This is a genomic window from Niveispirillum sp. (assembly GCF_017996735.1).
Classification (GTDB): domain Bacteria; phylum Pseudomonadota; class Alphaproteobacteria; order Azospirillales; family Azospirillaceae; genus Niveispirillum.
This window is the reverse complement of sequence record NZ_JAGOGJ010000017.1, coordinates 1-57671: the sequence shown is the minus strand read 5'-3', so window position 1 is coordinate 57671 and position 57671 is coordinate 1. Positions and strand designations below refer to the sequence as shown.

Here is a 57671-nt window from a genome sequence, read left to right as displayed (position 1 = left end):
CGACCAGTCAGGATTTACCGACTGCGGCGGCACAGACCGCCGGTCAGCGCGGTTACCAAAGGTCAAGATATTTGACCGTGGTATGACCCATTCTTCGAAAAAGTAAGAGTAGCGGACATGCAAATCGTTGAAACCGAGCGCCTTATCCTCAGGCGCTTCCGTGAAGGAGATGCAGAAGACCTCTTTGCCTATTTGCACGCGCCAACCGCCTCCTGCTTCCTCTCGCTGAAACTCGCAGACCTGACCGAAGCGGAGGCGGAGGTCAAAAAGCGCGCCCTTGACGACGGAAGCGTGGCGATATGCCTGAAACAGACCGGTCAGGTCATCGGTGATCTTTTCGGCGGCGGGGCAGGACAGGAGGAAGAAGACGGCACGACCTCGGTCGGCTGGAACCTCAATCCCCAGTTCGGTGGCCAGGGATATGCGCACGAAGCCGCAGGGGCCCTGCTCGACCATCTGTTCCGGGTAAAGGGATTTCGCCGGATTTATGCCTATGTCGAGGACCACAACAAACCCTCCCAGCGCCTCTGCGAGAAGCTGGGTATGCGTCGGGAAGGCGTGTTCATCGAGTTCATATCATTCACCACCGACGATGCCGGCAATCCGATCTACGAAAACACCATGCAATACGCCATCCTGCGCCGCGAGTGGATGTCTGGCGACAACAATGAGCCGACCTGATCGCGACTGATCCAGGCAGAATTCATGTTTGCTCAGACGCCCGGCAGCGGCATCCACCGCCTTGGGTTTACTGGACCACCTGCCAGGACCCGTCGGGCTGCTGACAGGCGGTGCCATAGGCATCCTCCATCCGGCCGCCGATGGTCACCTGCTGCTGGAATTCCCGGCAATAGGCACCCTGGGGCGTGCGGCCTTCGCGCAAGGTGGTCACCGATCCATCGGCCGACCCGTCGGACCAGATCACAGGCTGGCCCACGGGCGCCATGGTGGCGCGGATCTGCGCATCCTCATGCGCGCGCTGCTGTGCCTCTGACAGGGCGCCCAGCGCCACCAGGGAGATGGCCGTCAGGCCCAGGAACAGGACGGCGTCATTGTCGCGGCGATAATGACCATACCCATTGTACCAATGCCCGTAAGGCCGCACGACAACCACGTCCTGATAGACACGGCGCCGGGCCGGGGGCACATCCCAATGGCGCACGGGATAGCCGCCATGATCGTACCAGCCCGGCGGCGGGGCGGCGTAACGGTAATCCGGACCGGGACGGCCACGATCATAATAACGGTCGCGGTCCCGGTCATGCCCGCGCCCATGGTCACGATCCCGGTCACGGTCGTCATGCCGGTCGTAACCGCCGCGCCCATCGCGATCCCAATCGCCGGCCATGGCGGGCGGCACGCCAAGTGACAATGCCACCGCCGCGGCGACGGCCAACCTGCCCAGATCACGCAACGACATGATGTCCTCGTCCAAAGGCGTTCCAGCATTGGAACGGCGTTCAGTTTTCAGGCTGCGCCCGGCCCGCGGCGAATTTAAGGCAGATTTCCACCCCCCTCCCCGGCTGTCCGGACAGGATGGTCGCGATCATAATTGACAGGAACTTCGCTTCTCATGTTGTTTCCAAAGGACAACACGAACCCGGGAATGGTGGATCATGGCTGCTGGCGTTGTACGGACAGGAACCACAGGTGACGATGTACTGGGCGGGACGGCGGGTGATGACACGATCACCGGTCTGGCCGGCAATGACAGCCTGTCCGGCGGCGACGGCAATGACAGCCTGACGGGCGGGTTCGGTTTCGATACGCTGGATGGCGGCAATGGCGATGACCGCATCGATCTGACGGGGGGCGAGTTCGGGGATATCGATCTGGCCCGCGGCGGGGCCGGCAACGACACGATCACCAGCAGCCTGGGCGAGGAACAGATCGATGGTGGGGCCGGCGACGATACGCTGACCGCCATCGGCGGAACGGTGGCCGGCGGGGCCGGCGACGACGTGCTGACCCTGTCCCACGGCATGGCGGTGGGCGGCGCCGGGCGGGACCGGTTTGTCGTCGGCAGCCTGGGCAATCCGGATCTGGGCCAGGACTGGTCCGTCACCATCAGCGATTTCGCCGTTGGCCTGCGCGGCGACATTCTGGACCTGACGGCCATCCTGCCCAGCCTGGTCGGCTATAATGGCGGCAACCCGTTCGGGCGCTATTTCTGGCTGGAACAATCGTCTTTCAGCACGGAGGCCTATCTGCGCATGGACCGCGATGCGGCGGGAGACCAGTACGGCACGCAGACCCTGGTCACCTTTCGCAATGTCTCGTCCAGCATGTTGAACGCCACCCATTTCACGGGTGGCTTCACCCCGCGCACCGGCATCGACAACAGTGTCGGGGCCAGCATCCTGGGCGGTGATGGCAATGACACCCTGTCAGGCGGATGGGGCCGCGACACGATCAACGGGGCCGGGGGTGACGATTACCTGTCCGACAAAAGCACCGAGGGCAATGTCCTGTCGGGCGGCGACGGCAATGACACGCTGGTCGGCGGGCCGGGCGGCGATCTGCTGACCGGCGGGGCCGGTAACGATACCATCCTGCCGGGCGGCGGCTATGACACGGTCAGCGGCGGCGACGGCAATGACTGGATCGACGCCACCACGGTCCCATCCTCCTGGGGCGGGCAATTGAACGGCGATGCCGGCGACGACACAATCACCGCCGGGACGGGCGTGGACCAGATCAATGGCGGCGATGGCAACGACGCGCTGACGGCCATCGCGTCCACGATCAATGGCGGCGCCGGCGACGATATCCTGACCCTGACCGGCGGCAGCGTTACGGGCGGCCTTGGCGTGGACCGGTTCATCATCGGCAACCGCTATGCCCATCCCTATTCCCTGCAGGAACTGGTGATCACCGATTTCCGGACCGGGGCCGGGGGAGATGTTCTGGACCTGAGCCTGATCATCCCCCTGTTGATCGGGTACAAACCGGGTGATCCCACCGCAACCTATTTCCGGATCACCCAATATGGGGAGCTTTATTCGGAACTGACGGTCGATCTGGATGCCGCCGGGGATCAGCCCGGCTACACGCTGGCCCGTCTGCCGAATGTGAAAGTGGCCGATCTGGTGGCCGCCAATTTCTTTACCGGACAATTGCCGGGATCGATCCGTGATGATTCCGACAGGGTGCAGAACGGCACTTCGGCGGATGAGACGCTGGTCGGCGGCTGGGGCAATGACACGATCAACGGCAATGACGGCAATGATTTCATCACCGACGCCTCTGGCCTGAACAGCCTGTCGGGCGGGGCCGGCAATGACACGATCCGGGGCGGGGCCGACCGCGACCGGCTGTTTGGCGGGGATGGCGATGATGTCCTGACCGGGGGCGCCCAGACCACGGTGGAAGGCGGCGCGGGCGCCGACCTGATCAGCGGCGGCACCGGCGCCCGCCTGTTCGGTGGCAGCGGCAGCGACACATTATCCGGTGCCGGCGGGGCGGAATCGCTGGAGGGCGGCGACGGCAACGACCTTCTGCAATGGTATGCCGGCCAATATGAAATCGAGCCCGACAGGCTGATCGACACGCTGAATGGTGGGGCCGGTGACGATACGATCCGCAATGCCGGCGATAATGACTTCATTTTCGGCGATGATGGCAATGATGTCCTGATCTCCCTCTACGGTGCTTCCATCCTGGATGGCGGGGCCGGCAATGACCGGCTGGAGGCGCAGACCGGCAGCCTGACCGGAGGTGCCGGCGCCGACCGGTTCCTGCCAACGGGCCTGTTCCGGCTGGATGGCGGCACGCCGACAAGCACCGTGACCATTACCGATTTCAGCGCGGCAGAGGGCGATGTCATCGATCTGTCGGGCATCCTGGCCAATCTGTGGGATTATCAGGCGGGCAAACCGCTGAGCCCCTATGTCAGTTTTGTCCAGGACGGCAATGATCTGGTGCTGATGGTCGATGCCGATCCCATCGATGCCAGCCCCTATCTGCCCAAGCCGCCGGCAGCCCTGGCCCGGCTGCTGAACACCGACCTGTCTGCCCTGACCAAGGCCAACTTCGCCCAGGAGATTGATCTGGTCATCCGGGGTTATATCCCGAAGACCGTCATCGGCGGCGACGGGTCGGACCTGCTGGTCGGCGGCCAGGGCAATGATATGCTGGATGGTGGTGCCGGCATCGATGCCGCCCGGTTCAAGGCCAGCGCCAGCGAGATCGGCCAGAATATCAAGATCGACGTGATCGGGGTGTCCGCCACCGAATATCATTACCGCCTGACCGATACGAGGCCCGGTGGTGAAGGGGTGGACACGCTGTACACGGTGGAAGTCGGGATCTTCGGCGATCAGGTCATCCCCCTGCGCCCGCATCCCGGGGTCATGTCGCATATGCTGTACGACCCCACGCAGTTTTCCGAATCGGGATATCTGTCGCTGTATCCCGATGTTGCGGCCGCCGTTGAACGGGGCGACTATGCCAGCGGGCAGGCGCATTACCTGGCCCGTGGGCAGGCTGAGGGACGCATGGCGCCGGCCCGGCTGGACGGTACCCTGATCCTGTTCGATACCAATTTCTATCTTCAACAGAATCCCGACGTCGCCACCGCCATCGGCACCAACCCGGCCCGCGAGGCCTGGGCCCATTTCAGCGCTTACGGCAGCCGGGAGGGCCGCGACCCCAACAGCCTGTTCGACACCGACTGGTATATGGACACCTATACGGACGTGGCGGGCAGCGGCATGGACGCGCTGACCCATTATGTCACCTATGGCTGGAAGGAAGGGCGCGACCCGTCACGCTGGTTCGACACCAGCCGCTATCTGGCGGAGAACCCGGATATTGCCGCCGCCGGCATCAACCCGCTGGCCCATTATCTGCTGTATGGGTATCGCGAGGGCCGGCCGCTGCATTACACGGAAGACCTGATCTGACCGGCGGGTTACGCTGCGGGCATGATTTGTACATCCTGAACTGCAATCGCCCCGTTTCGCCCCCGCCCGCAATCTTGCCGGGGGCCGACGCCGGGGTTGGATGGTGACAAGATGGTGGCTGGACTTTTCCTGATCGGCACCAGCGGAAACGACACCCTGGTGGGCGGAAATGATGACGACACGCTGGATGGCAGCGATGGTCAGGACAGCCTGGTGGGCGGCCAGGGCCATGATGACCTGTTCAGCGGCTTTGGCAGCGATACGCTTGTCGGCGGTCCGGGTGACGACACGCTGCGGGGCGCTTTTGGCAATGATCTGATGGATGGCGGCGAGGGCAACGACGTCCTGGGCGGCCCCGACTATTACGAGATCGGCGTCAACACCCTGCGCGGCGGGGCCGGCGACGACATTCTGATGGTGGCCGGCGATGGTTCCGAACTTTACGGCGATGGCGGAGATGACAGCCTGATCGCCACCGTCGGCGCGGTCATGTATGGCGGCGATGGCAATGACCGCCTTCAGGCCTATGCCGGCGACCAGACGGGCGGCGCCGGGGCGGACATATTTGCCTTGAACGGTGTCACGAAGTGGCTGAAAGGATACAATATCGGCCTCACCACCATCATGGATTTCAATCCGGCGGAAGGGGACGCCCTCGACCTTTCATTGACCCTGCGCAATCTGCGGGGCTTTGAAGGCGGCAATCCGCTGGGCCGTTATCTCTGGTTTGTCCAGGATGGCGGCGACACGCTGCTGATGGTCGACCCTGATCAATGGTCGGGCCCCTATGACACCGCGCCCACTGTGCTGGCCCGCCTGAAGGGCGTCAGTGCCTCCAGCCTCACGGCCAGTGCCTTCGTCCAAGGCTATGACGTGTCGGTCCTGTCGCAGTTTCAGCCGCAGACCGTGACGGGGGGCAGCGGCAATGACGATCTTTCCGGCGCGCGCGGGCATGACAGCCTGTCCGGGGGTGACGGATCGGATCTGCTGACCGGCGGCACAGGCAATGACCTGATCAATGGCGGCAACGGCATTGATGCCGCCCGCTTTGATGTCACGATAGGGGGCGGTTCCGGCGCCTACGTCGCGCCAATCATCGACACCAATGGCGATCCAGCCATCCTGGTCACCGATTATCGGATCGACGGCACAGGCAGCGACATGCTCTACGGCGTGGAGATCGGCATTTTCGACAACATTATCAGGCCGCTGACCGCCCCCGGCCAATGGTCACTCAATCAGCCTTACGACCCTGCACAGTTTGATGAAAGCGCCTATCTGTCTCTTTATCCCGATGTGGCAATGGCCGTTGCCGCCAACCATTTCACCAGTGGCGAGCAGCATTACCTGGCCTATGGCAGGGCCGAAGGGCGCCTGTCCCCGGCCAAACTGACCGGGGCGCTGGCATTATTCGACAGCAATTTTTACCTGCGCTCAAACCCGGACCTGTCCGCCGCCGTTGACCAAGGCGCGCTCAGCAATGCCTGGGCCCATTTCGTCCTTTATGGACAGCGGGAGGGACGCGACCCCAACGGCCTGTTCGATACGGACTGGTACCTCAACACCAACCCGGATGTGGCCGCCGCTGTTGCCACGGGCGGGATCGATGCCTTGACGCATTATGCCCTGTATGGGTGGAAAGAAGGGCGTGCCCCATCACGCTGGTTCGACACGGACCGCTACCTTGCTGAAAATCCAGATGTCACAGCAGCCGGTATCAACCCGCTGACCCATTACCTGCGTTACGGGTATCATGAGGGCCGGGCGCTGCATTACACGGAGGACCTGATCTGATCGGGCTCATCCTTTGGGGTAGGACCGCGTCACCAACTGCCCATCATATTTCATCACCTATGACTAATGGGCGTCTATTCACGCCATTCAATGGGTATTAGAGTTGCTTATGGTTTCCTAAAAATTGCCGAATGTAGGGTGGGAGTGAAAAATGGCGACGGGACAGAGCGTGGTGGGCACTGCCGGTAACGATACACTGACGGGGACAGCCAACGATGACACCATAACGGGTCTGGCCGGCGATGATAGCCTGATTGGCGCCGCGGGCAATGACAGTCTGGATGGCGGGGCCGGGAACGACGTCCTGACCATCAGCGGCGGCACTGTATCCGGCGGGTCGGGCCAGGATCGGTTCGTCATCATTCCCGCAACGGAATCGAACAGCAACCGGCTGTCCACGGTCACCATCACCGATTTCAGCAGCGGCCCCAACGGTGAGGTGCTTGACCTGACCAACATCCTGCCGCTTTTGACGGGCACGCGGGGTGCCAACCCATTTGGCACCCATCTGTGGATCGAGGCGCTGGCGGGCGGTACCACACTGGTCAGCATCGACCGCGACGCCGCCGGCAGCCAGTATGAACGCGAGACACTGGTGGTTCTGAACGGCGTCTTCGCCAATGATCTGGTGGCGGCCAATTTTGCCAGTGGATGGGTGCCGACGCGCGACCTGAACCGCGCCGACAGCACGCAGACCGGCACCTTGGCAGGGGAAACACTGGCCGGCGGATGGGGTAACGACACCATCGCGGGTGGGGCCGGTAACGATTCCATCTCCGATACCGCCGGCAATAATCGGCTTTCGGGCGATGATGGCAACGACACGCTGGCCGGCGGGAACGGCAATGACACGCTGTCCGGTGACGCCGGCGACGATCTGCTGATCAGCGGCATGGGCACCGATCAACTGAATGGCGGTGATGGCAATGACCGGCTGATCGCCAGCGGCGCCTCCAGCACGCTGGATGGCGGCCTGGGCAGTGACACGCTGGAAGCGGCGGGGTCCAACAGCCTGCTGATCGGCGGGGCCGGCGATGACACGCTGACCGCCACCGGTGCCCAATCCACCCTGCGCGGGGGTGACGGCAATGATGTCCTGTCCGCCGGGGCGGGAAGCCTGATCCTGGGCGAAGCGGGAAATGACACAATTACCGGCGGGGGCGCCACCGTCGATGGCGGGGCGGGCGATGATGTCCTGCAGGTGAGATCCGGCCAGATGACCGGCGGGGCCGGGGCCGACCGGTTCGTGCTGGACGGCGTGACCCGTCCCTATTCCGGTTCCTGGCAATATTACGGTGTCGAAAGCGCCACCATCACGGATTTCGACGTCAATGGCGGCGACGTCATCGACCTGTCGGTCATCCTGCGCACCGTGTACGGGTATGAGGGCGGGAACCCGTTCGGCGCCTATCTGCGCCTGCAACAGGACGGTGCAGATACGCTGATCACGCTGGACCCCGATGCCGGTGGCCTGTCCTGGAACAATGCCGACCGGGGCGTGCTGGCGCGTCTTCAGAACGTACAGATGAGCAGCCTGACCAGCAGCCATTTCTCCCCCGGCTTCGACCTGTCGGTCCTGGCCCAGTATAATCCGCAGACCATCAATGGCGGCGACGGCAACGACATCCTGCGCGGCGGGCTGGGCGATGACGTCCTGTCGGGTGGCAAGGGATCGGACCTGCTGATCGGTGGCGGGGGCAACGATACCTTGCACGGTGGTGATGGTATCGACGCCGCTTTCTTCACGGCACCGCCGGGCAATGCCGCCGTGGTCAGCGTGCGCCAGCAGACGGATACCGCCGGCAACACCTCCTTCGTGGTGACCGACCACCGCACGACCGGGGAAGGCCAGGACACGCTGTATGGGGTGGAAGTCGGCATCTTCAACAATACCGTCGTGCCGCTGATCGCGCCGCAGCGCTGGACCCTGAACCATCCCTACGAACATTCACAGTTCGACAATGCCTCCTATCTGGCGCTCTATCCGGATGTGGCCAATGCCGTCGCCCAGGGCTTTTACCAGAACGGGGAGCAGCATTATCTGGCCCATGGCCGCGCCGAGGGCCGTCTGTCGCCGGCGGTGGAGAATGGCACGCTGGTGCTGTTCGACAGCAATTTCTACCGGACGGCCAATCCGGATGTGGATCAGGCCATCCGCAACGGGGTGCTTCCGGACGCCTGGACCCATTACAAGCAATGGGGCGCCCGGGAAGGACGCGACCCCAACGTCCTGTTCGATACCGACTGGTACCTGGCCAGCAACCCGGATGTCGCGGCGGCCGTGGCGACCGGCGGCATCGATGCGCTGACCCATTTCTCGCTTTACGGCTGGAAGGAGGGGCGTGATCCCTCCCGCTGGTTCGATACCAGCGCCTATCTGGCCGCCAATCCCGATGTGGCGGCGGTGACGGGGCTGAATCCGCTGCTGCACTATCTGGCCATGGGCTTCCATGAGGGGCGGCCGCTGATCTATACCGAACTGGGTTAACTCCACCCCGCCCAGAGATGCGCCGTGGCCAGACTGCGCCACGGCGCAAACGGGCGCATCAAGGCTTCCTGCTCCGCGATGGTGGGCCGGTGGTCCAGCCCGTGGAATTTCTGCAGGGCCGCCGCCAGCCCCGCATCCCCGATGGGCGCCACATCGGGAAAGGCGCAGGCTCGCAGCAGCACATAGGCCCGTGTCCAGGGCCCGATCCCCTTCACCCCCGTCATCGCCGCTTCGGCCGTCGCGGCGTCACCGTTCGGCAGGCTCTCGAAATCAATGCCGCTGCGCGCGGCATTGATCAGATAGGCGGCCTTGGAGCGGGAGAATTTCAAGGTGCCCAGCAGGTCGGGGTCCAGGGCCGCGATGCCGGACGGCGTCGGGTGCGCCTTCATGCCCGACGGATGATCGATCCCCGCCAGTTCGATCAGGGTGCGGCGCAATTGCCCCGCGAACCGCAGATTGACCTGCTGCCCCACGATGGCCCAGCACATGGCCTCAAACACACCCGCCGTCTGGGCCAGGCGCAGACCGGGGCCGCAGCGCGACAATAGACGCGCCACCTGCACATCCTCCGCCACCAGCGCCTCCAGCCCCGTGACATCGCCCGACACGCCGAGCATGCGGGATGCGGCGGCGGCAATGCTGGCCGCTTCCCCCGCCGTCAGGTCACCGGGATCAGTGGCCAGGGTGGCATGGGTAGGGTGGATCGTGATCGCCACCCGGATGGCACGGCCCGCCGGGGCCAGGACCTTGGTGATAGTGTTTCCCGCCACCCGTTCCGACAAGCCGTCCGGATCACGCCCGTGATAGGCAAGGACCCAGTCGGCACGGTAGCCGGCGGGCAAGGGGATGTCGGGCAGGCTTGCCATGATCAGCCGGCCACCAGCACGCCGTCGCGCATCTCCACCACCCGGTCCATGCGCCGCGCCAGATCCAGGTTGTGGGTGGCCACCAGGGCGCCCAGCTTTGCGCCCCCGTGGCCCTGCCCGCGCACCAGATCGGCGAACAGGGCGAAGACCTTTTCCGACGTATGCATGTCGAGATTGCCCGTCGGCTCATCCGCGATCAGCAGGCGCGGGCGGTTGGCCAGCGCGCGGGCGATGGCCACACGCTGCTGCTCCCCGCCCGACAGCATGGCCGGGCGGTGGCCGGCGCGCGCGGACAGGCCGACCAGACCCAGCAGCTCGCGCGCCCGCTCCCGCGCCTTAGTCCGCGCCACGCCGGCCAGCATCTGCGGGATGATGATATTTTCCTCCGCCGTGAATTCCGGCAGCAGGTGGTGGAACTGATAGACGAAGCCGATCTTGTCGCGACGGATGGCGGTGCGCTCGGAATCCGATAAGCCGTCGGCCTTCTGCCCTGCGATCTCGATCGTGCCCTTGTCGGCGGGTTCCAGCAGGCCGGCGATATGCAACAGGGTGGATTTGCCCGCCCCGCTGGGCCCCACCAGGGCCACCATCTCCCCCGCCTGAATGGCGGCGTCCACACCGCGCAGTACATGCAGGGGGGTTTCAACCTGCGTAAAGGAGCGGTGGATGTTAGAGAGGCGCAGCACAATCTCAGGCATGTGTCACTCGTATCGAAGCGCTTCGACGGGGTCCAGCGTCGCCGCCCGCCAGGAAGGGTACAGCGTGGCCAGCAGCGACAGGGCCACCGACGCCAAAGCCACCTGTGCCACCTGCCACGGATCGGTGAAGGAGGGCAAGGAGGACAGGAAATAGATGTCCGAATTAAACGGATCGACGCCCGTCGCCGCCTTCACCACCTGCCGCAACTGTTCCATATGGCCCGACAAGGTGACACCCAGGACCAGTCCCGCCGCCGTGCCGGCAATGCCGATGGATGCACCCGACATCAGGAAGATGCGCAGGATGGTGCCGCGTCCGGCCCCCATGGTGCGCAGGATCGCGATCTCCCGCCCCTTGTCCTGCACCATCATGATCATGCCGGAAATGATGTTGAAGGCGGCGACTACCACGATCATGCCCAGGATCAGGGACACGACATTGCGCTGCGTCTCGATAAAGCCGAAAAAGGCGCCGTTCACCTGCTGCCAGTCGCGCACATACAGGCTGCCGGGCAGGCGCTTGCCCACTTCCACCGCCCCGGCCGGGGCCAGCGAGGGATCGGTGAAATCCACCTCCACCGCCGTGACGTTGTCGTCAAGCTGGAAGAATTCCTGCGCCGTGGTCAGGTCCATCAGCACCAGTGTGTTGTCGAATTCCGACACGCCCAGCGCCACGATGCCCGTCACGGTAAAGGCCCGTGACCGGGGCGGACCACCCTGTGCATCCACCTGTGGCGACAGGATGGTGACGCGGTCACCGACCTTGATGCGGCCATTCTCGGCCATGCGTTTGCCGATGGCGATGCCATCGCCCTCCGCCAGCGTGCCCTGCACCAGCGCCCCCGCAAAGGCAGGGCGTGCCGCCATGTCGGCGGGACGCAGCGCCTTGACCAAAACGCCGCCGGCAAAGTCGCGATAGGACAGCAGCCCCTGCGCATCCAGGCTGGGCATCACCGACACCACACCGGGCACGGTGCGCACCCCTTCCAGCAGCGCGTCGGGCGCCTGGAACGGGCCATAGCTGCCCATGGCCACCACATGGCCCTGGAACCCCAGCACGCGGGACAGCAGGTCACGCTGAAACCCGTTGAAGACCGACAGCGAGATGATCAGCGTTGCCACACCCAGGGCGATGCCCAGGAAGGAAAAGCCGGCAATGACGGAGATGAACCCCTCCTGCCGGCGGGCGCCCAGATAACGCAAGGCGATCCAGCGTTCCAGGACGCCGAACATGCGGGAACGGTCAGCCATGGCGCAACGCCTCCACCGGGTCCATCGATGCCGCCCGGCGGGCGGGATACAGGGTGGCACCCACCGACAGGAACAGGCCCAAAGCCACCACCAGCGCCACCTCCGCCCAGTCGATGATGGCCGGCAGGGTGGTCAGGAACAGCAGCATCTGCGATCCCGCGATACCCGGCACCTGACCCAGCGCGTAACCGATGGCCTGCACATTCAGGGTCAGCACCACCCCGAGCGCAAAGCCCACCAGCGTGCCCACCGCCCCGATGGAGGCGCCGGCCAGCAGAAAGATGCGCGACACCGACCCGCGCTGCGCCCCCATGGTGCGCAGGATGGCGATGCTGGCCGCCTTGCCGCGCACCAGCATGACCATGGAGGAGACGATGTTAAAACTGGCCACCAGGATGATCAGGGTCAGCACCACAAACATGGCCACCCGCTCCACCCCCAGCGCCGTCACCAGCCCCTTGTTGGCCTGACGCCAGTCGGTGACGGTAAAGCCCGGTCCCGCCGCCTTTGCCAGGGTCGCGCGCAGCGTGTCGACGTCGCGCGGGTCGCGGACAAACACGTCGATGGCGCTGACCCCCTGGCCCATGCGGAAAAACGCCTGGGCGGCCGCCATCGGCATATAGATCAGATTGCCGTCCTGTTCGGGCATGCGCAGATCAACAACGGCATAGACCGGAAATTCCTTGCGCCGCAGCATGGTGCCGAACGCGGTCACAGTACCCTTGGGGCTGATTAACGTGACATTGCCACCGGCAGAGATGCCCAGCGAACGGGACAGATTGAAGCCTAACGCCACCCCATCCTCGCCCAGGTCGGACAGGCCACGGATCACGCTGCGCCCCACGATGGGGCGCGCCTGGAAATCAGGGACTTCCAGCCCGCGCACCTTCACCCCCACGGCCCGCCCATTGACGGTGGCCAGCGCCTGACCCTCCACCACCGGCATCACCTGTGTCACGCCGGGGGCGGCCCGCAGCCTGTCGATCAGGCCGGCATCGTCGGTCAGCGGCCCGCCGCCCGTGACCGTCACGGCAGCATGGGCGGAGACACCCTGGATACGGCTGACCAGTTCGGCCCGAAAGCCGTTCATCACCGACATGACGATGATCAGGGTGGCAACACCCAGTGCCACCCCGACGAAGGAGAAGCCGGCGATCACCGACACCGTCCCCTCCTGCCGCCGCGCCCGCAGGTAACGGAAGGCGACCAAACGCTCGAAGGGGCTGAAGATCATCGGGGCTCTTGATACGACTGGAAAAGGGAAGCCTGCTCCTGCTTATAGGCGGAAATGGGGTCGGGGCGAAACCCCCGCCAGACACAACCGGCGGCAACAGCATCGGCTGCCACGGACGCTTCCTATGCCGCGCGCGGCATCGCCGCCGGTTCCAGCATCATGGTCAGCGCGCTGCCCCCGCGATCCAGGGCCTCCATCGCCAGGGAGAAAGTGTCGGCCGCCGGCAAGTGGAAGTCACAATGCACTTCACCGCCATCAAAGGTGGTCAGGGCGGACAGGCGCCCGGCAATGCGCAGCATGCGGTGATTGTCACCCTGACAGTAGAGTTCCACTCGGCGGGCGCCACGGTTGCGGGCCATGGTAAAGGCGCGGCGGACCAGAACGCCCCCCAAACCCTGATTCTGCAAGGCACCCTCGATGGAAATGGCCAGTTCGGCGCTGCCGCCGGCCAGACGCAGTTCCACCGCCCCCCGAACCTCCCCCTCGCATAGGGCAGCCAGGACGATGGCCCGCGACCAGTCGATACGGTCCACATGCGCACGAACAGACGCATCACACAGCCCGCCCATGAATCGGGACCGGCGGTCGGCGGCGGAAAGGCGCAGCAGGTGCGCGGCATAACGGCCGGCTTCGGCGGGGAACAGGGCGCGGAATACGGTCATGGTGACAAACCTCGGCGAACCATCGGAAAGAAACGCCCCTTCGATGCCTCCGCCCCGTTCACGCCCCGCATTGCCATGTCGCAGGATCATTGTGCGGTGCAATATAGGCCCGTATACCGACAATGTGAAGATGGGGGCAGCCATGCCGAAAACGTCGTTTATCATGGTGCGGCACCAACGGCGTTGCATCGTCCCCGCCCGCCGCTATCCTGGCTGGGAACTGCAAGGACGGACACAATGAGCATCTGGGGCAAGGTCATCGGCGGCGCGGCGGGTTTTGCGATCGGCGGGCCGCTGGGCGCCCTGCTGGGTGCGCTGGCCGGACATGCCGTGGATGAATACCGGTCGGCCGAACAATCCCCGCGCGGTGCGGACGAACAGGATCGCCCCGACCAGACACAGACCATCGCCTTCACCGTCGGCGTGATCGTGCTGTCCGCCAAGATGGCCAAGGCGGACGGGGTGGTTCACCGGGTGGAGATCGACGCCTTCAAACGCATCTTCCATGTTCCCGACCACGAGATCCGCAATGTCGGCCGCCTGTTCGACGCCGCCAAGCGTGACAGCGCCGGATTCGAACCCTATGCGCGACAACTGGCGCAGATGTTCAAGGACCGCCCGGAGGTGCTGGAGGAATTGCTGGCCGGGCTGTTCCACATCGCCGTGGCGGACGACATCGTGCATCTGGCCGAACTGGGCTTCCTGCGCCGGGTAGCGGAAATCTTCGGCTTCCCCCCGGACGAATTCGAACAGGTCTGGCGCCAGCATGGGACCAGGATCGAAGGCGGCAGCGAACCGGAGGACGACCCCTATGCCATTCTGGCCGTGCCGCGTGATGCCGACATGCCCACGATCAAGGCCGCCTATCGCAAGCTGGTCCGGGAAAACCACCCCGACGCCCTGATTGCCAAGGGCCTGCCGCAGGAATTCATCGATCTGGCCCAGGAGAAGATGTCCGCCCTCAACACCGCCTATGAACGGATCGAAAAGGAACGCCGGGGCTGAAATAAAAAGGCCGCCATCCATCACGGGATGACGGCCCTGTACCAGTGGCTTGAAAGAGTGACCAATGGTCACCCTTTCAGCCCTTCAATCGCCAGCCTATCAGGCGTCGGCGGGGGTGTCGTTCTGCGGCGCACCGTCGGCCGGCACACTCCCGGCCTGACTGGCAATTTCTTCCAGGCGGGCGAACAATTGCGCCACGATGGGGCTGTCCGGGTGGGTCTGGCGATAGGTGTCGGCCAGACCCTGCGCCTTGGCCAGATCGCTGCCGGCGATCGTGACGATCAGACCGGCCAATTGGGCATGGCCCTGCGCCACCTGCGGTGCGATCCGCGTGGCAGCCAGGTAGGCCTCAGCAGCGGTGTCAAAGCTGCCCGCCTCCTCATGCACGCGGCCCAGGGCATAGACGGCTTCCGGCATGTTGGGCCGACGGGCCAGACAGCCCTGGAAGGCGGCAGCGGCTTCCTGCAGATGGCCCAGGCGGAACAGGCAGTTGCCGAAATTGAACAGCGGCTCCACCGCGTTCGGATCGGCCTGAACGGCGCGCTGCCAGGCTTCGGCCGCCAGCGGGATTTCACCCGTCTGTTCACGGACCAGGGCCAGGCCGGCCCAGGCATCGCGGAAATTGGGGTCCAGTTCCACGGCGCGCTGCAGGCTTTCGATGGCCTCGTCCAGCTTGCCCTGCTGCGCCAGTGCCATGCCCAGATTATGGTGCGGCGGCGGATGGTCCGGCTTCAGGGCGCGGGCCTTCTTCAACGCCGTCACGGCGGCATCCAGCTTGCCCAGCCCCTGCAGCGTGGCGCCCAGGTTGGACCAGGCCACGCGTACATCCGGGTGATCGGCATAGACCTTGGTGATCTTGCGCAGCGTGTCCGCCGCTTCCTTCATCCGGCCCTGGCGATGCAGTTCCGTCGCGGCCCGCATATCGGACGGGAAGCTGGAATACATCGCATCCGACTTGGCCAAATCGGAAAGCTGACGGCGGCGATCTTGGCGATTCATCAAAACGACCCGGATTTTTGGTGGAACTCTTATACAGCGCCTTGATAGCAAGCCCGCCGGCAAAACGGAACCAAGGAACAGGCCGGCGCAACCGGTTTTCCACATAAAACAGGGCCGGTCCCCCGGGGAACCGGCCCTGCCTTCCATGATGACGCATGGACGATCCGCTTTGGCGGTGGACCCCGCCTGCGGACGCTTTCCGATCAGCCGGAGATGCCCCGGATGCCGGAGAGATCCGCGCGGGTCCGCAAAGTGGAACGAGACATCGGATCACCTCCTTTCTGCAAGTTGACGCAACGAGGCAAAGATGGCGCCGCCAGACGGCGTCGTCAAGAGGAAAACATCCGACATCGGAAATGTTACGGTGATGCCAACGCCCGCCGCGCCGGACGGCACGGGCCTGCCGGTGCCGGAAATGAAAAGGGCGGGCATCGTCATGGAACGATGCCCGCCCTTTTTCAGCGACAGTGGCCGTCAGCCACGATCCCGCTCGCGGCGCGGCGGCTTGTTCGCACCCTCGGCCAGTTCGGCCTTCAGGGCGCGGATGCGCTCCGCCATGGTTTCCTTCAGGCCCGGCGTCGGCTTCGGACCCAGGGCGGCATAGGCCGCTTCCAGCTGCAACAGGGCACGGCGCTTTTCTTCATCACTGCGCTTCAGAGGCCGGTTGTCGCTGCGCTGTCCTTCCATCGAACGCATGATCAATCCCTTGTTGAGAATGCAAATGCAGGTTGGCAACGAAAAAGCCCCGGCCTTTCGGCGCGGGGCTTTTTCCGATTCCGCCAAATGATGCTCAAGTCATCCATCCGGCACCGCCACCGGAAACCAAGAATTCATTTCTTGGGAGGTGGCGTCCCCAACGGGATTCGAACCCGTGTTACCAACGTGAAAGGCTGGTGTCCTAGGCCTCTAGACGATGGGGACGTCGTCGGTGGGCGGTTAATTAGCCGGGTCGGCCGGGCTGTTCAAGCACTTTTTTTCAGTTTCGTGCATATCGCCCATGCCACGGTGAACTTCGATCAATTCTTATAACGGTCCAGGGTCCGTTCGACACGATATTCCAGGTCGCGGATAATGTTCAGCGACGGCAACCCCTTCAGTACCTTCTGCACACCGCGCAGTTGTTCCAGGGCGACCGAATGCCTTGGCCGGGCGCGCAGATACTCCACCCGGAAATTGATGCCGATTTCCAGGCGCTGTTCCAGGTCCGCCTCCTTGGACCGCATGAACCGCTCCTGGCCCTCCTGCTCCATCAGTTTCTTGACGGCCGTGAACAGCACGGTGGCGGCCTGGGCGATGCCCACCTCCTCCTCCGTCGGGACATGGGCCATATCGGGTTCAAGCCGGAGCTCCGACCGCTTCTGATCCTTCGACTGTTTGACGGGCAGGACGATGGCGCTGTCCTGCAATGCCGCCAGCAGGAACGTATCCACCGCCTGCATCACCCGCGTCCGGGCCTCGGACAGCAGCTTCTGCCATTCCGGATTCGGTTCGACCTGCACTTCCTCCGCCAGGCCCTTGATCATCATCTGCGCATCGGAAACAAGACGCGCACAGGTCAGCAGCCAGACGCGACGCGCCATCACCGGGCCGCCGGACGCACGCCCGATTTCCGACAGGGTGCGTGTCAGGTCGGAGAACAGGCGGGCCGGGATCAGCCGGGCGGGGTGATTGCCGGAAACATGGCTCATGTCCTGGGACAGCATGCGCACCAGACGCAGCGCCTGGAATGGCTGTGCCAGCAGGGTCATCAACCCGAAGAAGAAATATTCCACAAGATCGGCACCGCGATCATGGACATTCAGATAGGCCGTGCGGGCCGCCACAACGGCGGCGGGCGTGAAATCAAGGATGCGGCCACCCCCCTCCACACCGGCCATCCGCCGCACCCGTTCCAGGGCCGGCGTCAATTGCGGGTGCAGGCCCAGCAGCACGCCGATTTCGCGCATATCCTCCAGCGCACGGTCGCCCCCCATCATGGAGGACAGTTCACCGCGCCGGCCATAGGATTTCGCCGCCTCCGCCAACAGCGCCTCGGTCGCGTCGGCGGCGGCCATCACGCCCCGCTCGGCAATGCCAGGCAGGTCGGTCCAGCGCTGCTCCCGCACCGCCTTTCCATATTCGGCTTCCAGCCCGACTAGGGTGCCACGATAAGGCGACGCCAGCAGCACACGCCACCAGGGCATCAGCACCTGCCGGCCCAACGCCCCCTTGCGCTTTTCCTCATGCAACTCGCCGTCATAGAGATAAATCTCCACCGCCACGCAGACGGAGCGCTGGAAGGTGGGCACCCGGTGCGGACGCAGGGCGCGCAGACGCGGCCGCAGGGTTTCCAGAATCTGCTCATCCGTCGGGTCCCGGCGCTCGGCGGCCCTGGCCAGTTCCACGGCCCGCGCCACCCGCAGCAGCGACCCCTCGTCCAATTGTTCGAAATGGGCCTGGAGCTTGGCGACGGCGGAAGTCGGCTCAGTCGGCGTCGCCGCCGTTTCCTTCACCTTGCCTGCATCCGGCCTCTCAGCCGGCGCGCCCGCCGCACGCAAATTCATGACAACGATTACCCCGCCCAAATGACCCATAAACCGCCTTGCCCCGGCAGTGACCATGCAAGCGGTGAATGGGCGATGGTCGATTATAGGACATGCGGGGGTAGCTGTCTTTAACGATTTGGCAATAATTTATTAAAGACCGGCGTCAAATGAATGAATAGACACTCATGTTTCCTTATCCGGCGCCGCCGGAAACCGCCCCATCATCAATCAATAACTGTACACCGTCATTGCCGTTCCAGCGATCGGGCCGCAAAGTCCCCGCCAGATGCATGGGACGCCCGCCGCTTTGCAGCAGCGCCGGACCCAGGTCGCCATCCATGGCACGAAAGGCGATGGATTTCAGGCGGCTGCCATCGCTGCCGGTCAGGATGCAGCGCACATGCTTTCCCTCCGCCCCCACCACATCGGCCTTGACGATGCGGGCGTCGGTAACGGCGAAGCGGGGTTCGGAATTGCCGGTGCCATAGGGCGCCAGCTTTTCCAGGTGCCGCAACAGGTCGGGATTGGCCGCGCGCACGGACAAGGCGCCATCCAGGGACAGGGAGGGCACCAGCGGGCCGGCATCATCCAATTGTCGCGCGATGCGGTCGCGCAGGAAGGCGCGAAGGTCATCGATCTTTTCACGTTCCACCGTGAAGCCTGCCGCCATGGCATGGCCGCCGCCGGCCACCAGCAGCCCCGCCTGACGCGCCGCGATGATGGCGGAGCCCAGATCGACACCGCGCACCGACCGGCCCGAGGCCTTACCCACCATACCGTCCAGCGCCACGACGCAGGCCGGACGATTGTAGCGGTCCTTCAGGCGGGAAGCGACGATACCGATGACGCCGGGATGCCACCCCTCTCCCACCGCCAGCACCAGTTCGGGGCTTTCATCCACCACCGTTTCCGTGGCGGCGATCGCCTCCTCCAGCACCGCCGCCTCGATGGCGCGGCGTTCGGCGTTGAAGGCGTGCAGTTCCTTGGCAAGGTCCGCCGCTTCCGCCGCCGACTCCGTCGACAGAAGCCGCGTGCCCAGGTCCGCCCGACCGACCCGCCCGCCGGCATTCACGCGCGGACCGATGATGTAACCCGCATGGTAGGCGTCCATCGCCTCGTTCACGCCGGCAACATCGGCCAGGGCGGAAATACCGATATTGGCGCGCTTGCCCATGATGCGCAGCCCCTGCGCCACAAACGCCCGGTTCAGCCCGACCAGCGGCACCACATCACAGACGGTGCCCAACGCCACGATATCCAGCCAGGACATCAGGTCCGGTTCTGTCCGGCCATTGCTGTAGAAGCCGCCCTTGCGAAGGGCGCGATTGACGGCCACGATCAGCAGGAAGGTCACACCGACGGCAGCCAGCGTGGATAACGGCCCACCGGCGGGTTCATCCAGACGGTTGGGATTGACCACGGCGGTCACGGACGGCAGGCGCGGTTCGGCCTTGTGATGGTCCACCACCACCACCTCCAACCCCGCCGCCACGGCCCCATGCAACGGATCGAAGCTGGTGACGCCGCAATCGACCGTCACCACCAGGCCGATGCCTTCTTCCTTCAGTTTCAACAGGGCCGGCAGGTTGGGCCCGTACCCTTCCTCGATCCGGTCGGGGATATAGACACGCAATTGCCGGCCCACGGCGCGGAAAAACCGGTTCAGCAGAGCCGTGGAGGTGGCGCCATCCACATCATAGTCACCGAAGACGGCCACTTTCTCCCCATCGCGGATGGCGCGGGCCAGCCGGTCAGCCGCCACATCCATGTCCCGCAGGACCGACGGATCGGGCATGAAGGCGCGCAATGTGGGCGACAGGAAGCGCTCCACCTCCTCCACCCCCACACCCCGCCCGGCCAGCAGGCGGCCCACCAGTTCCGGCAAAGCGTGCGCCTGGGCCAGGGCCAGCGCCAGCCGGTCATCGCTGTTGCGGGCCTTCCAGCGGCGGCCGGTGAGGGAGCTTTCAACGCCGAGGAAGGCGGGGATGGTCATGGGTTAACCGAATTCTCAGGGCTGAGCGAAAATGTCACCGATATCGGGCGGTTCCTGGCAGCGCGTCAGTGCGCGCCGCGCGCCAGTTCAGGCCGATGGCGGTAATCGGCGAAACCCAGGACATTCCCGTCCGGGTCGGTCACTTCGCAGGTCAGGCCCGTAGCCGTGTCGAACAGGCGCACGGCCACATCGGACAAGGACAGCCCGTCCGCCACCGCCTTGGCGTCGGCCACCTCCACCCAGAGGCGGCCGCCCTGCGGTCCCTGATCACAGCTCAACACCAGTCCCGGCGCCTCGTCCCCTATGCTGAACAAGGCCATGTTCTTGGCGTCGACGCGGAATTTCAGCCGCAGGCCGCAGCCTTCATAGAAGGCGACGGCAAGGTCCAGATCAGCGACGCGGAAGAAGACATTGTCGATGCCCAGCGGTGCAATGCGCGGTGCCATGCCGTCTCCCTCCTGCGAAGCTTGCCGGAGGTGCCCCGGTCCCGGGGCACCTCTGTCACCATCAGCGCTTGGCTTCCGGAATGATGCTCGGCTTGGTGCGGAAATTGTGATGCGCCTCGACATAACGCACCGTGCCCGACTTGGACCGCATCACCACGGAATGGGTGATGGCGCCGCCCGCAAAGCGGCGCACACCGTCCAGCATGGGGCCGGTGGTCACGCCGGTGGCGCAGAACATGACGTCGCCCTTGGCCAGGTCATGCAGGCCGTACTTCTTGTCCAGGTCGGTGACGCCCCAGCGCTTGGCCCGCTCGCGCTCCGCATCGTTGCGGAACAGCAGACGGCCCTGGAACTGCCCGCCGATGCAGCGCAGGGCGGCCGCGGCCAGCACGCCTTCCGGCGCACCACCGGAACCCATATACAGGTCGATGCCGGCATTGGGCTGAGCCGTCGCGATCACGCCCGACACGTCACCGTCGCCGATCAGCATGATGCGGGCACCAGCCTCACGCACGCGGGCGATCAGTTCGGAATGGCGCGGGCGGTCCAGGATGCAGACCACCAGTTCGGCCACGTCCGCACCCTTGGCCTTGGCCAGATTCCTCAGGTTGGTCTCGACCTTCTCGTCCAGGTCAACCACGCCATCGGGCAGGCCACCGCCAACGGCGATCTTGTCCATATAGACGTCGGGGGCGTTCAGGAAGCCGCCGGCCTCCGCCATGGCAATGACGGCCAGCGCGTTGGGGCCGCCCTTGGCGCAGATGGTCGTGCCTTCCAGCGGGTCCAGCGCGATGTCGATCTTGGGACCGTTACCGGTGCCGACCTTTTCCCCGATATAGAGCATCGGGGCTTCGTCGCGCTCACCCTCGCCGATGACCACGGTGCCCTCGATGGACAGCGCGTTCAGCGCCTTGCGCATGGCGTCCACGGCGGCCTGGTCGGCGGCCTTCTCGTCGCCACGGCCCATCAGCAGAGAGGCGGACAGGGCGGCCGCTTCCGTGACGCGGACGACTTCCAGCGCCAGATTGCGATCCATGACCAGGGAGAAATCGCCCTTCGGATTGCTTTGCTCACTCATGTCTTGTTCCCCTTTTGCTGAGATCGGCGTCTTGTGGCCTGCGCCGTTCCTGGGTTGAGTGTGTATCAGAAATCCTCGATACGGATCATGCGCGGTGGTTCCAGAACGCTGTCCAACGACGCGATGGTGGCGAGCGCCTGCTGCATGGCGGCTTCATCCGTGTCATGGGTGGTCCAGACAACCGGCACAGCCTCACCGGGTGCCCGGCCGCGCTGCAGGAACGCCTCCATCGAGACATTCTGGTCGCGCAGCGTGGCCGCGATCTCCGCGATCACGCCGGGACGGTCCACCACCATCAGACGGACATAGTAGCGGCCACGACGGCGGCTGAGCGGGGCGGCGTTGGCCGGTTCCAGTTCCGCTGCCGGCACGCCGAAGGTCGGCGTGGAACGGCCACGGGCAATATCCACCAGATCGGCGACAACGGCCGACGCGGTGGGGCCGGCGCCGGCACCCCGGCCCACCAGCACCACCTTGTCCACAAAATCGCCATCGGCGACGACGGCATTGAACACGCCGTCGGTGGCGCCGCAGGGGCTGGTGATCGGCACCATGCAGGGATGCACCCGCTGTTCGATCCCATCCTCCGTCCGGCGCGCGATGCCCAGCAGACGGATGCGGTAGCCCAGTTCCTGGGCATAGTTGATGTCCAGCGCCGAGACGTGGCGGATGCCTTCGATATGCACCGACTTGAAATCGACATGCGCGCCGAAGGCAACGGCGGTCAGCACCGCCAGCTTGTGCGCGGCATCCACGCCATCCACGTCGAAGGACGGGTCGGCCTCGGCATAGCCCAGGCTCTGCGCATCGGCCAGCACATCGGCGAAATCGCGGCCCGTGGTCCGCATTTCGGTCAGGATGTAATTGCAGGTGCCATTCAGGATGCCGTGGACTTCACGGATATTGTTGGCGGCCAGCCCTTCGCGCAGGCCCTTGATGGCCGGAATGCCGCCGGCCACCGCCGCCTCGAACGCCAGGGTCAGGCCGGCCGCTTCTGCGGTCTTGGCCAGGGCGGCGCCGTGATGGGCCAGCAGCGCCTTGTTGGCGGTGACCACATGCTTGCCGGCGGCCAGGGCCGCCTCCACCGCCTGACGTGCGATGCCGTCGGAGCCGCCGATCAGTTCGACGAACACGTCCACATCGGGATCGACAGCCAGATCGGCCGCATTTTCGTACCAGCGGACAGCGGACAGATCGACGCCACGGTCGCGGCTGCGGTCACGGGCGGACACGGCCACCACCTGAATGGGGCGGCCGGACCGTTTGGACAGCAAGGCGGCATTCGCCGATACCAGCTTCAGAACCCCACCGCCGACCGTGCCCAAGCCGGCGACACCGATGCGCAAAGGTTTGCCATCAACCATAAGATTTGATCCTCACTCGACAGCGGCGGGTTCGGACGTGATGGGCGCGTTGACCTTGCGCGCCTTGTCCAGGAACAGCTTGATATTGGTGGTCGCCTGCCGGATGCGCTGGGTATTCTCCACCAGACCGAAACGCACATGGCTGTCGCCATATTCGCCAAAGCCGATGCCGGGGCTGACCGCAACCTTGGCTTCCTGCATCAGCAGCTTGGCGAATTCCAGGCTGCCCAGATGACGGAACTGCTCGGGGATCTCGGCCCAGACAAACATCGACGCATTGGGGCTGGGCACCATCCAGCCGGCCTGATGCAGGCCCTTGACCAGCACGTCGCGGCGCTGCCTGTACATCTCGCGGATTTCCAGCACGCAATCCTGTGGCCCGTTCAGGGCGGCGGTGGCCGCCACCTGGATGGGGGTGAAGGCGCCGTAATCCACATAGGATTTGAACTTGGCCAGCGCACCCACCAGCTTCTTCGAGCCGACGCCAAAGCCCACCCGCCAGCCCGGCATGTTGTAGGTCTTGGAAAGGCTGTTGAATTCCACGGTGATGTCGCGCGCTTCCGGGATCTGCAACACCGACGGCGGCGGATTGCCGTCGAAATAGATCTCGGCATAGGCGATGTCGGACAGGATGTAGATGCCGTGCTTCAGGCACAGGTCCACGATGGGCCGGTACCAGTCCAGCGTCACCGTCTGTCCCGTCGGGTTTGACGGGAAGCTGACGATCAGGGCCGTCGGCTTGGGCACCGAATGCTTGATGGCGCGTTCCAGCGCCGGCACGAAATCATCCAGGCCGTTATTCACGGGGATGTGGCGCAGCGCCGCACCGGCCAGCATGAAGCCGAACGGATGGATCGGGTAGCTGGGGTTGGGCACCAGGATCACGTCGCCGGGGCTGGTGATGGCCTGCGCCAGATTGGCCAGGCCTTCCTTGGAACCGATGGTGACGATCGCTTCGCTTTCCGGATCGATATCGACGTCGAAGCGGCGCTTGTAATAGGCGCTGATCGCCTTGCGCAGGCCGGGGATGCCGCGGCTCTGGCTATAGCGGTGGGTCTTGGGGTTCTGGACCGCTTCGATCATCTTCGCCACGATGTGCGGCGGCGTCGGCTGGTCCGGGTTGCCCATGCCGAGATCGATGATGTCCTCCGCGGCGGCCCTAGCTCGCGCCTTCATCGCATTCACTTCAGCGAAGACGTAGGGCGGAAGCCGCTTGATGCGGTGGAATTCAGTGTCGCTCATGGACCTGGGCACCGGGTTGGAAATGAAAGGGGCGAAATATGTAGCGCACCGCAACAGCCCCCCGCGACAGTATTTTGCGCGGGATGCGCGCCATTCTGCCATGACGGGGCGGGATGGCGGGGATGGATTACATCTGTCGTTCCCTCACCCTCCCGAACGCTGACGCGTTCGGGCCCCTCCCTCTCCCACGTTCGTGGGCGAGGGGTGAAGTTCTGTCCCTCGCCCGCCTTGCGGGAGAGGGAGGGGCCCAAGCCGGTAGGCTTGGGAGGGTGAGGGAACGACGCCTGCCCTCAATTTCCTTCCGGCGGCCGGGGCAGCGCCTGGGGTGCCGGCGGCGGCGCATCAGGCACGTCGGGCAGATCTTCGGGCCGGCCGCGCGGATCGGTGGAACGGGCGCGCAGGGCGTCGCCGGTGGCCTGCCCTTCCTCCCGGTCCGCCTGCAACCGGTCCATCAGGGCCTGCCGTTCGATCGGGTTGGAGAATTCCTCCGGCCGGGGCGGCACTGTGCCCAGATTTGCGCGGCCCTTCATCGACGGATCGGCGCGGCGGATGGGCCGGGTGCCGGTCAGCACGTTTACGGGATCGGCATCGGTGATTTCCGACGGTTTTGCCGGCGCCGGCCCGTCATCGAACACGATGTCGGGTACCGGCAGTTGGGCGCAACCCGACAGGCCCAGCATGGCCATGACAGCCATCAGGCGGAGATGTCGGGGCGATACGTATGCAACGGTGAAAATCATAGGCGGATCGTGTATGAAAAAAAGCGGGACGGCAACCCGCACGCCATACCGCCATCGGACAGGCTGGCATGCGGCGCCGATCCTGGACAGAGCCGACAGTTCCTCCCCGTGACAAGAGAGAATCGGCGCGTCCCCGCACCTTGGAAACGTGTCTGCAAGGAATCCAGCATGGCCGAGCCGCAAAGCCCCGAGATCAAGATCCCCGATCCGGTCGAAATGTCGCGCAACATGGCGCGTATCGCCGAACAGAGTCAGCGGCTGGTGGCGGATTTCCTACAGCGGCAGAATGGCGGCGATACATCCGCACCGCAAAGCATGATGCATATCGGCGCCGCCTTCATGGAGATGACGGCCCGCATGATGGCCGATCCGGCCAAGCTGATGCAGGCGCAGATGTCTCTGTGGCAGGACTACCTGTCCTTGTGGCAGCGCACGACCCAGCGGCTGATGGGACAGGAGGCCGCCCCCGTGGTGGCGCCCGCCAAGGAGGACAAGCGCTTCAAGGACAGCGCCTGGGACGAGAATGCGCTGTTCGATTATATCAAGCAGTCCTACCTGCTGACGGCCCGCTGGCTGCAATCCACCGTGCATGAGGTGGAGGGAATGGACGATAAGACGGCCAAGAAGGTCGATTTCTACACCCGCCAGTTCGTGGACGCGATGGCGCCCAGCAATTTTGTGATGACCAACCCGGAGGTTCTGCGCGCCACCATCGAATCCGGGGGCGAGAATCTGGTGAAGGGTCTGGAAAACCTGCTGGGCGATCTGGAGCGTGGCAAGGGCCAGCTCGCCATCTCCATGACCGATTACAAGAAGTTCGAGGTGGGCAAGAACATCGCCGCCACGCCGGGCCAGGTCATCTATCAGAACGAACTGATGCAGTTGATCCAGTACAACCCGACGACAGAGCAGCAGTACAAGCGCCCGCTGCTGATCGTGCCGCCCTGGATCAACAAGTTCTATATCCTGGACCTGCGCCCCGCCAATTCGCTGGTGAAATGGCTGTGCGACCAGGGGCATACGGTCTTCATCGTCTCCTGGGTCAATCCGGATGAACATCTGGCGACCAAGACCTGGGAAGATTACATGACGCTGGGGCCGCTGTCCGCTATCGACGCCATCGAACAGGCGACGGGGGAGACAGAGATCAACATGATCGGCTACTGCATCGGCGGTACGCTGACGGCCTCCACGCTGGCCTATATGGCGGAAAAGGGCGATGACCGGGTCAAGAGCGTCATGTATCTGGTGACACTGACCGACTTTACTGAGCCGGGGGAGCTGTCCGTCTTCATCGACGAAGAACAGCTTGCCGCACTGGAAGAGAAGATGAACAGCCAGGGCTACCTGAACGGGCAGTCCATGGCCACCACCTTCAACATGCTGCGCGCCAACGACCTGATCTGGTCGTTCGTCGTGAACAACTACCTGCTGGGCAAGGACCCGTTCCCGTTCGACCTGCTCTACTGGAACTCCGACGCTACGCGCATGCCGGCGGCCATGCACAGCTTCTATCTGCGCAACATGTATCAGCGCAACCTGCTGGTGAAGCCCTGCGCCCTGACCCTGAAGGGCGTGGAGATCGATCTGAGCAAGATCAAGATCCCGACCTTCATGCTGTCCACGCGTGAGGACCATATCACGCCCTGGAAATCCACCTATGCCGCCACCCAGCTTTACGGCGGCCCGGTGAAATTCGTACTGGCGGCGTCGGGCCATATCGCGGGCGTCGTGAACCCGCCTTCGGCCAATAAATACAGCCACTTCCTGAACACTAAGCTGCCCAAGGACCCGGAGCAGTGGCTGGCCGGCGCCAAACAGGTGGAAGGAAGCTGGTGGCCCGAATATGCCAAGTGGGTGCAGAAATATGCCGGCCCCAAGGTCCCGGCCCGCACGCCCGGCGACGGCACGCTGAAACCGATCGAGCCGGCACCCGGTTCCTATGTGAAGGTGCGGGTGGTGGAGTGATGCAGATGGGGGGCGGGCGACAGTCCGTCACCGCCCCCATTCAAACATCGTCAGCAATGTGCGCTGGATGATCGGTTTGAAATTGTTGTCGGAGATCAGATAGACCGCGACCCCGCCGCCCGGTAGGGGTCGTGTGTCGATGCCTTCATAATTCTCCGTCGCCATGGGCGGGTTCAGGCGGGCGATCTCCCGCCCCTGCATCACCCCGCCGGGCACCAGCGACGCCGACAAGGTGGCGGCATCGACATGCACGATGCGGCTGCCCCAGCCGCCCAGCAGCCCGACACGGCGTTCCAGCACCAGAATGCCCCCACCGGGCAGGCGGGCGGCGTCGACGGGCAGGAAGGGCGGCAGGGCCTGATAGGCGAACTCCGCCCAGGTGCCGGGACCACCGACCCAGGCGCGGTGCCGCCCCTGCCCCGCATCACCTTCCGCGATAGCCAGCAGCCGCCCGTCGGCCAAGGACAGCAAGGTCTCGATCCCCGAATTGAAGGGCAGGTCGGCAAAACCGGCGGGCACTTCCAGCAGGACGGCCGCGGACCCGGCCAGCGCCGGCGGATAGCGCAGGATGGAATGGCGGCGTTCCAAGGACACGGCCCAACCATCGCCCGGCCATTGCCCGATCAGGGCCAGCCCCTCCGTATCGTTGAAGAAGGGGGGCAAGGGCTGGCCATCCGTGCCCAGCAGCAGATTGACGCTGTAATCCCCTGCCCCGGTCAACTGACCCTCCCGGTCATAGGAAAGACGGCCGGCAATACGCTTGCCCCGGTCGCTGATCGCCACGAACTGGGTTCCGTCGGGACTGACGCGCAGGCTGGACAGACCGCCGAAATCCGGATTGGCATCCCGCAGATGCAGGGTACCGCGCCAGACCAGTTCCCCCGCCCGCACCGGCGCCGGTGCATCCTCCAGAAGCATAACGGGCGCGCTGGGCGGTCCATCCTGACCGATGGCACATCCGGAAAGCGCCAGGACCAGAGCAAGAGCGGCCATCAGACGAGGGAAGACACGCGACATTCAGCTACTCCGTTCAGGGTGTCGGGGCGGGTCCGGTATTATCTCCATCGGATGGGTGGGCACGGTGCCCCCTTCCTATCGCGGATGCGAAACGTTTATCTTGTCAGGTGACCTGACGATAGCAGGCAGAAAGACAGGCGGTTGGCACGATGAGTGACAATGAATTGATCCCGCAACCCGATCCCGTTGCCCCCGCCCTTTCCGGCCCCGCTGCCGAGACCTCCCGGCTGGACCGGATCGAGGCGCGGCTGGCCGCACTGGAGGACCGGTTGGCCGGTGGTGGGGCCGCCCTGCCGCCGCCCCGCGATACCGACCCGGCCCCGACGGCGCCCCCCCTGCCCGGCAATGGCCCGGCCTTCCTGGGCCCGCTGAATGATTTCGTGCGCAACAATCCGGTGCTGACGCTGATCGGCGTCATCATCGTGCTGGTTGTGCTGTCGCACCTGTTTGACTGAGGATCGGGCATGAGCAGTTACAGCTTTGAAACCACGATGAAATTCAAGAATCGTGGCGACATGGAAAAGGCCGAAGACTGGATCAACGCCAATATCAAGGGCCTGTGGGCCCTGGAATTCCTGGGCATGCAGGAAGAGATGAGCGTGGATACCGGCCTGCGCAGCAACGTGCTGAAGGTTCTGTTCAAGTTCGGCCGCAAGGAGGATTTCGAACGGTTCCGCACCGAATATGTGCTGGGAAAGACCCCCAGCCCGCAGAAGGCGGCCGTCACAAAGGCGCCCGCCAAGCCCAAGGGGTTTTTTGCGCGCTTGTTTAGCTGAACGCGTCGGCAGGATTTCATGAAGGCCCGGGGCGGCATGCCGTCCCGGGCCTTTTTCATGCGCGCCTGCATATACACTGCCCAGGGGTCGGAACCGATCATCAGCCTCCCGGGTGATGCACCGATCCGGTGTCCAGGCCCCGTTTGCTCCAAGAGCGGGGACGGCATCAGCACGCAACTCTTTAATCGGCAAAAAGCAATAAAATTACAAGGTGCGAACAATTGCATTTCAATAATAAATATCTTTTCTTCTTTAGAGGAATCTAAATAAAAATTCTCTCTATTTTCCAGATATTTCTTTTCGGATACCCTATACAGAGGAATATATATTCAATTTCGTCATTCGGTTAACCACAGAAAATTGTAGGGTTGGGTGTCTTCCCCAAACCCCTGGTGTCGTTATGGATCTTTCCCGCTTCAGCATAGCCACACGTATTCTCAGCGTGATCACCATGCTGAGCATCCTTGTTCTGTTCGTGTCGGTATTCGCCAGCACGCAACTGATCAAGGTCGACGATGTCTACAGCAACCTGTTGGACCATGACGCCAAGGGCATGACCGAACTGGCGCGTGCGAACCGCGCCATCACGGCCGTGGGCCGTCAGACATATAAGCTGATCGCCCAGACAGACCAAAAGCGCATGCAGGATGCGGTGGAAGCCGTCGGCAAGAACCGGGATGCCGTGTACGCCGCCTATGACATCTCGGCCAAGCTGCTGCCCGGTCAAGTCGCGGCCATTTCCGGCCTGCGCAGCCGCTTGGACGATATCATGCGCGATTTTGAGCAGATCAGGCCGCTGGCCCTGGCAAACCGCAACGAGGAGGCCCTGGCCATCCTGAATGAACGTTTCGACCCGAAGCTCGATTCCCTGCGTGATGAGAATATCAAGCTGACCGAAGAGGTCCGGAAAAGCGTGGATGAGCAATCAAGCGGGCTGACCGAGGGTTCCATCTCCTCCCGCAATCTTGTCTACACTGTCGCCGGCATCGGCCTGCTGCTGTTTGGCGGTCTGGCCTTCTACATCGCGCGCTTCACCATTGCCGTGCCCGTCGGCCGTCTGACCGATGCCATGACCAGCGTGGCGGGTGGCAATCTGAGCGTGGCCGTTCCGGGCCTGGGCCGCCAGGATGAGATCGGTAAGCTGGCCGATGCGCTTGAAACCTTCAAGGCCAATGCCATCCGGGCGCGTGAACTGGAAGAGGAAGCCAAGGAGGCGGAGAAGCGGGCGCAAGCGGAACGCCGCGCGCTGATGCTGAAAATGGCCGACAATTTCGAGTCCAGCGTCATGGGCGTCGTGTCCCTGGTGGCCTCTGCCGCCACCGAACTGAATGCCAATGCCCAGTCGCTGGCCGCGGGTGCGGATCAGGCCCGCAGCCAGACCAGCATCGTGTCGGCCGCCACCGAACAGACCTCCGCCAATGTGCAGACGGTCGCCGCCTCAGCGGAAGAGATGACCAGTTCAATCGGTGAGATCACCCGTCAGGTCGGTTCCTCCGCCAGCATCGCCCGCGCCGCCGCCGAGCGTGCCGAAGGCACCAACAAGACCATCCAGGATCTGGCGCGTGAGGCGGATGCCATCGGCGCCGTGGTCAAGCTGATCGCCGAGATCGCCGGTCAGACCAACCTTCTGGCCTTGAACGCAACGATCGAGGCGGCGCGGGCCGGCGATGCCGGCAAGGGTTTCGCTGTGGTGGCGAGCGAGGTGAAAAGCCTGGCCAGCCAGACGGCCAAGGCCACCGAGGATATCTCCACCCGCATCGCCAGCATCCAGACGGCGACCAACAATGCCGTGTCGGCGACGCTGGAGGTCACCCGGACCATCGCGGAGATCAACCATATCGCCACCGCGATCGCCGCCGCCGTGGAGGAACAGGACGCCGCCACCCGGGAAATCGCCCGCAATGTGCAGCAGGCCGCCGTCGGCACGCAGGAGATCGCCAACAATATCGCCGGGGTGCAGACCACGGCGCAGGGTGCGGCAAGTTCCGCCGAGAATGTACTGTCCGCCGCCGGCTCTCTGTCGCGCGAGGCTGAAAGCCTGCGCCGCGAGGTCGATGGCTTCATCAACCGTATCCGTGCCGCCTGATCGGCGGTGGGGACGGGATCACACTGGAGTCCGGTGACCGGAGACGGTCACCGGGATTCCGCCAGAAACCGCTCCGCACCCCTGGCCGCCGCCATGGCGGTGGCGTAGCAGCCCTGGAGCAGGTAGCCGCCCGTCGGCGCTTCCCAATCCAGCATCTCCCCGCAGGCGAAGGTGCCCGGCAAGGCGGTGATCATCAGGTTGGCATCCAGGGCCGACAGCTTGATACCGCCTGCGGTCGAAATCGCCCGGTCCAGGCCACGCTGTCCCGTCAGCGGCACGGGCAGCGCCTTGACCAGCGCGGCCAGGGTTGACGCCCGGCCCAGATCGGCATCGCCGGCGAATTCCCGAATCAAAGCCCCCATGGGCGGCCCCAGGGTCAGACCCTTGCGCAGCTTGTTGGCCAGACTGTCGGCGGGCGGCACCCGGGCCAGCTTGTTCTGTACCTGCGGCAGGGTCAGGTCGGGCTTCAGGTCCAGATGCACCACGGCCCGGCCTTCCCGATCAATCATGTCGCGCAGCGGGGCGGACAGGGCATAGAGCGCCCCGCCCTCCAGCCCGGTCCTGGTCACCACCAGTTCGCCGGGGACGATGCGCTCCTTGAAGGCGATGGCGATTCGTTTCAGCGGCTCCCCCTCGGCCCGTTCCAGGAACCCGCCACTCCAGGCCACATCGAAACCGCTGTTCGACGGGCGGAAAGGGGCCAGCGGCACACCGCGTGCCGCCAGAAGCGACGCCCAGCCACCGTCGGATCCCAGCCGGGGCCAACTGGCCCCACCCAGCGCCAGGATGGTGGCGGCAGGGGTGACACGCAACGGGCCGGCCGGCGTGTCGAAGCATAGCGCCCCGTCATCGGCCCAGCCCGTCCAGCGGTGGCGCGTATAGAGCGTGACGCCCAACCCGCTCAGCCGGTGCAGCCAGGCGCGCAGCAGGATGGAGGCCTTGAAGCTTTTCGGGAAAACCCGGCCGGAACTGCCGACAAAGGTCTCCACCCCCAGCCCATGGCACCAGTCGCGCAAATGTGCCGGTGTAAAGGCCCGCACCAGCGGGTCCATGAAGGGACGGGCGGCACCATAACGGGTGATGAACCGGTCCAGCGGTTCGGAATGGGTGAGGTTCAGCCCGCCGCGTCCCGCCATCAGGAATTTGCGCGCGGGGCTGGGCATGGCGTCGTGGATTTCCACCGCATGGCCGGCGCTCGCCAGGATTTCAGCCGCCATCAGGCCCGCCGGGCCGGCACCGATGATCAGGATGGGGCGGGTCATGATATGGTTCCTTGGCAGGGCTGGTGCTGCCCCTCACCCTCCCAAGCCTTGGCAGGCTTGGGCCCCTCCCTCTCCCACTCTCGTGGGCGAGGGGCGTATCTTGATTTCGCCCCTCTACCGCTTGCGGGAGAGGGAGGGGCCCGTTGGCGTCAGGCAACGGGAGGGTGAGGGGGGAGGTTTATCGACAATCAAAAACGCAAAAGGCGGCGCCGTCGCCGGCACCGCCCTTTCCACTCTCACAACACGCGATCAGGCGTGGGTGATGGCCCGCTCGACCAACTGGCCCAGATGCTGGGTGCGCTTGGTCAGGCTCTGCAGCACGGCAGAGATTTCGGCCGTGGCGGCGGCAGTCTGACCCGACAGGTTCTTCACCTCACCGGCCACGACCGCGAAGCCCTTGCCGGCCTCGCCCGCGCGGGCGGCTTCGATGGTGGCGTTCAGGGCCAGCAGGTTGGTCTGCTTGGCGATGGCGTCGATCTGCTGCGCCACCGTGCCGACCTTCTCAATCTCGGTCCGCAGGCCTTCCAGTTCACGGCTGATTTCCTGCAAGGCGGAGGAAACCTCGCTCTTGCCAGCGCCGGAGAGATTGCTCGATTCGCTGCCGTACTTCATCTGCAAAGGCCTTGCGTCTCAGGGGTTGTCCGATCATGGCCCCGTTATGGCGGGTCCGGTTGATTACATAGCACAAACTGTCGAGCGGAATGGTTACGATTTTCCACCGGAGGCATCACTTTCGGATAGCAGGAGCGGCGCCCGTGGCGACGGGGTCACCCTGTTCCCCACCGCACGCGCTACAGTCCGGGTACGATCAACCTGACGAGGGACGAAATGTCATTGCATGAGCTTCTGGTTCCCACCTTCACACAGATGCTGCGCGCCATGGACGGCTGGCTGGACAAGGTGGAGGCCCATCAGGGAACCGACAGGGCGGCCTCGCTCTCGACTCGTCTGGCGCCCGACATGTATCCCCTGTCGGCACAAATCCGCTTCGCCTGCTTTCAGGCGCAGGAGCCGTTCTACCGGCTTCAGGGGCTGGCTCTGCCCGATCCGCTACTGTCCGTCCGCCAGCAGGGCTGGGCCGCCAATACCGATCCCGGCACCTGGACACAGGCGCGTGAATGCTTGTCGGATGCGATCGGGTTCCTGACGGGCCTGGAAGCCGGCGCGCTGGATCAGCATGGGGGGCGGACGATCTCCCTGACCCTGCCCAACGGCATGATCTTTGACATGTCGGCCGAGCAGTACGCCCGGGACTGGTGCCTGCCGCAGTTCTATTTTCACCTGACCACAGCTTACGCCATCCTGCGTCAGCAGGGTGTGGCACTGGGCAAGGCCGACTATGTGGCCCACATGCTGGCCTATCTCCGGCCCGCCGGGGCAACGCCGACCTGATCGCGATCAGCCAAGAAAAAAGGGAGGGCTGACGCCCTCCCTTCATCACGACACTTAATCCTGATGGTGATCAGGCAAAGGCCAGACCAGCGACGCGGACCACACTGGGCAGGGCCCGGATGGTGGCCAGCAGTTCCTCACCCACTTCCTGGTCGACGGAGACCAGGCAGATGGCATTGGCGCCGGGGGCGGTACGGCCCAGGTGGAAGGTGGCGATGTTCACGCCGGCATTGCCAAGGGTGGTGCCCAGCTTGCCGATGAAGCCCGGCTTGTCCTCGTTGCGGATGAACAGCATGTGGTTGGTGACTTCGGCCTCGATCGGAACCTCGTCGATTTCGACCAGACGGGGCTTGTCGCCGCCGAACAGGGTGCCGGTGACGCTGTTGGTGCCCTTGTCCGTGGTGACGATGATACGGACCAGGGTCTGATAATCGCCGTCATTGGTGCGCTTGGTTTCGGCCACCTTGATGTCACGCTCCTTGGCGATGACGGGGGCGTTGACCATGTTCACCGATTCCATCAGCGGACCCAGCAGGCCCTTCAGCACGATGGCGGTCAGCGGACGGGTGTTCAGCGTCGCGGCCTGGCCTTCATACTCGATGGCGACACCCTTCAGATTGCCGTCGATCAACTGGCCCACGAAACCGCCCAACTGCTCGGCCAGCTTCATATAGGGACGCAGGCGCGGGGCTTCCTCGGCGGTGACCGACGGCATGTTCAGCGCGTTGACCACGGCACCATTGACCAGATAGTCGGCCAACTGCTCGGCCACCTGCAGGGCAACATTTTCCTGCGCTTCGGTGGTCGACGCACCCAGATGCGGGGTGGCCACGACCTTTTCATTGCCGAACAGCGGGTGGGCCTTGGCCGGCTCCTCCGCGAACACGTCCAGCGCGGCGCCGGCCACATGGCCCGCCTCGATGGCGGCCTGCAGAGCCTCTTCCACGATCAGGCCGCCGCGGGCGCAGTTGATGATGCGCACGCCCTTCTTGGTCTTGGCCAGGGCCTTGGCGTCCAGCACGCCCTTGGTGGCCTCGGTCAGCGGCGTGTGCAGGGTGATGAAGTCGGCGCGCTTCAGCAGGTCTTCCAGTTCCACCTTCTCCACGCCGATTTCGGTGGCGCGCTCGGGCGACAGGAACGGGTCGAAGGCGATGACCTTCATCTTCAGGCCGATGGCGCGATCCGCGACGATGCCGCCGATATTGCCGCAGCCGATGACGCCCAGCACCTTGCCGAACAGCTCCACGCCCATGAAGCGGTTCTTTTCCCACTTGCCGGCATGGGTCGACGCGTTGGCAGCCGGGATTTCACGGGCCAGTGCAAACATCATGGCGATGGCGTGCTCGGCCGTCGTGATGGAATTGCCGAACGGCGTGTTCATCACGACGACGCCACGGGCCGTGGCGGCCGGGATATCGACATTGTCGACACCGATACCGGCGCGGCCGACAACCTTCAGGTTGGTGGCGGCGGCCAGGATATCCTTGGTCACCTTGGTGTTGGAACGGATGGCCAGACCATCATACTCGCCGATGATGGCCTTCAGCTCGTCGGGCTTCAGGCCGACCTTGACGTCGACCTCGACACCGCGCTCCTTGAAAATCTCAACGGCGCGCGGGCTCAGGCTGTCGGAAATCAGAACCTTGGGCATGGAAGTGTCCTTCGCATGAAGATGCGGGATGTCATGGGGAAGCGGGGTTCACCCTCCCACCCGCATCGCGGGCGGGCCCCTCCCTCTCCCACTGTCGTGGGCGAGGGGCGGAATATGCCCCTCTACCGCCTGGCGGGAGAAGGAGGGCCCATCGCCGCAAGGCGATGGGAGGGTAAGGGTCACCCGTCACAAATCAGGAAATCAGCCGGCCTTGACCGTCGCATAGGCCCAGTCGAGCCAGGGCAGCAGGGCCACGATGTCGGCATTTTCCACGGTGGCGCCGCCCCAGATGCGGATGCCCGGCGGGGCATCGCGGTAGGACCCGGCGTCCAGCGCCACGCCTTCCTTTTCCAGCAGGCTGGTCAGCTTCTTGGCGATTTCCGCCTGGGCTTCCGCCGGCTGTTCCGTCGCCCAGGGGTCGACGATCTTCAGGCAGATGGAGGTGCAGGAGCGGCTCTCCACCGTGTCGGCCAGGAAATCGACCCAGTCGGTCTTGGCGACCCAGTCGGCCACGGCCTTCAGGTTACCTTCCGACCGGCCGATCAGCCCTTCCAGACCGCCTACGGACTTGGCCCAGTTGAGGCCGTCCAGCGCGTCTTCCACGGCGATCATCGACGGGGTGTTGATCGTCTCGCCCTTGAAGATGCCTTCCGACAGCTTGCCATTGCTGGCCATGCGGAAAATCTTCGGCAACGGCCAGGCCGGCTTGTAATTCAGCAGCCGGTCGACGGCGCGGGGGCTGAGCGCGATCATGCCGTGCGCCGCTTCACCGCCCAGCACCTTCTGCCAGGACCAGGTGACGACATCCAGCTTGTCCCAGGGCAGGTCCATGGCGAACGCGGCCGACGTCGCGTCGCAGATGGTCAGGCCTTCGCGGTCAGCGGCGATCCAGTCGCCATTGGCGACGCGGACGCCGGACGTCGTGCCGTTCCAGGTGAAGACGACATCGCGGGAGAAATCCACGGCGGCGAGGTCGGGCAGCGCGCCGTAGCCGGCGACCATCTGACGGACATCGGTCAGCTTGAGCTGCTTGACGACGTCGGTGACCCAATCCTTGCCGAAGGATTCCCAGGCCAGCATGTCGACGCCACGGGCACCCAGCAGCGACCACAGCGCCATTTCAACGGCGCCCGTGTCAGAGGCGGGAACAATGCCCAGCCGGTAATCAGCGGGGATGCCCAGAATGTCCTTGGAGAGGGTAATCACCTGCTCCAGCTTGGCCTTGCCGGGCTTGGAGCGGTGCGAGCGGCCCGTCAGGGCGCCCTTCAGGGCTTCGATCGTCCATCCGGGGCGCTTGGCGCAGGGACCGGACGAGAATTGCGGATTGGCGGGGCGATTGCCCGGCTTCGGCGCAGCCATTATGGCTATTCCTTCCAGAATAGTAGCACCCCGTTGGGGGGGTGTGACCCGCCGCCGAAGCTATTGATTGGGCAACTGCCCGTCAATGGGGCATCGCTGCGCGTGGATAAGATTTCTGCCCTGCGACCCACGCAGGGGAAAGAATATTAGTTTTGGTTGGTTTTAGTTTGTTCCCTCAACGCCGGGCGCCGCCATCCGGCGGCTTGGCTTACGGCGCATGGGCGCCGGGCCGGCGGGCGCCGGCCTGTTTTTCTTTGTTCCCTCAAACGCCGGGCGCCGCCATCCGGCGGCTTGGCTTACGGCGCATGGGCGCCGGGCCGGCGGTCGCCGGCCTGTTTTTCTTTGTTCCCTCAAACGCCGGGCGCCGCCATCCGGCGGCTTGGCTTACGGCGCATGGGCGCCGGGCCGGCGGTCGCCGGCCTGAGAAGGTCAGGCGATGATTACTACCCCATCGGCAGCAGCGACTTGTCCACCAGGCCCGACTCCAGCATTGCATTGCAAAGCTTGAAATAGGCATCCCGGCGTTCCGTCGCGCCGGGGAACCGTTCCAGATAGTTCAGGATGAATTCCGGCCGCTTCAAGGCCTGGGTCAACTGATCCGCCGCCAGTTGCCGCGCCCGCCCCTCCGGCAGGCCGCCGCACAGGCGAACGATGGTCAGGATGCGGTCGGCAAAGGGCATGCCCTGATTGGCCAGGATTTCCGTGCGGATGCCGTCGAAGATAGCGCTGTCGAGAATTTCAGCCATTTCGCGTTTCGGCGCCGCCGGCATGCCCGACATCACGATGCGCCGGGCCATCGTGCCCAATGTCTTGATCGCCTCCATCCGGTTGCCAACCTCGCGGATAAAATCCTCCGGCACGATCAGGCTGCGCAGATATGTCGCGATCTTGGCCTTGGGCGCCTCGCCGGGTGCGATTTCCGCCAGCGACAGCACGGTTTCAGCCTTGGACATGGTCCCCCGGATGGGACCAATCAGTTCGGACATGGCTTCGGGCTGGATCAAGCGGTCGGCACGCTGGGCCAGGGCTTCCAGCACCTCCTCGTCGCGGGCCAAGGGCGGGGCGTGGCGGCGCAGATAGGTGATGACCTCAACCGTCGCCTCCATCTCATCCCGGATGCCGCGGTCGCTGCGCAGCGGCAGCCGGGAATGGAGATGACGCAGCAAGCCCAGGCGCAATTCGGCCATGGTGCGGGGCAACAGCCCCTCCGACAGCAGCATCGACAAGGCCTTCACACCCGTCGGCTGCTCTCCCTCCCCTGCCCCCAGATTGCCGACATAAAGATCGACGGCGTTCAGCACCAGTTCCAGCCGCGACTTCTCCTGCCCCGCCAGTTCCTTCAGCGCGAAGGGAGAGACCAGGATTTCGGCGGCCATGCTGTCCAGGATGCGCATTTCGCGCAAGGACAGTTCGGGCGTGAACAGCAAGAATAGCCGGTCAAGCTTTTCCACCCAGCTTTTGGCATCCGCAAGATAGGCGGCGACGGCGCGATAAAGCGCCCGGTCCAGCCCCTCTGCCGGTCCCTTGTAAAGGGAAACCAGTTCCGGCAGGCCGCCCGGCCCGATCTTCAGCGGCGGGTTGCCCTTGGCTTCCTTCAACAGCGCGGCAAGGCCGGCATCGGCGATGTTCATCAGCTCCTTCATGCGCGACACGGCCGTCTGCTTGGTGCCGCGCACCTGGACGGAGGCCAGGCGCTGCAACGCCCCCTGCACCGTCGTGCCCGCCTGATCCAGCACGCGGGCATGCACCTCGTAATTCAGGATTTCCAACGGCGTCAGGCGCTTTTCATCCAGGAACCGGGCGAAGAAGGTGCGGAACATCTGGCGCTGAACATCGCCCATCAGGTCTTCCGCCCTGTCGCACCAGGACGCGTCGCGGCCCGGATTGGCCCGCGCCAGCGGGTCCACCTCCTGCACACCATTGCGCAGCCGCTTGACCATGGTCACGGTGGTGACGAAATCATGGTCCTTGTAGTCGGAACGACGAACAAGACGGATGCCGTCCACCTCGTTCCGCTGCACCAGCATGGCAGCGGAGGGTTCCAACTGGCGCAGGTCAGGCGACTCCCGCACCACCAGCCACAGGTCCGTGTGGAAACTGTGCAGTTCATAGACCGTCTGGACGGCACCAATGAGTTTCTGTTTGTCCACAGGTCACGGCTCGATAAAACCGTCCGCAACACCGGCCGCAAGGGGGATGCGGTCGATGCCAACAGCCGGCACGTCTGAAAGCCGGGCTATCTTGCTCAATTCTCCATCCGGGGTAAACAAGGTAATAACAGATGGGTTGGATAGGCCGAAAGGCATAGGGAGTTTACACTACCTTTACGGGAAATTGTCAGCTTTTCGCGGACCGGGCCATCGCTCTTTCGGGTTTGTCCAGCGCCCGGAAACCGAACTTGGCGTACAACCCGTGCGCGTCGGCGGTAAACAGCAGGAATCGGCGCAGTTCCGCCCATTCCGGCCGGTTCACAACAGCATCCACAAGGAAGGTCCCCAGCCCGCCGCCCCGGCGGTCCGGGTCAACCCAGACATCCGCCAGATACGCAAAACTGGTGTGGTCGGTGATGACCCGGCAATAGCCGATCTGGAAACAATTGAAACCATAGAGGCCGATGGCCACCGAATGACGGGCGGCGCGCTCCACTTTCTCGCGACTGATTCCTGGCGACCAGTAACTGGATGCCAGGGCCGGATGGATGACGTCAAAATCCAGACGGGCGGGATCGTTGCTGACGACATGCCCGTCGGCCCGGCGGACTTCCCAGATATCCATGTCGCCCCCTACCGGTTAACGGCCATATGCGCGGCAAGCCCCGCCAGAACCGTGCCCATCGCCACGCGCTGCGCCCGCGCCCAGGCCGGACGGCTGGCCAGGAAATGCGCGATGCCGCCGCCGACCACGATGAAGATGGCATTCACCGACAGGCTGATGACGATCTGCACGGCCCCCAGTTCCAACCCCTGCGCCAGCACTGACCCACGCGCGGGATCGATGAATTGCGGCAGCAGCGACAGGTACAGCATCGCGGCCTTGGGATTGAGCAGGTTGGTAACCAGCCCCATCATATAGAGACGGCGCGGACTGTCGGGCGGCAGGTCCCGCACCTGGAAGGGCGAATGGCCACCCGGCCGCAGCGCGTTCCAGGCCAGCCAGGCCAGATAGGCGGCGCCGGCCCAGCGCACGATATCAAAGGCCAGCGGAAGGGCGGCCAACATGGCGGTCAGCCCCAGGACCGTGGCCGTCAGGAAGATGACAAAGCCCGTGCCCACGCCGGCCAGGGAAACCAGTCCCGCCGCCCGCCCCTGACAGATGGACCGGGAGACGAGATAGGCCATGTTGGGGCCGGGCGTCAGCACCATGCCCAGGCTCAACGCCGCAAACCCACCCAGGACCGGCAGCGGTACCGGCAACAGGGGATCAGACATGGATGGCACCCTCCAGATAAAGCACGGCATGCCCGGCGATATGCACCCGCTCACCCAGCATATGACAGGACAGGCTGCCGCCACGCGCCGAAACCTGCCGCGCCGTCAGCGCGGCTTTACCAAGACGGTCGGCCCAATAGGGGATCAGGGTACAATGGGCGGAGCCGGTGACGGGATCCTCGGGAATGCCGTCCATCGGCGCGAAGAAGCGTGAGACAAAATCCACGCCGCCGTCTCCGGGTGCGGTGACGATCACCATGCGCCCCACACCAGACAGCAAGGCCATATCCGGCGACAGGGCCCGCACCGTGGCTGCGTCCTTGTACACCACGAACCAGTCGCGGGCCGCCAGCACCTGCTCCGGCACGGGGCCGCCAAGGGCGCGGATCAGGTCGGGATGCACCTCCTGCGGCACCGGCGGCCGGCTGGGAAAATCCAGCGTGTACAGCCCGTCCGCATAGGACACGGCCAGATCGCCCGCCACCTTGGTCCGGAAGCGGAATGTCACGGCGGTGGGGTCGATGATTGTGCGGATGATGAAGGCCGAGGCCAGCGTGGCATGGCCGCACAGGTCGATTTCATTGACCGGCGTGAACCAGCGGATGAACCACCCCTCCCCCTCCCGCACAAAAAAGGCGGTTTCGGCCAGATTGTTTTCCGCCGCGATGGATTGCATCAGGTGGTCGGGCAGCCAGCTTTCCAGTGGCACGACGGCGGCGGGATTGCCCGCAAACAATGTGTCGGTGAAGGCATCAACCTGATAGATCGGCAACCGCATCATCAACTCTCCTGACCGGGGCGAAGCGAGACAATCACCAGCTACAATCAAGACAATTTGGGTTCAATCTGAAAATTGTATCTAAAACAAGTTTCGTTAGAGCAGCAACAACAGCGCGCTGGCCGCCGTGGCCAGTCCCAGGGCGCCATTGAACAGGCGCAGACGTCGGTCATCGCGCAGCCAGCGGCCCATGGCCTGCCCGAACAGCACCCAGACCATTGTCCAGGGCATGCCCACAACCAGGAACATGCCGGTGACAGTCAGGATGCTGCCCCATTCGCCCAGTTCCGGCATGCGATAGATGGCATGGACCGACAGGGCCATGGCCAAGCCCTTGGGATTGATGAACTGGAAGGCGGCGGCCTGAAGGAAGGTCAGGGGCTGGGCGCGCGACCCCGCCTCTGGCCGGCCGGCGGTGCCGATCTTCCAGGACAGGTAGAGCATGTAGGCCACGCCGGCAAATTTCAGCAGCTTTTCAAGCAAAGGAACGGCGCGCATCAAGGCCTCGCCCCCGATCCCGGCCAACATCAACAGGGACCCGAACCCCACCAGAATGCCCAGAATGTTGGGGACGGTGCGGCGGACGCCGAAGGTCGCGCCGCTGGCCGCCAGGATCATGTTGTTGGGACCCGGCGTCACGGAGGTCGCAACGCAATAGGCGGCAAGCGCCAGCAGGGTTCCCGTCAGGCTGCCATCCATCACGCACCCTCCATGTATGGGTGACAATCCATATTGTCACCATCAATCTGCGGATATTGTCACTCTGCGCTGTGTTTTTGTCGGGTTGAAGCAAACCCTCATCCTGGATATTGTGGGGACAATCAGGCGTCAATGCGCGGATTGTTCCTGGCACCCATGCGACAAAGGGGGACAATTTCGCCATGCAGGGATACGCAGCATGAACCAGCCCGCCACCGTCCGCTGGCAACCCTCCATCGCCCATCGTCAGGGGCCGCTCTACCGCGCCATCGCGGCGGCGCTGGCGGAAGATATCGCCAACGGCACCCTGCCGCCGGGCGCCCGCCTGCCCACCCACCGCGACCTGGCCTGGGACCTGAAGGTCACCGTCGGCACCATCACCCGCGCCTATCAGGAAGCGGAGCGCCAGGGGCTGATCGGCGGCGAGGTCGGGCGTGGCACCTTCGTGCGTGATCCGCGCCGGCTGGTCGAACCCGTGGCCGAAGGCGGCGGCAGCCTGATGGAGGTCAATCTCGGGCTGATCGACCTGTCGGTGAACGCCACGGCGCTGTGGCCGGACGCGCAGGCCCTGACGGCCGCGACCCAGGCCGTGGCGCAACGGCCGGATCTGGTGGCGCTGATGTCCTATCAGACGCCGCTGGGCCATCCGCGCCTGCGCGCCGCCATTGCCGACTGGCTGGCCGACAGCGCCAACATGCATGTGGCGCCGGAACAGGTGCTGCTGGCCGTCGGCGGCCAGGGGGCGATGCTGACGGCGCTGTCGGCCGTGACGCGGCCAGGCGACACGCTTCTGGTGGAACAACTGACCTATACGGGTTTGCGGGCCGTGGCGCTGCATCTGGGTCTGCGGCTGGTGCCGGTGGCCATGGATGCCGAGGGGCTGTTGCCCGAGGCGGTGGAACAGGCGGCCCGCGCCCATGGGGCGCATGCGCTCTATTGCATGCCGACCTTGCAGAACCCGACCACGGCGACCCTGTCGACCGACCGGCGCCGGGCGCTGGTCGATATTGCCCGGCGCATCGGCCTGATGATCATCGAAGATGATGTCTATGGTTTCCTGAAGCAGCCGGCCCCGCCGACGCTCTACAGCCTGGGTCCCGACGTCACGCTCTATGTCAGCAGCCTGTCAAAGTCGCTGTTCCCGGGCCTGCGCACCGGCTATGTGGTCGGCCCGCGCCCCCTGTTCGACCGTCTGGCCACCATCCTGCGCGCCACCGTCCTGGCGCCCGCCCATATGGGAACGGTGGTGGCGGCCGAACTGATCGACAGTGGCGAGGCGGGGCGGATCGCCCAGCGCCGCCGCGCGCTTGTGGCGGAACGCCAGACGCTGGCCCGCGCCTGCCTGTCGGGCCTGGACCTGTCCGGCTCAGACGCCGACGTCACCCATCTGTGGCTGCCGCTGCCGGAGACGGTGCGGCGGGACGATCTGGTGCGCGGCGCGCTGGAACGCGGGGTGAAGGTGACCTCCGCCGACGGATTCAGTGTCGGCAAGGGCGAAGCCCCCAATGCCGTCCGCATCTGCCTGATGGGCGTCGATCATGCCAGTCAGCTTGAAAAGGGCCTGTCCGTGCTGGAGGGTCTGATCAGCAATCCCGTCGCCACCAGCGCCGCATGGGTGTGATCCCACCGGTCACGACGTCCTCTCGGGCACGCCCATCCATCCTCACGCCGACAGCAGGCGCTCGGCCAGTTCAATGTCGGCCGCCTTATCGACATCGACAGCCGCCAACCCGAACGGCATTTCCACCATCGCGGCCCTGGCCCCGGTGATCCGGCCCAGCCGCGCCAGGGCCGCCGTCACGGTCAGGCGACCCAGAAGGAAGCGCAGGATGGAAACGGGGCCAAGCAGGCGGATCATGCGCAGCGGATGCTTGCGCTGCGCCTCCACCTGCCGCCAGGTCTGTGCCACCGCCAGCGATGCCGGGGTGCGGAAGGCGAACATGTTGCAGCCGGAAAAGGCCCCGTCGGCAAAGCGCAGCCAGGTGCGCTTGGTGTCCGGCACCGCCGACTGAACCACATTGTCGCGGGCCAGCGCGACGCAGACATCGGCGTCGCGGGGCAGATGGGCCAGGAAATGCTCCACCCATTCGGGGCGCAGCAGCGCATGGTCGGCCGTCGTCACAAACATCGGCGTGCCCAGCGTCTCCAGCGCCGCCGACACGGTGCGGCTGGGGCTGCCCTCCGCCGGCAGCAGGGCAAGCCGCCCGCCGGCCAGCAGCAGGCCCAGTTCGGGATGCTGTTCCACCAGCTCCGGCCGTTCGATGGCGATATGGATGGTGCCGACGCTGGGTGCGGCCGTCAGGGCACGCACGACCCGGACCAGCATGGGCACACCGGCGATGGGGGCCATGGCCTTATGGCTGACCCCCTTCAACCGCGCCACCGGATCGTCCGGTCCGCGTGAGCCGGCCAGGACCAACGTCGCCATCCCGGTCACAGCGGCTTCTCGTACAGGCGATAGGTTTTATAGCGGGAGGTGCCGACCGCTTCGATGATGCGGCGCATGGGCATGTTATCTTCCAGGATCCAGGACAGTTCGATCCAATCATAGCCCAGTTGCTTCGCCTCCCGCCGCATCGACTCGATGATCAGGAAGGGCAGCACCGCCTGCAGCCAGCCGCCGACATCGCGCCGCACGCCCATCAGGGGCACGCGCGCCGTCTTCACGCCGCGCACCTTCAACCGCCACAGCAGCTTGACGATGCCGAAGGGAAACAGCTTGCCACCCAGATCGGCGATGGCCTCGTTCAGGTTGGGCAGACAGACGCCGAAGGCCACAGGCTTGCCATCCAACTCGGCAATCCAGGCCAGTTTCGGATTGATCAGCAACTTCAGCGACTTGGCCATCTGCTTGGTTTCGGCCTCCGACAGCGGCACAAAACCCCAGTTGCCGGCCCAGGCATTGTTGAAGATGGAGGTGATGTTGGCCAGATCCTGCTCGTACCGCTTCATGTCCAGCATGCGCAACCGCAGGCCCGACGGCAGCGGCCGTTCGATCATCTGCCGCACGGACTTGGGCAGGGCCTTTTCGATGTCGTACAGATAGGCGTAGACATCCTTGGCCTTGACCAGCCCCGCCCCCTCGATCCGTGCCCCCAGATAGGCCCGGTCATGGCCCATCAGCAGCATGGGCGGGCGGTCCCAGCCATCGACCAGCAGCCCCGTCTCCTCGTTGATCGACAGGTTGAAGGGGCCGACCATGCGGACCATGCCGCGCGCGCGCAGCCAGTCGGCGGCCGCCGCGAACAGCGCATCCACCACCGCCTGGTCATCCTCCGCCGCCAGCAGGCCGAAATGGCCGGTGGCATCCTTGCGGATTTCCAGCCCGGCCCGATCGATCTGGGCAGAGATGCGGCCAACCACCCGGTCCCCACGCAGGGCCAGGAAATACATCACCTCGGCATGCTGGAAATAGGGGTTCAGCTTGGGCGACAGCGTCTCCTGCCGCTCCATATAAAGCGGCGGGACCCAGTTCGGGTCACCTTCATGCAGGCGGTATGGCAGGGCGATGAACCGGTCAACGCCCTTGGAACCGGGTTCCACCTGCTCGATGCGGATGCCGGCGTCCCCGCCCTTGACCGCGGTCAAGATGCAGCCTTCACGCCGTCGCTGCTGCCCGATGCCGGCGGGCGCGGCGGCCGGTCGCGCGGCGGCGCCCCCGTCAGATCCATCACCCAGGGATAACGCTTCGCCTCTTCCACATCATAACCCAGGTTGAACACGGTCGGGCTGCGCGGCTTCTGCTTCGCCTCGCGGTAGAAGGTGCCCAGCAGCATGTCGGGACCATAGGAGATGATGCCGTAGTTCCCATCCTCATTATGGAAGTGATGGTAGAGGTGCAACTGCTTGATCCGCGCCACCCAGTTCCAGGTCGGCTTGTAGTTCAGATGCTGGATGCAGTGGAAGAATTCATAGATGCAGGTGGTGACCAGACCGGTGGCCAGGGCCGTGGCCGCCGCCGCCTTGCCATCGATCAGGTACCCGACCGGCACCGTCACCAGCGCGATGGTGGGCAGAGTGTTGGCCAGGCTGCCGAACAGCACTTCCAGCTTGTGCGGGTCCTGGTGATGGTCGAAATGGATGCGTTTCCATAAACCGGCCGACCATTTCATGCGGTACAGCCAGCGGCCATGCAGGATGTAGCGGTGGATCAGGTACCAGGCCATCGGATAGATCAGCGTGGCGACCAGCACGGTCAGCGCCATCAGGCCCCAATTCTCCGTCCAGATCACCGCCAGGATCGCCGATACCAGCGCCAAAGCCGCATAGGCCTGGATCGCCGGATATGTGGAATAGGCGAAGGCCAGTTCCCGCAGGTTCATCTTGCCGAGGTCATAGCTGCGGCCGCTCCAGGCATCGCCCCACATGCCCCTACCCTTTCCGAAATCATCCGCACGGCCGGAGGGCCGTTATCACCAAGCGGTCAAATTAGGCCCCGCCGGGACCGGCTTCAAGAGCGATGCGGCGTTGCGACACCGTGGCGCCTATCCTTCCACATAAACCATGATGGCCCCGCCGATGGCGGCGAAGAAGATCAGGGGGGCCCAGACGGCAACCACGGCCGGCAAGGCGCCCGCCTGCCCCATGGAACTGAGGATGCCCGACGACAGCAGGAAGACCAGGCCGATCACGGTGCCCAGCGCCAGACTGCCCATGGCGCCCCCGCGCCGGCGCATGCCATGCGCAACCGGGGCCGCCAGCAGCAGCATGACCAGCGAGGCCAGGGGTGCTGCATAGGTGGAATGCAGACGCGTGGCATAGAAGGACGGGCTTTCGCCGCCGGCCCAGCTTCCGCGTACGATGCGCAGCAACCGGTGGAAGGAGATATTCTCCGTCGGCTTGCGCAGGTCGACCATATTGTTGGGCGACAGGTCCACGTCCCACAGGGTGCTGGCCTCCTGCGTCACGCGGACCGGATCGCCGATACGTGTGCGCACGACATCGGTCAGGTGCCAGCCATCGGGCCGGCGTTCACCGCGTGCCGCCGACATCAGGCCGGTGGCCTTGCCCTGCCTGTCGCGGCTGATCATTTCCAGCCCCTCGATGGTGCGGCCATCGTCGGAAATGGTGGCGATGCGCACGACATCGTCGCCCAGGCGGAACCAGACCGGTTTCACCGGGTCATCGTCCTTCGCCTCCGACGGCAGTTCCGTTGCGGCCCACCAGGTGACGAAGCTGCGTTCGGCGCGGGGCGCCACCTGATCGGCCAGGATGAAATGGCCGATGGCCACCACCAGCGCCGCCGGCAGCAGGGCTCCCATAATCTGGTACGGGGTCATGCCCACCGACCGCATCGCCACGATCTCGTTGGTTGACGCGAAGGTCCAGAGCGTGGAGAGCGACCCGATCAGCACGGCCAGCGGCACGACCCGTTCCACCACCATGGGCAAGCGGATCAGCGTGTAATAGACCAGACCGCCGCCGCCCAGCCCCCGCTCCAGCACGGTGGAGGCGGCGTCCAGCAGGTCCAAAAGCTGCAACAGCGAGGACAGTGCGATCAGCACCGACAGGACGCGGACCAGGAAGGTGCGGGTCAGGTAACGGGTGATGGTGCTGCGATTCATGGCCTGCGTCCCCCCGCCTTCTTCGTCAGGCGTTTGAACAGACGGCCGACGAAGCCCGTCGCGGTGTCGATGGCATCGAACATGGCGGCGAACGGATTCTCACCCGGCCGCACATCGGCCCGATGGAACAGCCAGCCACAGAGCAGGCAGAACAGGGCGAACGGCACCCAGATGCCGATCACAGGCGGCAATCGCCCGACATCGCCCAGGCTTTCGCCCAACTGGATCAGGTGGTGATAGATGATCAGGATCAGGGTGGCCAGCGCGATACCCTGCCCGCGCCGCGCCCGCTTGGCCGCCATGCCCATCGGCACGGCCAGCAGCGGCAGCAGCGGCAGCGACAGCGACCGCGCCAGCCGCGCATGCAGTTCGGATTCGACCTTGTTTCGCGGCAGGATCGATTGCGGATCGTGCAGTTCCGACCACAACTCATGCAGGGTCAGTTCACGTTCGCTGCCGCCACGGTCACGAAACGGCTCGGTCACCAGCTTGAACGGCTTGTCCAGGGTCAGTTCCCCGAACTCCATCACCTGACGCCGTCCATCGGGCAGCATGCGCACCTGCACCCCGTCATGCAGGGTCAGCAGCACACGCTGCCGGTCCGGCGTGGCGGCCAGGGCGCCGGTGACGGCGGTGGTCACCCATTTTTCACCATCGTCGCGGTCCTGCTGCACAAACACCTTTTCCAGGCGGCGGCCCGTCACATCCACCAAGTCGGCGGAAATGGTCACCCCTTCACCCGCATCGACAAAGGTGGCCTGCGGCACGGTCGCATCCCAGGCGGCATTGACCACCATGTGGTAGATGGCGCTGTAGCCATAGCGGCCATAGGGCTGAAGATAGCCGAACAGGATGATGGAAAAGGCCATCAGCGCCACGCCCAGCACCAGGAAGGACCGCGCGATGCGCGGCACCGACAGGCCCGCCGATTGCAGCGCATCCAGTTCATTATCCTCGCCCATGCGGGCCACGATGATGAACATGGAGATGAAGAAGGCCGCCGGCAGGGCCAGCCCCAGATAATGCGGCACCAGATTGGCCACCAGCCGGATGACCATGTCGAATGGGCCGCCATGGTTGGCCAGCAGATCGAACAGCCGCAGCAGCCGTTCCATCAGCAGCGCCACCAGCACGACCAGCAGCGACGCGAAGAGCGGCTTCAGCGTCTCCACCATGATATAGCGGTCGATCAGCCGCGTGGAATTCAGCTTATAGTGCCGTTCGACCGGCGGCGCGGAACCGTTCACGTCACATCCACCCAAATGGCCTTCAGGTCGGCGGTGAGGGCGGCCAGCGTCGTGGCATCCAGCGCCACGGCCTGTGCCAATGCCGGCGGACCGGGCCAGCCGGCATCCGGAAAACCGATGCCCGCATAATCCCGCGCCCCCTCATACCGGGGGATAACGTGAAAATGCACGTCAGGGTCCACCATCATCAGCATCAGGTAATTGATCTTCTGATAGGCGGTGAACCGCGCCAGCAGCTTTTCCACCCGTGCCACCACGGTCTGCAGCTCGGCAAAGGCGGCCGGGGACAGTTGCCCGAAGGCCGTCGCCGGCTCCCTGCAGACCAGCACCAGCGACCCCAGCGCCGGCTGCTGCGGCCGCACCTGGACCGACCATAAGTCCGTCTCCGCCACGACGCTGGCCGGATGGCCGAATTTCAGCATGGTGGCATTGGGCTGGGTCATGAGGAACAGCACTCGAATGGGAACAAGAAGGACGGGCACTTTAGTGCGGAATGCAAGGGACCGGAACCACCATTATCCGGGACCGCGAAGCGCGTCGGCCCAACCTATGGCATTGCCGGCAGCCGCAGGCTCCAGCCGCCCAGCGCCGTCACCGGGGCATCCCGGCGCTCCACCCCGCGAACCTCCACCTGCACCCGCCAGTCCGGGCCGTCTGTGTCCACCGTCACAAGATGCCAGCGCGCCGGCATGTCATGGCGATAACCGATGGCCGAGGCGGATGGTGCCGTCAGGCTGGGGATCGGGCCCAGCGGACCCTTCACCATCGACAGGTTGGCGACATGGGCATGGCCATGCAGCAGCAGTTCCGCCCCCGTCCGGGACAGCAGATCACGCAGGTCCCGCCGGTCGGTCAGGCCCTTGCGACTGGACACCACGCCATCGGCCACGGGATGATGCACCATCAGCACACGGAACAGCCCGCGCCGCCCCGCATCGGCCAGCATATCGCCCAGCCGCTGCATCTGTTCACGGCCCAGATGCCCCTGGGCCAGCAGCGGCGCCGTCGGCACGCCCGAATTGGCGCCGATGAAGGCCACGGGTCCACGTTGCCGCAGATAGGGGAATGCCACCGCCCCCTGCCCGTCGCCCGTCATGTAATCGGCCCAGAGGCCCAGACCGTCGGCAAAGGGCACAGGCACCATGGCATCATGGTTGCCGGGCACATAGGACACATCCCGCGCGGCCCCCAGGTTCCGCAGCCATTCGGCCCCCCGCCGGAACTCGCCGGGCAGGGAGATATTGGCGATGTCGCCGGTCACCGCCCAATGGTCCACCCGCTGGGTCCGGATATCCGCCAGGATGGCGGCCAGCATGGCGGGCGTGTGGGCATGGCGGCGCTTTCGCTGCCAGGACTGATAGGACAGGGTCCGCTTGGACAGCCATTCCAGCCCTTTCGGACGGTCGGGTTCCAGCGGCAGATGCGGATCGGACAGGTGGGCGAAGCGGAAGGGCTGCATGAACGCCAAGCTACAATGCCTTACGGGCGATAGGCAAAGCCCGCGTCAGGGAGTATGTAGACCATCAATAAACCCACCTGATCACGGTTCACGCCTTGTCCGCCGACAATAACGCCGCTGAAGCCACCCCGCCCATGGCCGCCACCATCGGCGACAATCCCGTTCGCCTGTGGGGCATGACATCCGCCGAACGCCTGCGCCGCCAATGCGTGCGCAATGGCGTGAAGGAGGTCCGGGCCTGGGACGGGCTGGATCAGGGCCAGGCACAGTTGCTGCTGCGCACCGACTGGGTGTTCGACGAGGTGCTGGTGCGCGATCTGGCCCGGCGGCCGGGCACCATCCTGGTCGACAGCCGCAATCAGGAGCCGGTAGCGGCCCATGTCCCGGCCGAGGATGCGGCAGAGGTGGCGGAGATGCTGAGCAGCAGCCGAATCGTGCCGGCCGCTCTGTCGGCCCGGCTGCGTGTGCTGGTGCCGGACGACCTTTCTTCTTCGTATAATCATGCGCTGCGCAAGCGGGAGACGCCGTTCCTGCTGCGCCTGACGCCCGAGGCGCTGCCCAAGATCGAACAGCGCATGTTCGCCGGCAGCTATAAGGGCGTCACCGACGTCATCACCAAATATGTCTGGCCGCTGCCGGCCCGCCATGTGACCAAGCTGTGCGCCGTGCTGGGCATGACGCCCAACATGGTGACGGGCATTGGCGCCGTCCTGATGCTGCTGGCCCTGTGGCTGTTCGCGGAGGGGCATTACCTGCCCGGCCTTGCCGCCGGCTGGGTCATGACCTTTCTGGATACGGTCGATGGCAAGCTGGCGCGCGTGACGCTGACCAGCAGCAAATGGGGCAATATCTTCGACCATGGCATCGATCTGGTGCATCCGCCCTTCTGGTGGTGGGCCTGGGTCGCGGGCCTGTCGGCGGCGGGCTTCACCATGCCGGGCGGGGAGCTTTTTGCCCTGATCGTGATCTGGGCCGGCTATGTGTCGCAGCGCCTGCAGGAAGGCTATTTCATCAAGCGCTTCAAGATCGACATGCACACCTGGCGGCCGTTCGACAGCTTCTTCCGGCTGATCACGGCGCGGCGCAACCCCAATCTGGTGATCCTGACGCTGGCCACGCTGCTGGGCCGCCCGGATATCGGCATGGCGCTGGTGGTCTTCTGGATCGTGGCCTGCTTCGGCGTGCATATGGCGCAGATCATCCAGGCGGAACAGGCGTCCAAGAAGGGGCCCATCACCTCCTACCTGTCCGCCTGATCCATCATGGCGCGTTTGGGTCTGATCCGTAATCCGTTCAGCCATCGGAACAAGGCGGGCGCTGCCAGCCTGCCCGCCGATGCCGCGCGTCTGTTCAGGGACCATGTGGCCTCCCCCGACACGCCGGAAAAGCTGGTGCAGGCCCTGCGCGGCTTTGCCGATGGCGGCGTGGATATCGTCGCGGTCGATGGCGGCGACGGGACCGTGCGGGAGGTGCTGACCGCCCTTCCCCATGCCTATGGCGATGCCCCGCCGGCACTGGCCATCCTGGCGGCCGGCAAGACCAACCTGATCGCCGCCGATGTGGGCACCACCGGCTATGGCCGGCGCGGGCTGGCAGGCCTGGTGCGGGCCGCGCATGAGGGGACGCTGGGCACACGCACCACGCGCCGGCCCGTCCTGTCGCTGCATTGGCCGGACGGGGAGCATGGCGATGTGCGCGGCATGTTCATGGGAGCCGGGGCCTTCACGCGGGGCACCGACCTGGCCAACGCCGCCATCCACAAGGCCGGTTTCACCCAGGAAATCGCCGTCGCCCTGACCATGGCCGGGGTGCTGGGCCGGGCGCTGATCGGCAATGACCAGCATGGCTGGCTGGCCGGTGAGGATTTCGGCGCGGTGGTCGATAACGGTCCGGTACTGGACGGCAACCGTTTCCTGTTCCTGGCCACCACGCTGGACCGGCTGATCATGGGGCTGTGGCCCTTCTGGGACCATGGCACGCGGCCCCTGCGCTATCTGGATGTGGCGGCCAATCCGCCGGGCCTGCTGGGTGCCCTGCCCCGGTTGATGACGGGGCGGCCCAGCGCCGGCATGCTGAATGCCGGTGCCTATCGGTCCGGCGGGGCGGAGCGGATCGCGTTGCGCCTGACCCGGCCGCTGATCATGGATGGCGAGACGTATCCCGCTGGCCGTGTCATCCTGTCGGCCCAAGACAGCATCAGCTTCGTTCAGCCGTGACCGATCCGCTTTCCGCCCTGATCGATCAGGAATGGGACATGTCCCTGCCCGCCCCCGCCACCGCCCTGGTGGCGGCGCTGGTGGCACATGGGGGGGACAGCGTCGCGGCCGTGCTGTTCTACGGTTCCAACCTGCGGTCGGGCGATATGGAGGGGGTGCTGGACTTCTATGTGCTGGTGGACAGCCTGACCGGCTGGCGCGACAGCCGCCCGCTGGCACTGGCCACCCGCCTGCTGCCCCCGACCGTGGAATATTGGGAAGTGCCGTGGCAGGGCCACACCCTGCGCGCCAAGGTGGCGGTGATGGGCATCGACCAGTTCACCCAAGCCACCCGTTTCGATGGCATGGACACCACCATCTGGGCCCGCTTCACACAGCCCGTAATGCTGGCCCATGCCCGTGATCAGGCCGCCCGCGCGCAGGTGCGCGCCGCCGTGGTGCAGGCCGTGACGACCGCCACAAGCTGGGCCGCCTTACTGGGGCCAGCCGAGGGAACGCCGCGCGATTACTGGGAGGCGCTGTTCAAGGCCACCTACAGCGCCGAACTGCGCGTGGAGAAGGCGTCGCGCGGGGTCAGCATCGTGGATCATGCCGCCGACCGCTATGCCGCCCTGCTGCCGCCGGCCTGGGCTGCGGCGCGGGTCCCGTTCGAGGAACAGCCCGATGGCCGGTTGCGGCCGCTGCTGACCCCCGCGGAACGCGAACGCGGCGCCAGCGCCTGGGCCTGGCGCGGGCGATTCGGCAAGGGACTGAACATCGCGCGGCTGGTGAAGGCCGCCTTCACCTTCACCGGCGGGGTCGATTACCTGCTGTGGAAGCTGCACCGCCATTCCGGCGTGCGCCTGGAACTGACGCCATGGCAACGGCGGCACCCGATCCTGTCGGCACCCGGCATCCTGTGGAAGCTGAAACGCATGGGGGCGATCCGGTGAAGGGGCGGGTGGCAGCGAACCCTACGCTGGCCCATTACAGCGCCCATGCGGCGCTTTACGCCGATCTTCTGGCCGATCATGACAGCGCCTTCGCCCGGCAACGGTTCCTTGAGGCCCTGGGCCGGACCGCACCCGCCATCCTGGACCTGGGCTGTGGCGCGGGTCGCGACCTTGCCGGTTTCCGCGACGCCGGGGCGCGTGTGACGGGCGCCGACGGCAGCGCCGCACTGGCCGCCATCGCGGTGGAGCGTGCGCAAAGCAAGGTGCATGTGCTGGACCTTCTGTCCCCCGCGCCGGCCCCGTGGATGGACGCTGCCTTCGACGGCATATGGGCCCATCATCTGTTTTTCCATCTACCCAGCCCAGCCCTGCCCCCCATCCTGGCCCGGCTTCACGGCTGGCTGCGTCCCGGTGGGGTATTTTACGCCTGTGATCCCATGGGCGACGGCATGGAAGGCATGGCGCAGGATGGGCGCCATCTGGTTTTCCGCCGGCCGCAAAGCTGGAAGGCGGCGGTCAGGGCAGCCGGTTTCCGGCTTGAAGCGGAATGGCGCCGGCCGGAAGGACTTCCGCGCCGCCAGCAGGACTGGCTGGCCACGCTGTGGCGGGCGGAACCCTGAAAAAATAAAAACCCCGTGGGAACCTTTCGGTCCCCACGGGGTTTAGAAAACAGCGACGCTGTTTACTCGGCGGCGGTCTGGACCAGGGCCGGCTGCACGCCCAACTGCCGGGCCACCTTGGCGAACAGGTCAATGGCGGTATCGATCTGCTTTGTCGTGTGGGCGGCGCTGACGCTGGTGCGCAGCAGCGACTGGCTGTTCGGCGTGGCCGGCGGCAGGGCGAGGTTCAGGTACAGCCCCTCTTCCAGCAGACGGTTCCAGAAGGTGATGGCCAGTTCGATCGACGGCAGGGAAACCGCCACGATCGGGTTGACGTCCGGACCCACCTGGAAGCCCAGATTGCGCAGGCCGTCATACAGACGCTTGGAATTGGCCATCAGCTTGGTGCGCAGGCCCGGCTCTTCCTGCAACCGCTCCAGCGAGCGCAGGCAGGTGGCGATGACCGAGGGCGGCAGCGAGGCCGTGAACATGTAGGGGCGGCACGCCACCCGCATCACGTCGAAATCCGGCAGGTCGGAGACGCAGAAACCGCCGACGGCGCCCAGGCTCTTGGAGAAGGTGCCGACGATGAAGTCGACATCATCCTCAACACCCACTTCCTGCGCCAGACCACGGCCGGTCTCGCCCAGCACACCCATGGAATGGGCCTCGTCCACCAGCAGGTAGACGCCATTCTCACGCTTGACCTGGGCGAATTCCTTCAGCGGGGCCACGTCACCCAGCATCGAATAGATGCCTTCGACCACCACCAGCTTGTTGCCGGGATGATCGGCCACGCGGCGCAGACGCTTGTTCAGGTCCTCGGGGTCGTTGTGACGGAAGCGGATGACCTGGGCCGGGGTCATCTTGGCCGCGTCATAGATGCTGGCATGGCTGTCGCTGTCCAGGAACAGCAGATCATCCTTGCCCACCAGCGTGGAGATGATGCCGAGGTTAGCCTGATAGCCGGTCGTGAAGACCATGCAGCTTTCGCGGCCATAGAATGTCGCCAGTTCCCGCTCCAGCGCCGCATGGCCATCATAGCTGCCATTGGCGATGCGCGAACCGGTCGTGCCCGTGCCAAACGATTTCAGCGCGTCGACACCCTTGTCGATGCAGCTCTGGTCGAAGGTCAGGCCCAGATAATTGTTGGTGCCGAGCAGGATCGTGCGGCGGCCGTTCAGCATACCCTCCGTCGGGGAGAGCATGGCGTCGAACTTTACCGTGAACGGGTCACGGCCGGCGCCGGCGATACGGTGATAATGCTCGCGGAGCTTGGTGTACTTGGCAAGGATCGTCATGTCTCAGGCGTGCCCCCGGAGTTCCGATATGGTCCTGGCCAGGTCGCCGATGGTTTCGACCTCTGCGATCCGCTCCATCGGGATCGAGACATCGAACTTATCCTCGAGCACCATCACGAAATCCATGACAGCCAGACTATCCAGGCCAAGATCACGCGTGATGCTGGTCTCCGTCGTAACGGTGACCGGCGTTGGCAAGGTCTTCACAAGGGCGGCGATGATGGTTTCCACGATGTCGTTGACGTCGGTAGTCATTAAAGCGCCCCGGTAACCAGTCGTAAAAAGTTGTTGCAGTGGCGAAGACGCCGGTGCCCCCCGGCATTCCCGTCCTAAAAAGCGTCACTTTCCGGTAAGGTAATTGCAACGCCAAAGGATGCAAGAACAAACCACAAAACGCATGCAGCACCTGTGACAGATGACACAGCACAGGGCAATTCCGCAACAGTTTGCAGCGAACTTTGTTCACATCGCTATATCCAGCGATGATCACGGTACCATTTTGCCGCACCCGCGAAGCCGGCGCGCAGACCGACACGCGGTTTCCATAGCGATTCAGGCGGCATTGACTGCGACGCGAGCGACCAGTCCGGATGCGTGATTTCGCGCGTCTTGGGCAGGGTCAGCATCACCGCCCTTCCCGTCAGGGCCGCCGTGAGGCTGCCCGCCATGCCGACCGCGCGCAGCACCGGCACGGGGACGCGGACCCGCAGGGCCCGCCGCCCCACGGCGGCGGCGGCGCAATCCAGCAGCGTGGGCCAGTCATAACCGCCGACATTCCCGTCGCACAGGCCGAAGACCTGCCCGCGTGGCCCGCCGGGGGCGGCCAGGGCGGCGATGGCGTCGGCCGCGTCTTCCACCTGCACCATGGCCAGCCTTGCGTCGGGGCCACCCAGCACCGGCACCACCGGCCCCGCCGCCGCCTGGAACAGGGACAGGGTCTCCCGGTCCCAGGGGCCATAGATGGCGGGCGGGCGCACGATGCACCAATCCCCCCCGCCATAGGCGCCGATGGAAGCCGCCTCCCCCGCGCGCTTGCTGGCCGCGTAATGCGACAGGTGCGGCTGCGTCGCGGCCTGGCTGGAGATGACCAGAAGACGGGCACCGGGGGCGTGGGTGGCAACGGCACGGCCGACCGCAGCCGACCCGCCCTCATTGACGGCGAAGAAGCCGGCGCGGTCCCTGGCCTTGATCAGGCCGGCCGCGTGGATGACGACATCCGCGCCCGTGACCAGCCGGGCCAGCGCCGCCGCATCCCGCAGATCACCCGGCACCAGTTCCGGCCGGACATCGGCCAGCACAGGATGCACGGGGTCCTGGCGCACCAGCATACGAACCGAAAAGCCGGCCCGATGCAGGGCCGCCACGACGAAGCGGCCCAGGAAACCCGTGCCCCCCGTGATGGCGGCGACCTTCATGATCAGGCGGACAGGGTGGCGTTGGCGCCGAATTCACCCGCCAGCAGCATCTGCCGCGCCTTGGTGCGCGACAGCTTGCCGGACGAGGTCTGGGGCAGCGAATGGGTGGGCACCAGCACCACCTTCACCTCCAGCCCGTGGGCCGCGCGCAGCACACCCTGCACCTGAGCCGCGAGCGCGGCGCGCGCCTCTTCCTGCGTCGGGCGGCACTGGACCAGCACCACCACCTGCTCCCCGCCATCGCCATCGACGGAGAAGGCGACGACGTCACCGCTGCGCAAGGACTCGATGGAATGTTCGGCCGACCATTCCAGATCCTGCGGCCAGATATTGCGGCCATTGACCAGGATCAGATCCTTGGCCCGGCCCGTGATCACGATCTGGCCCCGGCACAGATAGCCCAGATCGCCCGTGTCCAGCCAGCCATCGGCCGACAGCACGGCGGCAGTTTCGTCCGGCCGGTTGAAATATTCGCGCATCAGCGACGGCCCGCGCACAAACAGGCGTCCCACCTGCTTTTCACCCAGCAGCATGCCATCGGCGTCCCGCACCTCGATGGCATGGCCGGGCAGGATGGGGCCGTTCAGGACAAATTCGCGCTGACGCTCCGTCTGCGGGCCGGGCGGAACGGCCACCGCCTCTCCCTCCAGCTTGTCCAGATCGATCCGGTCGGTGACCAGACCGTCACCCAGCGGCGCGAAGGAGAGGGCCAGGGCTGCCTCTGCCATGCCATAGGACGGAACGAGGGCGCCGGCGTTGAACCCGCGCGGGGCAAAGGCGTCGATGAATTTGCGCAGCACGCGCGGGCGGACCATGTCGCCGCCGATTCCCGCCCCGCGCCAGGTGGACAGGTCGATCCCCTCCGTCGATGCCGTCTCCGCGCGCCGTGCGGCCAGTTCGTAGCCAAAGCTGGGGCTGTAGGACAGGGTGCCGCCATTGCGGGTGATGATGTTCAGCCACAGCAGCGGCCGGCGGGCAAATTCACGCGTGGGCAGATAGTCGATGGAAACCTGACAGACCAGCGGGGTCAGCAGGAACCCGACCAGCCCCATATCGTGATACAGCGGCAGCCAGGAGACGCAGCGGTCGGCGGCGGTGATATGCAGGCCGTGATGGGTGATGGCGTGGGCGTTGGCCATCAACGCCTTCTGCGTCACCGCCACGCCCAGCGGGAAGCGCGTGCTGCCCGAGGAGAATTGCAGATAGCAGAGATCATCGGGGCCGACGGTGGGC

The 57671-nt window shown here is 65.0% G+C and carries 52 protein-coding genes and 1 tRNA gene; 15 read left to right on the top strand and 38 right to left on the bottom strand.

Annotation, left to right across the window (positions count from 1 at the left end; all coding sequences use genetic code 11):
• Nucleotides 1-117: 117 nt before the first annotated feature.
• Nucleotides 118-681: a GNAT family protein gene (locus tag KBA48_RS08410; protein WP_292905153.1), complete on the top strand. Its 564-nt coding sequence runs from the start codon at nt 118-120 to the stop codon at nt 679-681.
• 67 nt (nt 682-748) lie between these two features.
• Here the strand turns inward: KBA48_RS08410 and KBA48_RS08405 are convergent, their stop codons facing one another.
• The gene (locus KBA48_RS08405) at nt 749-1420 is read right to left on the bottom strand and encodes a hypothetical protein (RefSeq protein ID WP_292905151.1); all 672 of its coding nucleotides are present in this window, start codon (nt 1418-1420) and stop codon (nt 749-751) included.
• A gap of 196 nt (nt 1421-1616) precedes the next feature.
• On the opposite strand from KBA48_RS08405, the gene KBA48_RS08400 reads away from it, so the two are divergent.
• The 3 genes from KBA48_RS08400 (at nt 1617) to KBA48_RS08390 (ending at nt 9186) form a co-directional block, all read left to right on the top strand.
• The gene (locus tag KBA48_RS08400) at nt 1617-4904 is read left to right on the top strand and encodes a calcium-binding protein (RefSeq protein ID WP_292905149.1); all 3288 of its coding nucleotides are present in this window, start codon (nt 1617-1619) and stop codon (nt 4902-4904) included.
• A gap of 111 nt (nt 4905-5015) precedes the next feature.
• A complete protein-coding gene (locus tag KBA48_RS08395) occupies nt 5016-6698 on the top strand; it encodes a calcium-binding protein (protein ID WP_292905147.1) in 1683 nt (560 codons plus the stop codon).
• Between the two features lie 151 nt (nt 6699-6849).
• Nucleotides 6850-9186 carry a calcium-binding protein gene (locus KBA48_RS08390; RefSeq protein ID WP_292905145.1) on the top strand — a complete coding sequence of 779 codons (2337 nt, stop codon included), beginning with the start codon at nt 6850-6852 and terminating at the stop codon, nt 9184-9186.
• Here KBA48_RS08390 and KBA48_RS08385 read toward each other — a convergent pair.
• From KBA48_RS08385 to KBA48_RS08365, 5 genes are all read right to left on the bottom strand, one after another.
• On the bottom strand, nt 9183-10052 hold the full coding sequence (locus tag KBA48_RS08385) for a hypothetical protein (protein ID WP_292905143.1): 870 nt from the start codon (nt 10050-10052) through the stop codon (nt 9183-9185). The genes KBA48_RS08390 and KBA48_RS08385 overlap by 4 nt on opposite strands.
• Before the next feature lie 2 nt (nt 10053-10054).
• Nucleotides 10055-10750, bottom strand: a complete 696-nt coding sequence (locus KBA48_RS08380; RefSeq protein ID WP_292905141.1) for an ABC transporter ATP-binding protein — start codon at nt 10748-10750, stop codon at nt 10055-10057.
• A 3-nt stretch (nt 10751-10753) separates the two neighbouring features.
• Nucleotides 10754-12001: a lipoprotein-releasing ABC transporter permease subunit gene (locus tag KBA48_RS08375; protein WP_292905139.1), complete on the bottom strand. Its 1248-nt coding sequence runs from the start codon at nt 11999-12001 to the stop codon at nt 10754-10756.
• Nucleotides 11994-13235 carry a lipoprotein-releasing ABC transporter permease subunit gene (locus KBA48_RS08370; protein ID WP_292905137.1) on the bottom strand — a complete coding sequence of 414 codons (1242 nt, stop codon included), beginning with the start codon at nt 13233-13235 and terminating at the stop codon, nt 11994-11996. Before KBA48_RS08370 ends, KBA48_RS08375 begins: the two co-directional genes overlap by 8 nt.
• Before the next feature lie 122 nt (nt 13236-13357).
• Entirely contained in the window at nt 13358-13897 is a 540-nt protein-coding gene (locus KBA48_RS08365; RefSeq protein WP_292905135.1) for a GNAT family N-acetyltransferase, read from the bottom strand.
• A gap of 237 nt (nt 13898-14134) precedes the next feature.
• On the opposite strand from KBA48_RS08365, the gene KBA48_RS08360 reads away from it, so the two are divergent.
• Nucleotides 14135-14902, top strand: coding sequence for a TerB family tellurite resistance protein (locus KBA48_RS08360; RefSeq protein ID WP_292905133.1), 768 nt, complete (start codon nt 14135-14137; stop codon nt 14900-14902).
• A gap of 99 nt (nt 14903-15001) precedes the next feature.
• Here the strand turns inward: KBA48_RS08360 and KBA48_RS08355 are convergent, their stop codons facing one another.
• From KBA48_RS08355 to KBA48_RS08305, 11 genes are all read right to left on the bottom strand, one after another.
• Nucleotides 15002-15901 (bottom strand): tetratricopeptide repeat protein, encoded by a 900-nt coding sequence (locus KBA48_RS08355; protein WP_292905131.1) that lies wholly within the window; start codon nt 15899-15901, stop codon nt 15002-15004.
• Between the two features lie 270 nt (nt 15902-16171).
• The gene (locus KBA48_RS08350) at nt 16172-16339 is read right to left on the bottom strand and encodes a hypothetical protein (RefSeq protein ID WP_292905129.1); all 168 of its coding nucleotides are present in this window, start codon (nt 16337-16339) and stop codon (nt 16172-16174) included.
• A gap of 36 nt (nt 16340-16375) precedes the next feature.
• Nucleotides 16376-16597 carry a hypothetical protein gene (locus KBA48_RS08345; protein WP_292905127.1) on the bottom strand — a complete coding sequence of 74 codons (222 nt, stop codon included), beginning with the start codon at nt 16595-16597 and terminating at the stop codon, nt 16376-16378.
• Nucleotides 16598-16746: 149 nt separating this feature from the next.
• A tRNA-Glu gene (locus KBA48_RS08340) sits at nt 16747-16822 on the bottom strand.
• Between the two features lie 95 nt (nt 16823-16917).
• Nucleotides 16918-18444, bottom strand: coding sequence for a hypothetical protein (locus KBA48_RS08335; protein WP_292905125.1), 1527 nt, complete (start codon nt 18442-18444; stop codon nt 16918-16920).
• Nucleotides 18445-18619: 175 nt separating this feature from the next.
• On the bottom strand, nt 18620-20419 hold the full coding sequence (gene recJ, locus KBA48_RS08330; protein ID WP_292905123.1) for a single-stranded-DNA-specific exonuclease RecJ: 1800 nt from the start codon (nt 20417-20419) through the stop codon (nt 18620-18622).
• A 65-nt stretch (nt 20420-20484) separates the two neighbouring features.
• Nucleotides 20485-20865: a hypothetical protein gene (locus tag KBA48_RS08325; protein WP_292905121.1), complete on the bottom strand. Its 381-nt coding sequence runs from the start codon at nt 20863-20865 to the stop codon at nt 20485-20487.
• Between the two features lie 61 nt (nt 20866-20926).
• A complete protein-coding gene (gene glpX / locus KBA48_RS08320; RefSeq protein ID WP_292905194.1) occupies nt 20927-21901 on the bottom strand; it encodes a class II fructose-bisphosphatase in 975 nt (324 codons plus the stop codon).
• Between the two features lie 107 nt (nt 21902-22008).
• The gene (locus KBA48_RS08315) at nt 22009-23307 is read right to left on the bottom strand and encodes a homoserine dehydrogenase (protein WP_292905119.1); all 1299 of its coding nucleotides are present in this window, start codon (nt 23305-23307) and stop codon (nt 22009-22011) included.
• 12 nt (nt 23308-23319) lie between these two features.
• Nucleotides 23320-24549 (bottom strand): LL-diaminopimelate aminotransferase, encoded by a 1230-nt coding sequence (locus KBA48_RS08310; protein WP_292905117.1) that lies wholly within the window; start codon nt 24547-24549, stop codon nt 23320-23322.
• 290 nt (nt 24550-24839) lie between these two features.
• Nucleotides 24840-25235 carry a hypothetical protein gene (locus tag KBA48_RS08305; protein WP_292905115.1) on the bottom strand — a complete coding sequence of 132 codons (396 nt, stop codon included), beginning with the start codon at nt 25233-25235 and terminating at the stop codon, nt 24840-24842.
• Nucleotides 25236-25457: 222 nt separating this feature from the next.
• Between KBA48_RS08305 and KBA48_RS08300 the strand changes: the two genes are divergently transcribed.
• A complete protein-coding gene (locus tag KBA48_RS08300) occupies nt 25458-27257 on the top strand; it encodes a class I poly(R)-hydroxyalkanoic acid synthase (RefSeq protein ID WP_292905113.1) in 1800 nt (599 codons plus the stop codon).
• Nucleotides 27258-27284: 27 nt separating this feature from the next.
• Here the strand turns inward: KBA48_RS08300 and KBA48_RS08295 are convergent, their stop codons facing one another.
• Nucleotides 27285-28274 (bottom strand): esterase-like activity of phytase family protein, encoded by a 990-nt coding sequence (locus KBA48_RS08295; protein WP_292905111.1) that lies wholly within the window; start codon nt 28272-28274, stop codon nt 27285-27287.
• A gap of 149 nt (nt 28275-28423) precedes the next feature.
• Here KBA48_RS08295 and KBA48_RS08290 point away from each other — a divergent pair, with 149 nt between their 5' ends.
• The 3 genes from KBA48_RS08290 (at nt 28424) to KBA48_RS08280 (ending at nt 31136) form a co-directional block, all read left to right on the top strand.
• Nucleotides 28424-28729 (top strand): hypothetical protein, encoded by a 306-nt coding sequence (locus tag KBA48_RS08290; RefSeq protein ID WP_292905109.1) that lies wholly within the window; start codon nt 28424-28426, stop codon nt 28727-28729.
• A 9-nt stretch (nt 28730-28738) separates the two neighbouring features.
• Entirely contained in the window at nt 28739-29050 is a 312-nt protein-coding gene (locus KBA48_RS08285) for a hypothetical protein (protein WP_292905107.1), read from the top strand.
• Between the two features lie 400 nt (nt 29051-29450).
• Nucleotides 29451-31136 (top strand): methyl-accepting chemotaxis protein, encoded by a 1686-nt coding sequence (locus tag KBA48_RS08280; RefSeq protein ID WP_292905105.1) that lies wholly within the window; start codon nt 29451-29453, stop codon nt 31134-31136.
• Nucleotides 31137-31183: 47 nt separating this feature from the next.
• On the opposite strand, the gene KBA48_RS08275 is transcribed toward KBA48_RS08280, so the two are convergent.
• On the bottom strand, nt 31184-32398 hold the full coding sequence (locus KBA48_RS08275) for a TIGR03862 family flavoprotein (protein WP_292905103.1): 1215 nt from the start codon (nt 32396-32398) through the stop codon (nt 31184-31186).
• Between the two features lie 249 nt (nt 32399-32647).
• Nucleotides 32648-33010, bottom strand: a complete 363-nt coding sequence (locus tag KBA48_RS08270; protein WP_054167173.1) for a methyl-accepting chemotaxis protein — start codon at nt 33008-33010, stop codon at nt 32648-32650.
• Between the two features lie 216 nt (nt 33011-33226).
• Here KBA48_RS08270 and KBA48_RS08265 point away from each other — a divergent pair, with 216 nt between their 5' ends.
• On the top strand, nt 33227-33790 hold the full coding sequence (locus tag KBA48_RS08265; RefSeq protein WP_292905098.1) for a DUF1993 family protein: 564 nt from the start codon (nt 33227-33229) through the stop codon (nt 33788-33790).
• 70 nt (nt 33791-33860) lie between these two features.
• Here KBA48_RS08265 and serA read toward each other — a convergent pair whose 3' ends face one another.
• The 7 genes from serA to KBA48_RS08230 all read right to left on the bottom strand — a co-directional run bounded on the left by serA (nt 33861) and on the right by KBA48_RS08230 (nt 41705).
• Nucleotides 33861-35441 (bottom strand): phosphoglycerate dehydrogenase, encoded by a 1581-nt coding sequence (serA, locus tag KBA48_RS08260; RefSeq protein ID WP_292905096.1) that lies wholly within the window; start codon nt 35439-35441, stop codon nt 33861-33863.
• Between the two features lie 201 nt (nt 35442-35642).
• Nucleotides 35643-36800 carry a phosphoserine transaminase gene (locus KBA48_RS08255; protein WP_292905094.1) on the bottom strand — a complete coding sequence of 386 codons (1158 nt, stop codon included), beginning with the start codon at nt 36798-36800 and terminating at the stop codon, nt 35643-35645.
• Nucleotides 36801-37243: 443 nt separating this feature from the next.
• Nucleotides 37244-38950, bottom strand: coding sequence for a hypothetical protein (locus KBA48_RS08250; RefSeq protein WP_292905092.1), 1707 nt, complete (start codon nt 38948-38950; stop codon nt 37244-37246).
• A 187-nt stretch (nt 38951-39137) separates the two neighbouring features.
• Entirely contained in the window at nt 39138-39575 is a 438-nt protein-coding gene (locus tag KBA48_RS08245) for a GNAT family N-acetyltransferase (RefSeq protein WP_292905090.1), read from the bottom strand.
• Nucleotides 39576-39583: 8 nt separating this feature from the next.
• A complete protein-coding gene (locus tag KBA48_RS08240; RefSeq protein ID WP_292905088.1) occupies nt 39584-40228 on the bottom strand; it encodes a LysE family translocator in 645 nt (214 codons plus the stop codon).
• The gene (locus tag KBA48_RS08235) at nt 40221-41009 is read right to left on the bottom strand and encodes a PhzF family phenazine biosynthesis protein (RefSeq protein ID WP_367273823.1); all 789 of its coding nucleotides are present in this window, start codon (nt 41007-41009) and stop codon (nt 40221-40223) included. The genes KBA48_RS08240 and KBA48_RS08235 overlap by 8 nt, the downstream gene beginning before the upstream one ends.
• A 93-nt stretch (nt 41010-41102) precedes the next feature.
• Nucleotides 41103-41705: a LysE family translocator gene (locus tag KBA48_RS08230; protein ID WP_292905086.1), complete on the bottom strand. Its 603-nt coding sequence runs from the start codon at nt 41703-41705 to the stop codon at nt 41103-41105.
• A 199-nt stretch (nt 41706-41904) separates the two neighbouring features.
• Between KBA48_RS08230 and KBA48_RS08225 the strand changes: the two genes are divergently transcribed.
• Entirely contained in the window at nt 41905-43326 is a 1422-nt protein-coding gene (locus KBA48_RS08225) for a PLP-dependent aminotransferase family protein (protein ID WP_292905085.1), read from the top strand.
• Nucleotides 43327-43368: 42 nt separating this feature from the next.
• Here the strand turns inward: KBA48_RS08225 and KBA48_RS08220 are convergent, their stop codons facing one another.
• The 7 genes from KBA48_RS08220 to KBA48_RS08190 all read right to left on the bottom strand — a co-directional run bounded on the left by KBA48_RS08220 (nt 43369) and on the right by KBA48_RS08190 (nt 49975).
• A complete protein-coding gene (locus KBA48_RS08220; RefSeq protein WP_292905084.1) occupies nt 43369-44133 on the bottom strand; it encodes a nucleotidyltransferase family protein in 765 nt (254 codons plus the stop codon).
• A gap of 5 nt (nt 44134-44138) precedes the next feature.
• Complete coding sequence (locus tag KBA48_RS08215; protein ID WP_292905083.1) at nt 44139-45293, bottom strand: dATP pyrophosphohydrolase; 1155 nt, start codon at nt 45291-45293, stop codon at nt 44139-44141.
• Nucleotides 45290-46072: a sterol desaturase family protein gene (locus tag KBA48_RS08210; protein ID WP_292905082.1), complete on the bottom strand. Its 783-nt coding sequence runs from the start codon at nt 46070-46072 to the stop codon at nt 45290-45292. The genes KBA48_RS08215 and KBA48_RS08210 overlap by 4 nt, the downstream gene beginning before the upstream one ends.
• Before the next feature lie 117 nt (nt 46073-46189).
• Nucleotides 46190-47269: an LPS export ABC transporter permease LptG gene (lptG, locus tag KBA48_RS08205; RefSeq protein ID WP_292905081.1), complete on the bottom strand. Its 1080-nt coding sequence runs from the start codon at nt 47267-47269 to the stop codon at nt 46190-46192.
• Nucleotides 47266-48516 (bottom strand): LptF/LptG family permease, encoded by a 1251-nt coding sequence (locus KBA48_RS08200; protein ID WP_292905079.1) that lies wholly within the window; start codon nt 48514-48516, stop codon nt 47266-47268. Before KBA48_RS08200 ends, lptG begins: the two co-directional genes overlap by 4 nt.
• Nucleotides 48513-48959: an HIT family protein gene (locus KBA48_RS08195; protein ID WP_292905077.1), complete on the bottom strand. Its 447-nt coding sequence runs from the start codon at nt 48957-48959 to the stop codon at nt 48513-48515. The genes KBA48_RS08200 and KBA48_RS08195 overlap by 4 nt, the downstream gene beginning before the upstream one ends.
• Nucleotides 48960-49063: 104 nt before the next feature.
• The gene (locus KBA48_RS08190) at nt 49064-49975 is read right to left on the bottom strand and encodes a metallophosphoesterase (protein WP_292905075.1); all 912 of its coding nucleotides are present in this window, start codon (nt 49973-49975) and stop codon (nt 49064-49066) included.
• A 95-nt stretch (nt 49976-50070) separates the two neighbouring features.
• On the opposite strand from KBA48_RS08190, the gene KBA48_RS08185 reads away from it, so the two are divergent.
• The 4 genes from KBA48_RS08185 to KBA48_RS08170 are packed head-to-tail and all read left to right on the top strand — an operon-like array spanning nt 50071 to nt 53743.
• The gene (locus KBA48_RS08185; RefSeq protein ID WP_292905073.1) at nt 50071-51231 is read left to right on the top strand and encodes a CDP-alcohol phosphatidyltransferase family protein; all 1161 of its coding nucleotides are present in this window, start codon (nt 50071-50073) and stop codon (nt 51229-51231) included.
• A 6-nt stretch (nt 51232-51237) separates the two neighbouring features.
• Nucleotides 51238-52191 carry a diacylglycerol kinase family protein gene (locus KBA48_RS08180; RefSeq protein ID WP_292905071.1) on the top strand — a complete coding sequence of 318 codons (954 nt, stop codon included), beginning with the start codon at nt 51238-51240 and terminating at the stop codon, nt 52189-52191.
• On the top strand, nt 52188-53123 hold the full coding sequence (locus KBA48_RS08175) for a hypothetical protein (protein WP_292905069.1): 936 nt from the start codon (nt 52188-52190) through the stop codon (nt 53121-53123). The genes KBA48_RS08180 and KBA48_RS08175 overlap by 4 nt, the downstream gene beginning before the upstream one ends.
• A gap of 8 nt (nt 53124-53131) precedes the next feature.
• Entirely contained in the window at nt 53132-53743 is a 612-nt protein-coding gene (locus KBA48_RS08170; protein ID WP_292905067.1) for a bifunctional 2-polyprenyl-6-hydroxyphenol methylase/3-demethylubiquinol 3-O-methyltransferase UbiG, read from the top strand.
• Between the two features lie 62 nt (nt 53744-53805).
• Here the strand turns inward: KBA48_RS08170 and KBA48_RS08165 are convergent, their stop codons facing one another.
• The 4 genes from KBA48_RS08165 to KBA48_RS08150 all read right to left on the bottom strand — a co-directional run.
• Complete coding sequence (locus KBA48_RS08165) at nt 53806-55023, bottom strand: aminotransferase class I/II-fold pyridoxal phosphate-dependent enzyme (protein ID WP_292905065.1); 1218 nt, start codon at nt 55021-55023, stop codon at nt 53806-53808.
• A gap of 3 nt (nt 55024-55026) precedes the next feature.
• The gene (locus tag KBA48_RS08160) at nt 55027-55278 is read right to left on the bottom strand and encodes an acyl carrier protein (RefSeq protein ID WP_054167148.1); all 252 of its coding nucleotides are present in this window, start codon (nt 55276-55278) and stop codon (nt 55027-55029) included.
• Nucleotides 55279-55493: 215 nt separating this feature from the next.
• Nucleotides 55494-56438, bottom strand: coding sequence for an NAD(P)-dependent oxidoreductase (locus KBA48_RS08155; protein ID WP_292905058.1), 945 nt, complete (start codon nt 56436-56438; stop codon nt 55494-55496).
• Between the two features lie 2 nt (nt 56439-56440).
• The coding region (locus KBA48_RS08150; protein ID WP_292905056.1) for a fatty acyl-AMP ligase at nt 56441-57671 on the bottom strand (1231 nt) is incomplete at its 5' end.

Excerpts from the sequence above, each read along its gene's own strand:
- KBA48_RS08305 (WP_292905115.1), bottom strand. The coding sequence starts at position 25,235 with ATGGCCATGCTGGGCCTGTCGGGTTGCGCCCAACTGCCGGTACCCGAC.
- KBA48_RS08300 (WP_292905113.1), top strand. The coding sequence starts at position 25,458 with ATGGCCGAGCCGCAAAGCCCCGAGATCAAGATCCCCGATCCGGTCGAA.
- KBA48_RS08310 (WP_292905117.1), bottom strand. The coding sequence starts at position 24,549 with ATGAGCGACACTGAATTCCACCGCATCAAGCGGCTTCCGCCCTACGTC.
- KBA48_RS08235 (WP_367273823.1), bottom strand. The coding sequence starts at position 41,009 with ATGATGCGGTTGCCGATCTATCAGGTTGATGCCTTCACCGACACATTG.
- KBA48_RS08225 (WP_292905085.1), top strand. The coding sequence starts at position 41,905 with ATGAACCAGCCCGCCACCGTCCGCTGGCAACCCTCCATCGCCCATCGT.
- KBA48_RS08325 (WP_292905121.1), bottom strand. The coding sequence starts at position 20,865 with ATGGCACCGCGCATTGCACCGCTGGGCATCGACAATGTCTTCTTCCGC.
- serA (WP_292905096.1), bottom strand. The coding sequence starts at position 35,441 with ATGCCCAAGGTTCTGATTTCCGACAGCCTGAGCCCGCGCGCCGTTGAG.
- KBA48_RS08375 (WP_292905139.1), bottom strand. The coding sequence starts at position 12,001 with ATGGCTGACCGTTCCCGCATGTTCGGCGTCCTGGAACGCTGGATCGCC.
- KBA48_RS08230 (WP_292905086.1), bottom strand. The coding sequence starts at position 41,705 with ATGGATGGCAGCCTGACGGGAACCCTGCTGGCGCTTGCCGCCTATTGC.
- KBA48_RS08255 (WP_292905094.1), bottom strand. The coding sequence starts at position 36,800 with ATGGCTGCGCCGAAGCCGGGCAATCGCCCCGCCAATCCGCAATTCTCG.
- KBA48_RS08360 (WP_292905133.1), top strand. The coding sequence starts at position 14,135 with ATGAGCATCTGGGGCAAGGTCATCGGCGGCGCGGCGGGTTTTGCGATC.
- KBA48_RS08245 (WP_292905090.1), bottom strand. The coding sequence starts at position 39,575 with ATGGATATCTGGGAAGTCCGCCGGGCCGACGGGCATGTCGTCAGCAAC.
- recJ (WP_292905123.1), bottom strand. The coding sequence starts at position 20,419 with ATGACCATCCCCGCCTTCCTCGGCGTTGAAAGCTCCCTCACCGGCCGC.
- KBA48_RS08335 (WP_292905125.1), bottom strand. The coding sequence starts at position 18,444 with ATGAATTTGCGTGCGGCGGGCGCGCCGGCTGAGAGGCCGGATGCAGGC.
- KBA48_RS08270 (WP_054167173.1), bottom strand. The coding sequence starts at position 33,010 with ATGAAGTACGGCAGCGAATCGAGCAATCTCTCCGGCGCTGGCAAGAGC.
- KBA48_RS08295 (WP_292905111.1), bottom strand. The coding sequence starts at position 28,274 with ATGTCGCGTGTCTTCCCTCGTCTGATGGCCGCTCTTGCTCTGGTCCTG.
- KBA48_RS08285 (WP_292905107.1), top strand. The coding sequence starts at position 28,739 with ATGAGCAGTTACAGCTTTGAAACCACGATGAAATTCAAGAATCGTGGC.
- KBA48_RS08350 (WP_292905129.1), bottom strand. The coding sequence starts at position 16,339 with ATGACGATGCCCGCCCTTTTCATTTCCGGCACCGGCAGGCCCGTGCCG.
- KBA48_RS08210 (WP_292905082.1), bottom strand. The coding sequence starts at position 46,072 with ATGTGGGGCGATGCCTGGAGCGGCCGCAGCTATGACCTCGGCAAGATG.
- KBA48_RS08220 (WP_292905084.1), bottom strand. The coding sequence starts at position 44,133 with ATGGCGACGTTGGTCCTGGCCGGCTCACGCGGACCGGACGATCCGGTG.
- KBA48_RS08165 (WP_292905065.1), bottom strand. The coding sequence starts at position 55,023 with ATGACGATCCTTGCCAAGTACACCAAGCTCCGCGAGCATTATCACCGT.
- KBA48_RS08315 (WP_292905119.1), bottom strand. The coding sequence starts at position 23,307 with ATGGTTGATGGCAAACCTTTGCGCATCGGTGTCGCCGGCTTGGGCACG.
- KBA48_RS08370 (WP_292905137.1), bottom strand. The coding sequence starts at position 13,235 with ATGATCTTCAGCCCCTTCGAGCGTTTGGTCGCCTTCCGTTACCTGCGG.
- KBA48_RS08190 (WP_292905075.1), bottom strand. The coding sequence starts at position 49,975 with ATGCAGCCCTTCCGCTTCGCCCACCTGTCCGATCCGCATCTGCCGCTG.
- glpX (WP_292905194.1), bottom strand. The coding sequence starts at position 21,901 with ATGGATCGCAATCTGGCGCTGGAAGTCGTCCGCGTCACGGAAGCGGCC.
- KBA48_RS08195 (WP_292905077.1), bottom strand. The coding sequence starts at position 48,959 with ATGACCCAGCCCAATGCCACCATGCTGAAATTCGGCCATCCGGCCAGC.
- KBA48_RS08365 (WP_292905135.1), bottom strand. The coding sequence starts at position 13,897 with ATGACCGTATTCCGCGCCCTGTTCCCCGCCGAAGCCGGCCGTTATGCC.
- KBA48_RS08400 (WP_292905149.1), top strand. The coding sequence starts at position 1,617 with ATGGCTGCTGGCGTTGTACGGACAGGAACCACAGGTGACGATGTACTG.
- KBA48_RS08390 (WP_292905145.1), top strand. The coding sequence starts at position 6,850 with ATGGCGACGGGACAGAGCGTGGTGGGCACTGCCGGTAACGATACACTG.
- KBA48_RS08160 (WP_054167148.1), bottom strand. The coding sequence starts at position 55,278 with ATGACTACCGACGTCAACGACATCGTGGAAACCATCATCGCCGCCCTT.
- KBA48_RS08240 (WP_292905088.1), bottom strand. The coding sequence starts at position 40,228 with ATGTCTGATCCCCTGTTGCCGGTACCGCTGCCGGTCCTGGGTGGGTTT.
- KBA48_RS08180 (WP_292905071.1), top strand. The coding sequence starts at position 51,238 with ATGGCGCGTTTGGGTCTGATCCGTAATCCGTTCAGCCATCGGAACAAG.
- KBA48_RS08280 (WP_292905105.1), top strand. The coding sequence starts at position 29,451 with ATGGATCTTTCCCGCTTCAGCATAGCCACACGTATTCTCAGCGTGATC.
- KBA48_RS08265 (WP_292905098.1), top strand. The coding sequence starts at position 33,227 with ATGTCATTGCATGAGCTTCTGGTTCCCACCTTCACACAGATGCTGCGC.
- KBA48_RS08385 (WP_292905143.1), bottom strand. The coding sequence starts at position 10,052 with ATGGCAAGCCTGCCCGACATCCCCTTGCCCGCCGGCTACCGTGCCGAC.
- lptG (WP_292905081.1), bottom strand. The coding sequence starts at position 47,269 with ATGAATCGCAGCACCATCACCCGTTACCTGACCCGCACCTTCCTGGTC.
- KBA48_RS08405 (WP_292905151.1), bottom strand. The coding sequence starts at position 1,420 with ATGTCGTTGCGTGATCTGGGCAGGTTGGCCGTCGCCGCGGCGGTGGCA.
- KBA48_RS08395 (WP_292905147.1), top strand. The coding sequence starts at position 5,016 with ATGGTGGCTGGACTTTTCCTGATCGGCACCAGCGGAAACGACACCCTG.
- KBA48_RS08275 (WP_292905103.1), bottom strand. The coding sequence starts at position 32,398 with ATGACCCGCCCCATCCTGATCATCGGTGCCGGCCCGGCGGGCCTGATG.
- KBA48_RS08410 (WP_292905153.1), top strand. The coding sequence starts at position 118 with ATGCAAATCGTTGAAACCGAGCGCCTTATCCTCAGGCGCTTCCGTGAA.
- KBA48_RS08380 (WP_292905141.1), bottom strand. The coding sequence starts at position 10,750 with ATGCCTGAGATTGTGCTGCGCCTCTCTAACATCCACCGCTCCTTTACG.
- KBA48_RS08345 (WP_292905127.1), bottom strand. The coding sequence starts at position 16,597 with ATGCGTTCGATGGAAGGACAGCGCAGCGACAACCGGCCTCTGAAGCGC.
- KBA48_RS08290 (WP_292905109.1), top strand. The coding sequence starts at position 28,424 with ATGAGTGACAATGAATTGATCCCGCAACCCGATCCCGTTGCCCCCGCC.
- KBA48_RS08155 (WP_292905058.1), bottom strand. The coding sequence starts at position 56,438 with ATGAAGGTCGCCGCCATCACGGGGGGCACGGGTTTCCTGGGCCGCTTC.
- KBA48_RS08355 (WP_292905131.1), bottom strand. The coding sequence starts at position 15,901 with ATGAATCGCCAAGATCGCCGCCGTCAGCTTTCCGATTTGGCCAAGTCG.